General features: G+C 70.4%; 55 protein-coding genes and 3 pseudogenes (1 of these 58 running past the window's edge). 37 read left to right on the plus strand and 21 right to left on the minus strand.

Annotated features, from left to right (window positions below):
• Positions 1–97, minus strand: a pseudogene (locus tag ADL29_RS42635) (hydroxypyruvate isomerase); the annotation flags it as partial.
• A 136-nt stretch (positions 98–233) separates the two neighbouring features.
• On the opposite strand from ADL29_RS42635, the gene ADL29_RS14200 reads away from it, so the two are divergent.
• The 8 genes from ADL29_RS14200 (at position 234) to ADL29_RS14235 (ending at position 7718) form a co-directional block, all read left to right on the plus strand.
• Positions 234–524 carry a YkoF family thiamine-binding protein gene (locus ADL29_RS14200; protein ID WP_078970993.1) on the plus strand — a complete coding sequence of 97 codons (291 nt, stop codon included), beginning with the start codon at positions 234–236 and terminating at the stop codon, positions 522–524.
• A complete protein-coding gene (locus tag ADL29_RS14205; RefSeq protein ID WP_053924032.1) occupies positions 521–901 on the plus strand; it encodes a helix-turn-helix domain-containing protein in 381 nt (126 codons plus the stop codon). Before ADL29_RS14200 ends, ADL29_RS14205 begins: the two co-directional genes overlap by 4 nt.
• Positions 902–1072: 171 nt before the next feature.
• Positions 1073–1594 (plus strand): 2-oxo-4-hydroxy-4-carboxy-5-ureidoimidazoline decarboxylase, encoded by a 522-nt coding sequence (gene uraD, locus ADL29_RS14210; protein WP_053924033.1) that lies wholly within the window; start codon positions 1073–1075, stop codon positions 1592–1594.
• Entirely contained in the window at positions 1591–2016 is a 426-nt protein-coding gene (gene uraH, locus ADL29_RS14215) for a hydroxyisourate hydrolase (protein ID WP_053924034.1), read from the plus strand. The genes uraD and uraH overlap by 4 nt, the downstream gene beginning before the upstream one ends.
• 7 nt (positions 2017–2023) lie before the next feature.
• Entirely contained in the window at positions 2024–2947 is a 924-nt protein-coding gene (gene pucL / locus ADL29_RS14220) for a factor-independent urate hydroxylase (RefSeq protein WP_053924035.1), read from the plus strand.
• Between the two features lie 82 nt (positions 2948–3029).
• On the plus strand, positions 3030–4433 hold the full coding sequence (locus ADL29_RS14225) for a nucleobase:cation symporter-2 family protein (RefSeq protein ID WP_053924036.1): 1404 nt from the start codon (positions 3030–3032) through the stop codon (positions 4431–4433).
• Positions 4434–4478: 45 nt separating this feature from the next.
• Positions 4479–5882 carry an 8-oxoguanine deaminase gene (locus tag ADL29_RS14230; protein WP_053924037.1) on the plus strand — a complete coding sequence of 468 codons (1404 nt, stop codon included), beginning with the start codon at positions 4479–4481 and terminating at the stop codon, positions 5880–5882.
• Between the two features lie 318 nt (positions 5883–6200).
• A complete protein-coding gene (locus tag ADL29_RS14235) occupies positions 6201–7718 on the plus strand; it encodes a nucleobase:cation symporter-2 family protein (protein ID WP_053924038.1) in 1518 nt (505 codons plus the stop codon).
• A 137-nt stretch (positions 7719–7855) separates the two neighbouring features.
• On the opposite strand, the gene ADL29_RS14240 is transcribed toward ADL29_RS14235, so the two are convergent.
• From ADL29_RS14240 to ADL29_RS14260, 5 genes are all read right to left on the minus strand, one after another.
• Positions 7856–8737 (minus strand): chitosanase, encoded by an 882-nt coding sequence (locus tag ADL29_RS14240; RefSeq protein ID WP_053924039.1) that lies wholly within the window; start codon positions 8735–8737, stop codon positions 7856–7858.
• 148 nt (positions 8738–8885) lie between these two features.
• Positions 8886–9440 carry a TetR/AcrR family transcriptional regulator gene (locus ADL29_RS14245; protein ID WP_053924040.1) on the minus strand — a complete coding sequence of 185 codons (555 nt, stop codon included), beginning with the start codon at positions 9438–9440 and terminating at the stop codon, positions 8886–8888.
• 594 nt (positions 9441–10034) lie between these two features.
• Positions 10035–11663 carry a malate synthase A gene (gene aceB, locus ADL29_RS14250; protein ID WP_053924041.1) on the minus strand — a complete coding sequence of 543 codons (1629 nt, stop codon included), beginning with the start codon at positions 11661–11663 and terminating at the stop codon, positions 10035–10037.
• A gap of 294 nt (positions 11664–11957) precedes the next feature.
• Positions 11958–12590 (minus strand): nucleotidyltransferase family protein, encoded by a 633-nt coding sequence (locus ADL29_RS14255; RefSeq protein WP_211274320.1) that lies wholly within the window; start codon positions 12588–12590, stop codon positions 11958–11960.
• A gap of 61 nt (positions 12591–12651) precedes the next feature.
• Positions 12652–12876 (minus strand): hypothetical protein, encoded by a 225-nt coding sequence (locus ADL29_RS14260; RefSeq protein WP_046925321.1) that lies wholly within the window; start codon positions 12874–12876, stop codon positions 12652–12654.
• 347 nt (positions 12877–13223) lie between these two features.
• Between ADL29_RS14260 and ADL29_RS14265 the strand changes: the two genes are divergently transcribed.
• Positions 13224–15071, plus strand: coding sequence for a serine/threonine-protein kinase (locus ADL29_RS14265; protein WP_053924043.1), 1848 nt, complete (start codon positions 13224–13226; stop codon positions 15069–15071).
• A gap of 396 nt (positions 15072–15467) precedes the next feature.
• The gene (locus ADL29_RS14270) at positions 15468–15767 is read left to right on the plus strand and encodes a DUF5955 family protein (RefSeq protein ID WP_245689397.1); all 300 of its coding nucleotides are present in this window, start codon (positions 15468–15470) and stop codon (positions 15765–15767) included.
• Positions 15768–15970: 203 nt separating this feature from the next.
• Here ADL29_RS14270 and ADL29_RS14275 read toward each other — a convergent pair whose 3' ends face one another.
• Positions 15971–16777, minus strand: coding sequence for an IclR family transcriptional regulator (locus tag ADL29_RS14275; RefSeq protein ID WP_046925319.1), 807 nt, complete (start codon positions 16775–16777; stop codon positions 15971–15973).
• 279 nt (positions 16778–17056) lie between these two features.
• Here ADL29_RS14275 and ADL29_RS14280 point away from each other — a divergent pair, with 279 nt between their 5' ends.
• The 4 genes from ADL29_RS14280 (at position 17057) to alc (ending at position 22171) form a co-directional block, all read left to right on the plus strand.
• Positions 17057–17845 (plus strand): aspartate/glutamate racemase family protein, encoded by a 789-nt coding sequence (locus tag ADL29_RS14280; protein WP_053924044.1) that lies wholly within the window; start codon positions 17057–17059, stop codon positions 17843–17845.
• Positions 17846–17944: 99 nt separating this feature from the next.
• Positions 17945–19519, plus strand: coding sequence for an NCS1 family nucleobase:cation symporter-1 (locus ADL29_RS14285; protein ID WP_053924045.1), 1575 nt, complete (start codon positions 17945–17947; stop codon positions 19517–19519).
• 157 nt (positions 19520–19676) lie between these two features.
• Positions 19677–21011 (plus strand): allantoinase AllB, encoded by a 1335-nt coding sequence (gene allB, locus ADL29_RS14290; protein WP_053924046.1) that lies wholly within the window; start codon positions 19677–19679, stop codon positions 21009–21011.
• A 5-nt stretch (positions 21012–21016) separates the two neighbouring features.
• Positions 21017–22171, plus strand: a complete 1155-nt coding sequence (alc, locus tag ADL29_RS14295; RefSeq protein ID WP_053924119.1) for an allantoicase — start codon at positions 21017–21019, stop codon at positions 22169–22171.
• Positions 22172–22259: 88 nt separating this feature from the next.
• Here alc and ADL29_RS14300 read toward each other — a convergent pair whose 3' ends face one another.
• The 3 genes and pseudogenes from ADL29_RS14300 to ADL29_RS46585 form a co-directional block, all read right to left on the minus strand.
• Complete coding sequence (locus tag ADL29_RS14300; RefSeq protein WP_053924047.1) at positions 22260–22940, minus strand: thiaminase II/PqqC family protein; 681 nt, start codon at positions 22938–22940, stop codon at positions 22260–22262.
• A gap of 139 nt (positions 22941–23079) precedes the next feature.
• Positions 23080–23418: a hypothetical protein gene (locus ADL29_RS14305; RefSeq protein WP_053924048.1), complete on the minus strand. Its 339-nt coding sequence runs from the start codon at positions 23416–23418 to the stop codon at positions 23080–23082.
• Between the two features lie 14 nt (positions 23419–23432).
• Positions 23433–23504, minus strand: a pseudogene (locus ADL29_RS46585) (helix-turn-helix domain-containing protein); the annotation flags it as partial.
• Positions 23505–23789: 285 nt separating this feature from the next.
• Between ADL29_RS46585 and ADL29_RS14310 the strand changes: the two are divergent.
• Positions 23790–24347, plus strand: coding sequence for a GNAT family N-acetyltransferase (locus ADL29_RS14310; RefSeq protein ID WP_053924049.1), 558 nt, complete (start codon positions 23790–23792; stop codon positions 24345–24347).
• Between the two features lie 74 nt (positions 24348–24421).
• Here the strand turns inward: ADL29_RS14310 and ADL29_RS44110 are convergent, their stop codons facing one another.
• Together ADL29_RS44110 and ADL29_RS14315 are read right to left on the minus strand one after the other, a co-directional pair.
• Positions 24422–24577 carry a DUF6126 family protein gene (locus tag ADL29_RS44110; RefSeq protein WP_169795232.1) on the minus strand — a complete coding sequence of 52 codons (156 nt, stop codon included), beginning with the start codon at positions 24575–24577 and terminating at the stop codon, positions 24422–24424.
• A 43-nt stretch (positions 24578–24620) separates the two neighbouring features.
• Positions 24621–25286 (minus strand): helix-turn-helix domain-containing protein, encoded by a 666-nt coding sequence (locus tag ADL29_RS14315; RefSeq protein WP_245689399.1) that lies wholly within the window; start codon positions 25284–25286, stop codon positions 24621–24623.
• A 213-nt stretch (positions 25287–25499) separates the two neighbouring features.
• On the opposite strand from ADL29_RS14315, the gene ADL29_RS14320 reads away from it, so the two are divergent.
• From ADL29_RS14320 to ADL29_RS14390, 15 genes are all read left to right on the plus strand, one after another.
• Positions 25500–26315, plus strand: coding sequence for a methyltransferase domain-containing protein (locus tag ADL29_RS14320; RefSeq protein WP_053924050.1), 816 nt, complete (start codon positions 25500–25502; stop codon positions 26313–26315).
• Positions 26316–26478: 163 nt separating this feature from the next.
• Positions 26479–26928 carry a guanyl-specific ribonuclease gene (locus ADL29_RS14325; RefSeq protein WP_053924121.1) on the plus strand — a complete coding sequence of 150 codons (450 nt, stop codon included), beginning with the start codon at positions 26479–26481 and terminating at the stop codon, positions 26926–26928.
• A 528-nt stretch (positions 26929–27456) separates the two neighbouring features.
• On the plus strand, positions 27457–28125 hold the full coding sequence (locus ADL29_RS14330; protein WP_053924051.1) for a bifunctional 4-hydroxy-2-oxoglutarate aldolase/2-dehydro-3-deoxy-phosphogluconate aldolase: 669 nt from the start codon (positions 27457–27459) through the stop codon (positions 28123–28125).
• A gap of 330 nt (positions 28126–28455) precedes the next feature.
• Positions 28456–29292, plus strand: coding sequence for a transporter substrate-binding domain-containing protein (locus ADL29_RS14335; RefSeq protein ID WP_053924052.1), 837 nt, complete (start codon positions 28456–28458; stop codon positions 29290–29292).
• Between the two features lie 353 nt (positions 29293–29645).
• A complete protein-coding gene (locus tag ADL29_RS14340; protein WP_078970995.1) occupies positions 29646–30425 on the plus strand; it encodes an SDR family oxidoreductase in 780 nt (259 codons plus the stop codon).
• A gap of 152 nt (positions 30426–30577) precedes the next feature.
• Complete coding sequence (locus tag ADL29_RS14345) at positions 30578–31351, plus strand: GntR family transcriptional regulator (RefSeq protein ID WP_078970996.1); 774 nt, start codon at positions 30578–30580, stop codon at positions 31349–31351.
• A 514-nt stretch (positions 31352–31865) separates the two neighbouring features.
• Positions 31866–32870 (plus strand): sugar ABC transporter substrate-binding protein, encoded by a 1005-nt coding sequence (locus ADL29_RS14350; protein WP_053924053.1) that lies wholly within the window; start codon positions 31866–31868, stop codon positions 32868–32870.
• Between the two features lie 206 nt (positions 32871–33076).
• Entirely contained in the window at positions 33077–34081 is a 1005-nt protein-coding gene (locus ADL29_RS14355) for a sugar ABC transporter substrate-binding protein (RefSeq protein WP_470622044.1), read from the plus strand.
• Positions 34078–35121 (plus strand): ABC transporter permease, encoded by a 1044-nt coding sequence (locus ADL29_RS14360; protein ID WP_053924055.1) that lies wholly within the window; start codon positions 34078–34080, stop codon positions 35119–35121. The genes ADL29_RS14355 and ADL29_RS14360 overlap by 4 nt, the downstream gene beginning before the upstream one ends.
• On the plus strand, positions 35118–35927 hold the full coding sequence (locus tag ADL29_RS14365) for an ATP-binding cassette domain-containing protein (protein ID WP_053924056.1): 810 nt from the start codon (positions 35118–35120) through the stop codon (positions 35925–35927). Before ADL29_RS14360 ends, ADL29_RS14365 begins: the two co-directional genes overlap by 4 nt.
• 258 nt (positions 35928–36185) lie before the next feature.
• Positions 36186–37307: an ROK family glucokinase gene (locus tag ADL29_RS14370; protein WP_053924057.1), complete on the plus strand. Its 1122-nt coding sequence runs from the start codon at positions 36186–36188 to the stop codon at positions 37305–37307.
• Positions 37304–37876: a hypothetical protein gene (locus ADL29_RS14375; protein WP_053924058.1), complete on the plus strand. Its 573-nt coding sequence runs from the start codon at positions 37304–37306 to the stop codon at positions 37874–37876. The genes ADL29_RS14370 and ADL29_RS14375 overlap by 4 nt, the downstream gene beginning before the upstream one ends.
• Positions 37877–37955: 79 nt before the next feature.
• On the plus strand, positions 37956–39245 hold the full coding sequence (gene pcaDC, locus ADL29_RS14380; RefSeq protein ID WP_053924059.1) for a bifunctional 3-oxoadipate enol-lactonase/4-carboxymuconolactone decarboxylase PcaDC: 1290 nt from the start codon (positions 37956–37958) through the stop codon (positions 39243–39245).
• 94 nt (positions 39246–39339) lie between these two features.
• The gene (locus ADL29_RS14385; protein ID WP_046925302.1) at positions 39340–39981 is read left to right on the plus strand and encodes an MBL fold metallo-hydrolase; all 642 of its coding nucleotides are present in this window, start codon (positions 39340–39342) and stop codon (positions 39979–39981) included.
• Between the two features lie 57 nt (positions 39982–40038).
• Positions 40039–40818 (plus strand): exodeoxyribonuclease III, encoded by a 780-nt coding sequence (locus tag ADL29_RS14390; protein ID WP_046925301.1) that lies wholly within the window; start codon positions 40039–40041, stop codon positions 40816–40818.
• A gap of 45 nt (positions 40819–40863) precedes the next feature.
• Here the strand turns inward: ADL29_RS14390 and ADL29_RS14395 are convergent, their stop codons facing one another.
• On the minus strand, positions 40864–42741 hold the full coding sequence (locus ADL29_RS14395; protein WP_053924123.1) for an SGNH/GDSL hydrolase family protein: 1878 nt from the start codon (positions 42739–42741) through the stop codon (positions 40864–40866).
• Between the two features lie 221 nt (positions 42742–42962).
• On the opposite strand from ADL29_RS14395, the gene ADL29_RS14400 reads away from it, so the two are divergent.
• The 5 genes from ADL29_RS14400 (at position 42963) to ADL29_RS14420 (ending at position 46795) form a co-directional block, all read left to right on the plus strand.
• Positions 42963–43403 (plus strand): DUF6278 family protein, encoded by a 441-nt coding sequence (locus ADL29_RS14400; protein WP_053924060.1) that lies wholly within the window; start codon positions 42963–42965, stop codon positions 43401–43403.
• A 173-nt stretch (positions 43404–43576) separates the two neighbouring features.
• Positions 43577–44320: an amino acid ABC transporter ATP-binding protein gene (locus ADL29_RS14405; RefSeq protein WP_053924061.1), complete on the plus strand. Its 744-nt coding sequence runs from the start codon at positions 43577–43579 to the stop codon at positions 44318–44320.
• A gap of 14 nt (positions 44321–44334) precedes the next feature.
• Entirely contained in the window at positions 44335–45264 is a 930-nt protein-coding gene (locus ADL29_RS14410; protein WP_053924062.1) for a glutamate ABC transporter substrate-binding protein, read from the plus strand.
• A gap of 17 nt (positions 45265–45281) precedes the next feature.
• On the plus strand, positions 45282–45926 hold the full coding sequence (locus ADL29_RS14415; protein ID WP_046925297.1) for an amino acid ABC transporter permease: 645 nt from the start codon (positions 45282–45284) through the stop codon (positions 45924–45926).
• Positions 45923–46795, plus strand: a complete 873-nt coding sequence (locus ADL29_RS14420) for an amino acid ABC transporter permease (RefSeq protein WP_053924063.1) — start codon at positions 45923–45925, stop codon at positions 46793–46795. Before ADL29_RS14415 ends, ADL29_RS14420 begins: the two co-directional genes overlap by 4 nt.
• Positions 46796–46832: 37 nt before the next feature.
• On the opposite strand, the gene ADL29_RS14425 is transcribed toward ADL29_RS14420, so the two are convergent.
• The 3 genes from ADL29_RS14425 to ADL29_RS14435 form a co-directional block, all read right to left on the minus strand.
• Complete coding sequence (locus ADL29_RS14425; RefSeq protein ID WP_053924124.1) at positions 46833–47309, minus strand: hypothetical protein; 477 nt, start codon at positions 47307–47309, stop codon at positions 46833–46835.
• Between the two features lie 48 nt (positions 47310–47357).
• Positions 47358–47813, minus strand: coding sequence for a pyridoxamine 5'-phosphate oxidase family protein (locus tag ADL29_RS14430; protein WP_053924064.1), 456 nt, complete (start codon positions 47811–47813; stop codon positions 47358–47360).
• An 87-nt stretch (positions 47814–47900) separates the two neighbouring features.
• Positions 47901–49505, minus strand: a complete 1605-nt coding sequence (locus tag ADL29_RS14435; protein ID WP_053924125.1) for an alpha/beta fold hydrolase — start codon at positions 49503–49505, stop codon at positions 47901–47903.
• A 321-nt stretch (positions 49506–49826) separates the two neighbouring features.
• On the opposite strand from ADL29_RS14435, the gene ADL29_RS14440 reads away from it, so the two are divergent.
• Positions 49827–50162, plus strand: a complete 336-nt coding sequence (locus tag ADL29_RS14440; RefSeq protein WP_053924065.1) for a hypothetical protein — start codon at positions 49827–49829, stop codon at positions 50160–50162.
• A gap of 156 nt (positions 50163–50318) precedes the next feature.
• On the opposite strand, the gene ADL29_RS14445 is transcribed toward ADL29_RS14440, so the two are convergent.
• On the minus strand, positions 50319–51368 hold the full coding sequence (locus ADL29_RS14445) for a glutathione S-transferase family protein (protein WP_053924066.1): 1050 nt from the start codon (positions 51366–51368) through the stop codon (positions 50319–50321).
• Between the two features lie 221 nt (positions 51369–51589).
• Here ADL29_RS14445 and ADL29_RS14450 point away from each other — a divergent pair, with 221 nt between their 5' ends.
• Positions 51590–52492 (plus strand): hypothetical protein, encoded by a 903-nt coding sequence (locus tag ADL29_RS14450; RefSeq protein ID WP_053924067.1) that lies wholly within the window; start codon positions 51590–51592, stop codon positions 52490–52492.
• A 95-nt stretch (positions 52493–52587) separates the two neighbouring features.
• On the opposite strand, the gene ligD is transcribed toward ADL29_RS14450, so the two are convergent.
• From ligD to ADL29_RS14470, 4 genes and pseudogenes are all read right to left on the minus strand, one after another.
• Entirely contained in the window at positions 52588–53559 is a 972-nt protein-coding gene (ligD, locus tag ADL29_RS14455; protein WP_053924068.1) for a non-homologous end-joining DNA ligase, read from the minus strand.
• Between the two features lie 153 nt (positions 53560–53712).
• A pseudogene (locus ADL29_RS14460) lies at positions 53713–54732 on the minus strand (MMPL family transporter); the annotation flags it as partial.
• A gap of 142 nt (positions 54733–54874) precedes the next feature.
• Positions 54875–55531: a class I SAM-dependent methyltransferase gene (locus ADL29_RS14465; RefSeq protein ID WP_053924070.1), complete on the minus strand. Its 657-nt coding sequence runs from the start codon at positions 55529–55531 to the stop codon at positions 54875–54877.
• A gap of 58 nt (positions 55532–55589) precedes the next feature.
• A protein-coding gene (locus ADL29_RS14470; RefSeq protein WP_078970997.1) for an alpha-ketoglutarate-dependent dioxygenase AlkB crosses the window boundary here: on the minus strand, positions 55590–55598 show its 3' portion. 660 nt of this gene lie beyond the right edge of the window; the window shows 9 of its 669 coding nt (coding positions 661–669); the start codon falls outside the window, past its right edge; its stop codon occupies positions 55590–55592.

The following is a 55598-nucleotide window of genomic DNA, read 5'->3' on the forward strand; positions in this document are numbered from 1 at the left end:
AGCCCGCCGCCCGTGCGGCCGCCGGCCGCTCCAGCAACGGAAGCTCGGTGAACAGAATCGACAGATTGACGTTGAAGCGCGTGTCCGTGAAACCCATGAAGTTCGGCGCCCCTTCCGAATTGTGGAACTTGTTTTCTGCGTGATGGAACCCTGCCTGTCCTGCTCCGACGCTGTCAAGGGGGGCCCGGGGCAATTTCTGGTGGCGGGGGCGATGCGCGCGTAGGTTGAGCGGCGTGCGATTGAGAGTGGAGTTCACGACGGAGCCGTTCGACCTGGATGAGGCGCCGGCCCATGCGGTGGTGGCGCGGGACATCGTCACCGGCGCCGAGCTGGACGCCGTGGACGTCGGCCCGTTCGGCAATACCGCCGAGGGCGACGCCGACCGGGTGCTGGGGGCGGTCAACGCCCTGCTGCGCGAATCCCTGGAGGCGGGTGCCACCCGGGTTTCCCTGCAGGTCAATGTGATCGCGGACGCCGGGCCTCAGAAGCCGGGCGCCGCTGCGGGCGAGGGGGATGCGACGTGACCGAGCCCGCCGACCACCCGTTCGTCCAGGCGGTCAAGCCGCTGGTGGATGCGATGGGCGGACAGATGATCGCGCCCGACCTGGCCCAGGGTGACGATGTCGTCCTGGCCTGGGAGGGGCAGGACCGGGTGGCCGTGCGCCTCCCGCATCTGTCGGATTCGCTCGACCACATCCTCGCCGAGCTGGAGCGCCGGCACGGGATGCCGCTGGCCGAACTGGACCGCAAGACAAAACAGTCGGTCGTGCGCATCCTGGAGACGCGCGGCGCCTTCTCCGTACGGCACGGCGTGGAGACCGTGGCGAGCGCCCTGGGCGTCAGCCGCTTCACCGTGTACAACTACCTGAACAGGGAAAACGCCGCGAAGGGCGCCGACTGAGGCGAACCGGTCGCTGATCCCGCTGCGAACCGCTGAGCCGCCGCCCGAAGGCACCGGGCGGCGGCTTTTGTGTCGCCGACTTTTCAACAAAGTGTTGACGGGATGTTGCCGGGGGTCTTAGCTGTTTCCAGCCAAGCAGAGCTGTCCAGCACCAGGCCACGGAGGCTTCCCGTGTCTTCGAGTTCGACCCCCGGTCTTTCCCGGCTCAACGACGCCGACGACGGTGCGGCTGCCGCCGCACTGCACGAGGTGTGTGCCAGCCGGGCATGGGGGAACAAGATTCTTGCCCAGCGACCGTACGCCACCACCGACGCCCTGTTCGCCGCCAGCGACGCCGCCATGGCCGAGCTGACCGCGGAGGACCTGGCCGAGGCGATGGCCGGGCACCCGCCCATCGGCCGGCCCAAGCCGGGCGATGCGACCTCGAACCGCGAGCAGAGCGGTATGGCCGGCGCCTCCGACGAGCTCAAGGAGGAGCTGCTCGAGCTCAACCTGGCCTACCAGGAGAAGTTCGGGCACGTCTTCCTGATCTGCGCCACCGGCCGCACCGGGGAGCAGATGCGCGATGCGGTCCGTAACCGGATCGACAACTCGCCGGAACAGGAACGAGAGATCGTTCGTGTGGAGCTCGGCAAGATCAACCGGATCCGCCTGACCCGCCTCACCGAAACCGCAGAAGGAGACGCAGCATGAGCAGCGAGACGGCTGCAGCGACGTCGGTGTCCACGCACATCCTGGACACCAGCGTGGGCCGCCCCGCGGAGGGCGTCGCCCTCACACTCTCTGTGCGCTCCGGAAGCGAGGGTGCCTGGACCGCCCACGGTGCCGGCAAGACCGACGCCGACGGGCGCTGCAAGGACCTGCCGGCCCTGCCGGACGGCACCACGCACGTACGCCTCGACTTCGCCGTCGAGGACTACTTCGTTTCCAGCAAACACTGCACTCATCACAAGGCAATCCAGCAAGCCGAGGAACAGCAGGACGCCCCCCGCGTAAGGGACAGCGGAGCCTTCTTCCCGGAGGTGGCAATCACCTTTGCCGTCAAGCCGGGCGAGCACTACCACGTACCGCTGCTGCTCAACCCGTTCGGCTACTCCGTATACCGAGGGAGCTAGCACCGACATGCCCACGATTCTCGGCCAGAACCAGTACGGCAAAGCGGAAAACCGCGTCGTCAAGATCACCCGCGACGGCGACACGCACCACATCAAGGACCTGAACGTCTCGGTCGCGCTCTCCGGCGACCTGGAAGAGGTCCACCTCTCCGGCTCCAACGCCAACTGCCTGCCGACCGACACGACCAAGAACACCGTGTACGCGTTCGCCAAGGAATACGGCATCGAGTCGGCCGAGCAGTTCGGCATCCACCTGGCCCGGCACTTCGTCACCAGCCAGGAGCCGATCAAGAAGGCCCGGATACGTATCGAGGAATACGCCTGGGAGCGGATAGCCACCTCCGACGCCAACTCGAAGTTCATCGGCTCGGACGACGTCAGGCACTCCTTCGTCCGCAAGGGCCAGGAGACCCGGGTGACCGAGATCACCTACGACGGTGAGCAGTGGCAGGTCATCTCCGGTCTCAAGGACCTGATCGTCATGAACTCCACCAACTCGGAGTTTTGGGGCTACATCAAGGACAAGTACACGACCCTGAAGGAGGCGTACGACCGCATCCTCGCCACTCAGGTATCCAGCCGCTGGCGGTTCAACTGGACCTCCGACGAGCAGCGGATGCCCAACTGGGAGCGTTCGTACGAGCAGGTGAAGAAGCACATGCTGCAGGCCTTCGCGGAGACCTACAGCCTGTCCCTCCAGCAGACCCTGTACCAGATGGGTTCGCGCATCATCAACAGCCGTTCCGAGGTCGACGAGATCCGCTTCTCGCTGCCGAACAAGCACCACTTCCTGGTGGATCTGGAGCCGTTCGGGCTGAAGAACGACAACGAGGTCTACTACGCGGCGGACCGCCCGTACGGCCTGATCGAAGCCACTGTTCTGCGCGACGGTGTCGAAGCCCGTATCCCGATGGATATGACCAACCTCTGACGGCTGAGACGCAGCGCCGTGCCTCGTGACCCCTCCCCGTCCGACAGCGGGGAGGGGGCGCGAAACCCGAGGGGAACGACCCATGGCACAGCAAGAGCACGTTGAGCACCACCCCAGTCCACCGGTGCACCCGGTGGACGAGAAGCCGGCGGCCAAGCGGCTCGTCCCTGCCGCACTCCAGCACATCGCTGCCATGTACGCCGGCGTCGTCACCCCTCCGCTCATCATCGGCCAGGCCGTCGGCCTGGACACCGCCGGGCGCACCCGGCTGATCGCCGCAAGCCTGCTCATCGCGGGGCTCGCGACACTGCTCCAGACCCTCGGCATCCGCCGATTCGTCGGCAACCGCCTGCCGTTCGTCAACGCGGCCAGCTCCGCCGGTATCACCCCGATGCTCGCCATCGCCGAGAGCAACGGAAGAGCTCACCAACTCCCTGCCATCTACGGGGCGGTGATGGTCGCCGGGGTCTTCTGCCTCGCGGTCGGCCCGTTCTTCGGGAAACTGCTGCGGTTCTTCCCGCCGCTGGTCACCGGCGTGGTGATCACCCTCATCGGGGTGACGCTGATGCCCGTACCGGTCGGCTGGGCACAGGGCGGCGACCGGCACGCCGCCGACTTCGGCGCCATGCAGAACCTTGCGCTCGCCGGCTTCACCCTCGTGGTGATCCTGCTCATCCAGCGCTTCGCCCAGGGCTTCGTCAAGCAGATCGCGCTGCTGATCGGCCTGGTCGTCGGCACGCTCGCCGCGATCCCCTTCGGGATGGCGAGCTTCGAGGGCCTGCGCTCGGCCCCGGTCGCCGCACTGCCCGCCCCGTTCGCCTTCGGCGCCCCCGAATTCCAGCCCGCCGCGATCCTCTCGCTGTGCATCGTGATGCTGGTGCTGATGACGGAGTCGTCCGCCGGCATGCTGGCCCTCGGCGAGATCTGCGACCGCCCGACCACCGGCACCACCCTCACCCGGGGACTGCGTACCGACGGCATCGCCACCCTCCTGGGCCCCGTCTTCGGCGGCTTCCCGACCAGCGCCTTCGCGCAGAATGTCGGTGTGGTGTCACTGACCCGGGTCCGCAGCCGGTACGTCGTCGCCCTCGCCGGCGCCGCACTCCTGGTCCTCGGCGCCTTCCCCGTCCTGGGCGCCGTGGTCTCCCTGGTGCCGATGCCGGTGCTCGGCGGTGCGGGTATCGTCCTCTTCGGCTCGATCGCGGTCAGCGGTATCCGTACGCTCTCCGAGGCCGGACTCGACGACAGCTCCCACATCACCCTGGTGGCGGTGTCGCTCGGCGCAGGCATCATCCCGCTCGCCGCGCCGACCTTCTACGCCGACTTCCCCGCCTGGGCCCAGACCGTGCTCGGCTCCGGGATCAGCGCCGGAGCCCTGGTAGCGGTCCTGCTCAACCTGTTCTTCCATCATCTCGGCACCCGGAGCACCCCACGGGCGGCGGTACTGTCAGCCGCTTCGCCCGGCTCCGGCACTCAAATCCCGTAGGGCCATGCCGTGCCCAACCGCCAGTATTCGAAAGAAGGAAGCACCATGGCTGCATCGGCATCCCCTGACAGCGCGGTGAAGCAGCGCATCGTCATCGAGAACGCTGCCATCGCGACCGTCGACGCCGACGACACCGAGTACGCCACCGGCCACATCGTCGTCGCCGACAACATCATCGAGTCGCTGGGCGCGGGCAAGGCCCCCGAGGGCCTGGAGAACGTCGTCCGCCGGATCGACGCCACGGGACACCTGGTCACCCCCGGCCTGATCAACACCCATCACCACTTCTACCAGTGGATCACCCGGGGCCTGGCCACCGACCACAACCTCTTCAACTGGCTGGTCGCGCTCTACCCGACCTGGGCCCGCATCGACGCCCCGATGCTCGCCGCCGCCACCCAGGGCTCGCTCGGCATGATGGTCAAGGGCGGCGTGACCACCGCCTCCGACCACCACTACGTCTTCCCCCAGGGCTCCGGCGACCTGGTCGGCGCCGAGCTGGCCGCCGCCGCCGAGATCGGTGCCCGGATCACCCTGGCCCGCGGCTCCATGGACCGCAGCGAGAAGGACGGCGGGCTGCCCCCGGACTTCGCCGTCGAGACCACCGAAGGTGCCCTGCTCGGCACCGAAGAGGCCATCGACAAGTACCACGACGCCTCCTTCGGCTCGATGGTGCACATCGCCGCCGCGCCCTGTTCGCCGTTCTCCATCTCCACCGAACTCCTCAAGGAGGGCGCCAAGCTCGCCCGCCGCAAGGGCGTACGGATGCACACCCACGGCTCGGAGACCGTGGAGGAGGAGAAGTTCTGCCACGAGCTGTTCGGCATGGGCCCGACCGACTACTTCGAGTCGACCGGCTGGCTCGGTGACGATGTGTGGATGGCGCACTGCGTCCACATGAACGACTCCGACATCGCCGCCTTCGCCCGTACGAAGACCGGTGTGGCGCACTGCCCCTCGTCCAACGCCCGTCTCGCCGCCGGTATCGCCCGCGTCCCCGACATGCTCGCGGCCGGCGTCCCGGTCGGCCTCGGCGTGGACGGCACCGCCTCCAACGAGTCCGGCGAACTCCACACCGAGCTGCGCAACGCGCTGCTGATCAACCGCCTCGGCGCGCACCGCGAAGCGGCATTGAATGCCCGTAAGGCGCTGCGGCTCGGCACCTACGGCGGTGCCCAGGTCCTCGGCCGGACCGACGAGATCGGCTCCCTGGAGGCCGGCAAGCTTGCCGACCTGGTCCTGTGGAAGCTGGACACCCTGGCGCACTCCTCCATCGCCGACCCGGTCACCGCCCTGGTCTTCGGCGCGGCCGCCCCGGTCACGCTGTCGCTGGTCAACGGCAAGCCGGTCGTCGAGGACAACCACCTCACCAACGTCGACGAGGACGCCATCGCGCGCACCGCCCGCGCCGAGGCCCAGCGTCTGGCACGTATCGCCGCCGAGGGCTGATCCCCTCGGAAGCACCACCCAAGACTCGGCCGGGAGGGACGGCTCCCGGCTGAGCTTGTGGATCCGAGCGGGATCCACAAGCGCCGGACCCCGGGGGTACCGGGATCTCCCCGACGGAGATCCCGTCGTACCCCCGGGGCCGGGTACCCCCTTCGGGGCGCCCGACCGCCCCGTGCCCGTCCCCGCGCCACAAGCGCACCGCATCGCCGCCACGCTCACCAGCGCGACTTCTCGCACCACCGCACCACATGGCAAGACCTCCGTGACAGCCTCGCCTCGCCGGCCGCCGGCGACGCAGAAAATCGAAGGAGGCCCGCAGTGGCCGCAACTCCCGGGCAGAAGTCGGAGGTCGACCGGAAGCATCCGGTCGACCAGACCCTCCCGCCCTTCAAGATGTTCACCAGCGGCCTGCAGCATGTGGCCGCGATGTACGCGGGTGTGGTGGCCCCGCCGATGATCGTGGGACCGGCCTGCGGGCTGAGCCCCACCGAGACCGCGTTCCTGATGGGCGCCAGCCTCTTCACCGCCGGTATCGCCACCCTCCTCCAGACCCTCGGGTTCTGGAAGGTCGGCGCCAAACTCCCCTTCGTCAACGGCGTCTCCTTCGCCGGTGTCACGCCGATGGTCGCCATCGGCAAGGCCCAGAGCCCCGGGAACGCGCTGCCGATCATCTTCGGCGCCGTCATCGTCGCCGGTCTGCTCGGCTTCGTCCTCGCCCCCTACTTCTCCAAGCTCGTACGCTTCTTCCCCCCGGTCGTCACCGGCACCGTCATCACCCTGATCGGTGTCTCCCTTCTCCCCGTCGCCTTCAACTGGTCCCAGGGAGGTAACTCCCAAGCCCCCGGCTACGGTTCCCTGACGAACATCGGGATGGCCGCGCTGACGTTCCTGATCGTGCTGGTACTGCGCAAGGTGCTGCGCGGCTTCCTCCAGCAGATCTCGATCCTCCTCGGCCTGGTCGCCGGCACCCTGATCGCGATACCCGTCGGCATCACCGACTTCGCCGCCATCACCAAGGCGGACATCGTCGGCTTCCCGACGCCCTTCCACTTCGGGGCGCCACAGTTCGACATCGCCGCGATCGTCTCGATGTGCATCGTGATGCTGGTGTGTATGACCGAGTCGACGGCTGACATGCTCGCCCTCGGCAAGATCGTCGGCCGCCCGGCGGACGAGCGCACCATCGAGGGCGGCCTGCGCGCCGACACCCTCGGCACGGCCGTCAGCCCCCTCTTCAACGGCTTCGCCAACAGCGCCTTCGCGCAGAACATCGGCCTGGTCGCGATGACGAAGGTCCGCAGCCGGTTCGTGGTCGCCACCAGCGGCCTCATCCTGGTCGTGCTGGGCCTGTCGCCGGTGGCCGCCTCGGTCATCTCGCTGGTCCCGCTGCCGGTACTGGGCGGCGCCGGCATCGTGCTCTTCGGTTCGGTGGCCGCCAGCGGCATCCAGACACTGGCCTCCGCCGCGCTGGACAAGGGCGAGAACTCGCTGATCGTCGCCGCCGCCGTCGGCATCGGCCTGATCCCGATCGCGGCGCCGGACTTCTACCACAACCTGCCCAAGGACCTGCTGGTCGTGCTGGACTCCGGCATCAGCACCGGATGCCTGGTCGCCATCGTCCTCAACCTCGCCTTCAACCACTTCGGGAAGGGCAGTGGGGAGGAGGGTGCCGTAACGGCGGATGCCGTGGGTGCCACGGATGCCGCCGATGCCGAGGGGGCCGGTCCTGACGCCACCGGTTCCGACGCCACCGGTTCCGACGAGGTCCGCATCCCGACGCAGCCCGACCGCCGCGCCCAGGACTCCGGCGACCCGGCATCCGCGCCCGTGCACTGACCCATGGGCAGCGGATTACCAGCGCACAGCGGATTACCCCGGCACACCCCCGAGGTCGGCAACGGCCCGTAGGAAAGCGGCAACTGCCGTTCTTCTGCGGGCCGTTGAGTCGTCCAGGGCGGTACGGGACGAGCGGGTCAGCCGATGTGGAAGCTTTCCCCGTACACCTTCCAGTCCAGCGGCGTATGCAGGTCGAGATTCCCGTTCTTCAGAAACACCCGCTGCGCGGTGTCCACCCGGCTGGTGTCGCTGTGCGCCTCCTCCTGCTTCATCGCCCATACCCGGGCATCGAGGAACGCATCGAGATAGGCCTTCTCGTCACCGCCCTGAGCCGGCGGCTTCGCCTTCGCCAGCGCGCGCTTGCGGATGCCGGAGAAGCTGGTCCTGTCGTCGCCGTCGCCGTGCATCACGATCGCGTCGTAGTACGTGAACTGGCCGAGCACACCGAGCCCGTCGGTCTTGCCCTGCTTGACCGCCGGGTTGAAGTAGACCCGGTCGCGCTCGTCGTTCTGCGCCTTCTGGAACTCGGGGTCCCGGGCCGCCTTCTTCCAGTCCTTGGGATAGTCGGGGTCCAGCCCCTCGTGCGAGTCGCTGCCGTCCACTTCGCGCAGCGCGGGAAGGTACTTGGCGAGGACGTTGCCCGGCTTGTGCTTGGTGTAGAGCTCGACGAGCTCCAGCATGTCGTGCGTACCGGAACAGAAGCCGATGATGCCGCCGGTGTAACCCCGCCCGTCACCGATGTCCTCGATGTACTGGTACTGCGCCTTCCAGTCCAGCGACGAGTTCTCCGCACTCGACACCAGCTGCATGGCGATCTCCTTCTTCGCCGGGTCGTCGAGACCGGTCGCGGCCCGCGGGGCGTGCGGGGCGTGCGGCGAGGTGCGGGCGGGGGCCCGGTCCTCGCCCTGGGTGGCCGTGGTGGCGACTGCCGTGGCCGGTACGGCGACCAGGGCGAGGCCGAGGGCTATTCGGGCGGCCGCCTTGGGCAGGCCTCGGTCGCCTGTCGATCGGGTGCGCATGGAGTCCTCCAGCTTGGAGTGGGCCGTGGGGGGGCCGTGGGGGTCCCCAATCGTTAGGAAGCTTTCCTACCAGACTTGTTGAGCGCCGTGAACCCGTCGCGCGACGCCAACGGGCCGTACGGCCCGCCGTGTTCACCCCGTCGGCCGCTCAGCCCAGCAGCCCGTCCAGCAGCTCCCTGATATCCGGAGCGGGATCGAACTCCTCATCCGGAAAGACGAGTTGATGCAGGACGACGCCGTCGAGATGGTCGAGCAGCATCCGCCCGTGCCGCTCCGGGGCGCCCGAGCCGAAGCGGCCCGCCCACTCCGCGGCCCAGGCGAGAACCCGCTGGCGGCCCCGGGCGAGGGGGGCGCGCAGTTCGGGCCGGGCCGCGGACTCCAGGAAGAGCGCGAAGCGGGCAGCCGTACGGGCCCGGCCCGGCCCGGTGGCCTGCCGGACGAACCCGGCCAGCGCCTCGGCCAGCTCGCCGGTATCGGCCGGGTCCGTACCGGCCGCGAAGCGCTCCCACTCCCGCCGCTCCAGGGCCTGGAGGTGGTCGACGATGCCGTCGATCAGGGCCGCGCGGTTGCGGAAGTAGTTGGACGTCGTGCCGGTGGGGACACCCGCGGCGGAGTCCACGGCCTGATAGGTCAGCCGCCGCAACCCCTCGGCCCCCAGCACCCCGACCGCCGCATCGAGCACCTGGTCCCGCCGTCGTGCCACGCCATCCGCTCCTTTTACTACGTTCGTAGTATCCGCTTGCGGCCAACATACCGTGTGCTCGGGCGGCCTCCCGTGGACGCCGCACCTCATGGCCCGCCGTGGTCGAGGGGCTGCACCGCGCCGGGTCGGCACACCCCGGCGGCTGCCCCTGACCTGGAACGTCGCCCCGGCGCCCGTAGCGGACCCGTCCTGGCCATCCCGCATCCACGGCGGCGGCGCCCCGACATCGCAGGACTCGGGCCCCCGCTCCCGCTCGTCCGCCCCGCGCGCGAGCGGCCACCCCGCCACGGCGAGATGCAGCGCAAATGTCGCCAGCCCCTGGCCCCGTCGGCTCGACCGCTTCCCCCAGCGCCGGCTCGGCCGGCGCCGCCAGCTCCCACGAGGCGAACCGCCGCCCTTCACCCAGCACCACGGGACGCAACCCGGCCGTCTCCGCCGGCAGTTGATGCACCTTTAACGTGTCGTAATCGCTCATGCACACACCGTACGGCCCGCCACTGACAACGCCCCGCCGCATCGTGTCCGCCGGGTACGACGAAGGGCCCGTGCGCGCCGCTGCGGTGCGGTGCGTACGGGCCCCTTCGGGCGTGCGGATCAGCCCAGCAGCTCGTACGCCGGGAGGGTCAGGAAGTCGGCGTAGTCCGCGTCCAGCGAGACCTGCAGCAGGAGGTCGTGAGCCTGCTGCCACTTGCCGGTGGTGAAGGCGTCCTCGCCGACCTCCGTACGGATCGCGGCCAGCTCCTGCGCGGCGATCTTGCGCACAAGGTCAGCGGTCGCCTTCTCGCCGTTCTCGAAGACGACTCCGGCGTCGACCCACTGCCAGATCTGCGAGCGCGAGATCTCGGCGGTGGCGGCGTCCTCCATCAGGCCGAAGATGGCGACGGCGCCCAGGCCGCGCAGCCAGGCCTCGATGTAGCGGGTGCCGACCTGGACGGCGTCGATCAGGCCCTGGTAGGTGGGCTTGGCGTCGAGGGAGTCGATGGCGATGAGGTCGGCGGCCGAGACCGAGACGTCTTCGCGGAGGCGGTTCTTCTGGTTGGGGTGGTCGCCGAGCACCGCGTCGAAGGAGGCGCGGGCGACCGGGACCAGGTCCGGGTGGGCGACCCAGGAGCCGTCGAAGCCGTCGCCGGCCTCGCGGTCCTTGTCGTTCTTGACCTTGGCCAGGGCCTTCTCGTTGGCCTCGGGGTCGCGGCGGTTGGGGATGAAGGCCGCCATGCCGCCGATGGCGTGCGCCCCGCGCTTGTGGCAGGTGCGGACGAGGAGCTCGGTGTAGGCGCGCATGAAGGGTGCCGTCATCGTGACCGCGTTGCGGTCCGGGAGGACGAACTTGGCGCCGCCGTCACGGAAGTTCTTGACGATGGAGAAGAGGTAGTCCCAGCGGCCGGCGTTCAGGCCCGAGGCGTGGTCGCGCAGCTCGTAGAGGATCTCCTCCATCTCGTACGCGGCGGTGATCGTCTCGATGAGGACGGTCGCGCGGATGGTGCCCTGGGGGATGCCGACGTAGTCCTGGGCGAAGACGAAGATGTCGTTCCAGAGGCGGGCCTCGAGGTACGACTCGGTCTTCGGGAGGTAGAAGTACGGGCCCTTGCCGAGGTCCAGCAGGCGCTGGGCGTTGTGGAAGAAGTACAGCCCGAAGTCCACCAGGGCGCCGGGGACCGGGCGGCCCTCGAACTGCAGATGGCGCTCCTCCAGGTGCCAGCCGCGCGGGCGCATCACGACGGTCGCGAGCTCCTCGGCGGGCTTGAGGGCGTACGACTTGCCGGATCCGGCGTCGGTGAAGTCGATGCGGCGCTCGTAGGCGTCGATGAGGTTGATCTGGCCGCCGACCACGTTCTCCCAGGTGGGAGCGGAGGCGTCCTCGAAGTCGGCGAGCCAGACCCTGGCGCCGGAGTTGAGCGCGTTGATGGTCATCTTGCGGTCGGTGGGACCGGTGATCTCCACCCGGCGGTCGTTGAGCGCGGCGGGCGCCTCGGCCACCTTCCAGCTGTCGTCCGCCCGGATGTGCGCGGTCTCCGGGAGGAAGTCCAGGGTGCTGGTGCGGGCGATCTCGGCGCGGCGCCCGGCGCGGCGGGCGAGGAGCTCGTCGCGGCGCGGGGTGAACCGCCGGTGGAGCTCGGCGACGAAGGCGAGTGCGGCGTCGGTGAGGACCTCGTCCTGCCGTGCAGGGGTGTGTTCGGGGTCGACTTCGACGATGGCCAGCGGGGACGGCGCTGGTGCGGACATGAGCTGTCACTCCATTCAGCGGCGGTGCCTGGCGGCCGCCGGGGGCGCCCGTGCGGCACGGGGTGTCGCGGGCTCCGGGATACGGTCGCGGGCGCCGTCTGGATTCAGGGCGCTTCTGACCAGTGGAGAGTAGTTTCCTTATTGCGGAACTTCAATGGTTTGTTGATGTCGAGATTCTCAGGGTCGACACAAGTGGAGATCAAATGGCTCTCAGTGCCACCGGTGTCACTCTCCATGACGTCACCCGATTCTCCGGCGCCCCGCGCTGCGCCGCAGGTCGTGCCCCCTGCCCGGTCACTCCAGTCGCCGCAGATCCTCCGGTGTGTCGATGTCGTACGGCTCGGCCACATCCGCGCATTCGATGAGCTTGATCACACCGGCGTGCTGCCGGAGGTAGTCGCGCGCCCCCTGGTCGCCCTCCGCGCTCGCCGCGATGTCCGCCCAGCGGTCGGCGCCGAACAGGGACGGATGGCCGCGCCGGCCCTCGTACGCCGCTGATGCGAGCGAGGCGCGGCCCTCGTACGCGGCCACCACCCGCGCCACCGCCGCGGCGCCGATGCCCGGCTGGTCCACCAGGGACACCACGACCGCATCCGCCCCCGAGCCGGCCAGTGCCGCGAGCCCCACGCGGAGCGAAGTGCCCATCCCCTGAGCCCAGTTGGGGTTCTCCGATGTGGTGTAGGCGGTGAGATCGGCGCGCTCCCGTACGGCGTCGGCGGCCGCGCCCAGCACGATGTGCACCGGATCGCAGCCGCCGTCCCGCAGCACCCGGGCGGCGTGCTCGACCAGGGGCCGGCCCCGGTGGTCGAGCAGCGCCTTGGGGCGCCCGCCCAGCCGCCGTCCGCCACCCGCGGCGAGCAGAAGCCCGGCCACCCGGCCCGGTGGGGGAGTAGAGGGAGTTGAAGGGGTGGATGCGGTGGATGTCATGGGGAGTGCTTACCTCATGGCGGCCACCGCGGCGCGGTGCCGTGGGGTCCTGCGCCTCGCCTCATGCCGCGCCGCCGGATGCCCGCTGGCGCGGGATTCTCGGCCTGAGTCGGTCCCGGAGTTGGTGCGTGCGCTGGTCCGTGAGCCGGTGTTCGGTGACGTAACGGTGTATGTGCTCCACGGTGATCTCGGACGCATCGGTGAGGCCGTAGGCCCGGCAGATGAGCTGTACGACGCTGTCGGGGTGCGGGTTCGGGCCGGATTCCGGGCCGGTGTTGGGCTCCAAGACAGTCTCCGATCCAGTGATATGCCGGAAATTTCCCTGAACGTGAGAGTGCTCCATCGGGCCGCGCCATACGCATCGGATTCCCCACGCCCACGCCAACGGGTGCCGGGACGAACGCATGTCTGATGCATGATCGGGGCAGATGTGGGCAGCGCGTGGCGGCGGACCGGTGACCGGCCCGGCGGAGGAGCGCGAAACCGGCCGCGAATCCGGCGCTTCGGACAAGGCGCCAACCGGGTTGGCGCAGATGTCACAACGCGGCTGTCGGCCGGATAAAGTTCTGCCCCGTTGCGGACATCGTGGCCGCCGTATCGGTACGGCGTGCCCATTCTGAGTCGGGGGACCTAGTGGTGAACAGTGCGGGCTCGTCCGGGATCTTCCAGCCGCTGGAAGGCGACGACCCGAAGGCGGTCGCGGGCTACCGGCTCACGGCGAAGCTCGGCTCCGGCGGTATGGGCAAGGTCTATCTCTCCTACACGCCCGGTGGCCGCCCGGTCGCCATCAAGGTGATCCGCCCCGAGTTCAGCGAGGACAACGAATTCCGCCGCCGCTTCAAGCAGGAGGTGCAGTCCGCGCAGCGCGTCCAGGGGCTGTTCACCGCCCCGGTCATCGACAGCGACCCCGACGGCACCAGCCCATGGCTCGCGACCGCCTACGTGCCCGGCCCCTCGCTCTCCGCGGCCGTCGCCGAACACGGCAAACTGCCCGTCCCCACCGTGCTGTTGCTGGTCGCCGGGATAGCCGAGGCGCTGCAGGTCATCCATGGCGCGGGCATCGTCCACCGGGACCTGAAGCCGTCCAACGTCCTGCTGGCCGCCGACGGTCCGCGGGTCATCGACTTCGGCATCGCGCGCGCCGCCGATGCCACCTCCCTGACCAGCAGCGGCGTCACGGTCGGCACCCCCACCTTCATGGCGCCCGAACAGGCCGCCGGCAGCACCGTCACCCCCGCCACCGACATCTTCGCGCTCGGCCAGGTGGCGGCGTACGCGGCCATCGGGACACCGGCCTTCGGCGAGGGCACCTCCCACGGCGTGCTCTACCGCATCGTCCACGAGGACCCGGATCTGACCGGACTCCCGGACGAGCTGCGCGAGTTGGTCACCCGCTGCCTCGCCAAGGACGCCGCGCAGCGCCCGTCCGTCGCCGAGGTGATCGCCCTGTGCGGCGAAGCCTCCGGCCAGACGCAGCTGCGCCGTCCCGAGGACTGGCTGCCCACCGCCGTCGCCGCCGACATCACCACGCGTACGGCGGCCCCCGCGCCCGTGCAGGCCCCGCCGCCCCCGGTGGAGGCGCCCACCGCGCAGCTCGCCGCACCGCAGGCAGCGCCGCAGGCCCCGGCACAGCCGCCCGCCCCGCCGGCGGCGACCGTGCCGAACCACCCGCAGACCCCGCCGCCGGGTTTCGGCCCGGCGGCCCAGGAGCCCACCGCCAACGTCACCGCGCCCCTCACCCAGGTAGCGGGCGCCCCCGCCCCCGCCCCTGCCCCCGCCCCCGCCGGCCCGACGGCTGCGGTGCCGGCCGCGCAGCCGCCGAAGAAGAAGCGCAAGGGGCTGGTCACCGCGCTGGTGCTGGTGTGCATGCTGGCCTTCGCGGGGGCGGGCGGCACGGCGGTCTACTACGTCATGAAGGGCGACGGCCAGAAGGCGAAGAACCAGGCGGACGCCAAGGGCACCAAGGGCAACCCCAAGAAGACGCAGAACAGCGACGCCTCCGGGGGCGCCACCGGCGGCTCGACGGCGAGCCCCGGCACCGACGGCGGCGGCAGCGGCTCGGACGCCCCGGTGAAGGACCCGGAGCCGGTCGACAGCAAGGACTTCGACCTGTCCGACGACTACCACCTGACCTTTTCCGACGACCCGCTCAAGGCGAAGTCCTCGGACGACGGGGATGTCGATTTCGTCTACAACGACAATGAATTCACGGACGACACGGTCAGCACCTCGACCGGCAAGATGGTGCTGCTCGACTCCGGAGAGCAGGGCTCGCTCGATGTCTGCCGGTCCGAAACCCGGTTCACCACGACCATCAGCTCCAAGCGGCTCACCAAGGGCTCGCAGATCTGCCTGACCACCAAGTACGGCGCGCTCGCGCTGATCACGTACAAGGGCTCCGCGCCGGGGACGTCCCCGAGCCGCTACATCACCATCGATGTGCGGGTGTGGCGCAATGCGGTGGAACCCGAGCAGAGCTGATGAGGGGGCCAGTGGCGAGGGCCCGCGGATGGCGGCCGAGGCGGGCCGTGAGCGGGCCCTGAGGGGCGTGGGGCGGCTCCGCCTCGCTCCCGCCTTCTCCGCCCCCGCAGCGCCGCCTCGCGGCCGCTGAGCGCTTCGCGCCCTGTTCGGGCTGCCCGGGGGGAACTGCACCACCAGGGCCGGCACCGGGCGGCACCCGCCCGCCCCCGCCCCGCGCCACCCCCACCCACCCCACGCACTGATCGGTTTTTTCGCTCTCCGTATGGCGCTGTCAGCGCAGAGTGGCGTTAACTGTCCCGCATTGTGAACCGGTCAACGACCACGGAGGCCGCTGTCGTTGTGGAACAGGTGCAAACGCAGGTGCAGGTGGAGACGCAGGGGCAGAGGCGCGGGCGAGTGGCCGGGCAGGTGAATGGGGAAGAGGGCGACACGCGGGTCCAGGCGCTGCGCGGTGCGGTGGCCCGGCTGCGGCGCCAACTGGCCGTGCTTCCGGGGGAGTTACCCGACCGGGCCGTCGCCGACGACGAACTGGCCGCGCTGGATGCGATGGTGAGTCACGGCCTGCCCGAAGTGCCCCGGCTGCGCCGTTCGTTACTGCTCATCGCGGGGGCGGTCGGCTCGGTGAGCGCATTGTCGCCCGCGCTGACGGAGGTACGTGAGGGGATCGACAGCTTCGGCGAGCTTCCCCGGGGGTGATGACCCATCACCGGAGCCAGTGGCCAGTGCCCAGTGGCTCACCAAAGGGCTGATGGCTCGTCATGCCGCGGGTGAATCGCTTAACCAGCCCCCGTATACGAGATGCGACGAGACGCGGGTGCACGGTCGTGCGGACCGGCGCGGGCCGGAGCGTGCGCGCCCCGGCCCGAACGGGAAGGCGGCACAGGCCGCCACGGCCGTCCTTACGCCGGTGACTGACTCGCCAGCGCCACCGAAAGCTGCGCCGCGATCTCCTGCAGCACCGGCACGATCTTGTCCGTCGACGCCTCCGTCACCCGGCCGGTCGGGCCCGAGATCGAGATCGCCGCCGAGGTGGGGGAGTTGGGCACCGGCACCGCGAAGCAGCGGACGCCGATCTCCTGCTCGTTGTCGTCCACCGCATAGCCGAGCCGCCGCACGTCGGCGAGTGCCTCGAGGAACGTGTCCGGGTCGGTGATGGTCTTCTCGGTCGCGGCGGGCATGCCCGTACGGCCGAGCAGTGCGCGGACCTCCTCCGGCGGGTGGTTGGCCAGGAGGGCCTTGCCCACGCCGGTGGAGTGCGGCAGTACGCGCCGGCCAACCTCGGTGAACATGCGTACCGCGTGCCGGGAGGGGACCTGCGCGACATACACGATCTCGTCGCCGTCGAGCAGCGCCATGTTGGCGGTCTCGCCGGTCTCCTCCACCAGGCGGGCCAGGTACGGCCGGGCCCATGTGCCCAGCAGCCGCGACGCGCTCTCGCCCAGCCGGATCAGGCGGGGGCCGAGGGCGTACCGGCGGTTCGGCTGCTGACGGACATAGCCGCAGGCCACGAGCGTGCGCATCAGGCGGTGGATGGTGGGGAGCGGAAGGCCGCTGCTGCTGGAGAGTTCGCTGAGGCCGACCTCGCCCCCGGCGTCGGCCATCCGCTCGAGCAGGTCGAAGGCGCGCTCGAGGGACTGGACACCGCCGCCGGCGCCCGCGGGCTTGGCTTCGGCTGCTGCGGAGGTGCTGGCGCTGGTCGGCGGCACGTCGCGTTCCTTTCGGGGCGGGTCGGATCGGTCTCGGCTGGTGCGTGCCCTGGGGCTTTCGCGCGCCGGGCCCGACCGGAGCAGCCTACCGGTCCCCTCTCCTGCACACATCGTCTCTCGCACACTCGTTCCCGCCGGTCAGGCTGTCATTGTCCCAAGGCGTGAGAAGGGGCCGGGGCCTAGACGACATCCCCTTGACGGTGCCAGTAGCCGTAGCTACGTTCTGCTGCGCGAAAACTACTGTCCATTCTGTGGAATCCTCCAAATGGCTGGAGTGTTATGCGCCTTCTCGTCATGAACCCGAACACCACGGTTTCCATGACCGCGTCGATCCGCGCCACCGCCACCGCCGTCGCCGCCCCCGGGACGCAGATCATCGCCGCCGAACCGCTCTGGGGCCCCGAGTCGATCGAGGGCCATTTCGACGGCTTCCTCAGCGCCGCGGCCGTCCTGGACCGGCTCGCCACCCTCGATACGCCCTTCGATGCCCTGGTGATGGCCGGCTTCGGCGAACCGGGCCGGGAGGGTGCCCAGGAGCTGCTCGACGTCCCCGTACTGGACATCACCGAGAGCGCGGCCCAGATGGCCATGATGCTCGGCCGTACCTACGGAATCGTCACCACGCTCGACCGCTCCGTACCGCAGATCCGGGACCGGCTGCTGACCGCCGGGCTGCTGCAGCGCTGCGCCGCCGTCCACGGCACGGGGCTCGGCGTCCTGGAGCTGGAGGCGGACCCGGAGCGCACCGTCGAGGTGATCACCGAGACCGCCCGTGAGGTCGTGCGGGCCGGAGCCGAGGTGATCTGCCTGGGGTGCGGGGGGATGGCCGGACTGCAGGAGAGAGTGGCGGCGGCGCTCGGTGTGCCGGTCGTGGACGGGGTCGCCGCCGCGGTGAAGTTCGCGGAGGCGGTCGTCGGCCTGGGGCTGACCACCAGTACGGCACGCAGCTTCGCGCCGCCCCGCCCCAAGGCCATCGGATCCTGGCCGTTGAGCGCCCATCTGCCCCTGGGGCCCGCTCGGGGCGGCTCACGTAACACCGAATTTTCCCCCCAGACATCAGACATCTGATGACTGGCGCTAGACCGGTACGCGGGACGCGAGCCCGCCCCGCACCCTCCACACCTCCACACCATCCCCAAGCTCCACCCGCCCAGCCTGGGAGGACACATGACAACGCCCCCGCCCACCCCGCAGACCCGGCAGAACGAGCAGCTCCCCCCACCCGACCCGCGGCTCTTCAACGCGGACCTCGCGCCCGCCCGCGAGCGCACCTGGGGCGCGTACAGCATCTTCGCGCTGTGGATGTCCGACACCCACGCGATCAGCAACTACGCCTTCGCCGCCAGCCTCTTCGTGCTCGGCCTGCCGGCCTGGGAGGTGTTCGCGGCCCTGCTCGTCGGCATCTCGATCGTCCACTGGCTGATGAACCGCATGGGGCACGCGGGGCACCGGACCGGCGTGCCCTATCCGGTGCTGGCCCGCGCCAGCTGGGGCGTCTACGGCGCCAATGTCCCCGCGCTGCTGCGTGCGGTCATGGCGGTGGCCTGGTACGGCATCCAGACGTGGCTCGCCTCGACGGCCGTGGTCCTGCTGACGCTGCAGATCGCGCCCGGGCTGGCCGCCTACCACCACAATTCGGTGCTGGGGCTGTCCACTCTGGGCTGGATCGCGTTCCTGGTGATGTGGGGGCTGCAGGCGCTGCTGCTGACCCGGGGGATGGAGTTCATCCGCAAGGTCCAGGACTTCGCGACCGGGCCGGTGGTCTGGCTCGTGCTCCTCGCGCTCGCCGTCTATCTGGTCGTCAGGGCCCACGGTGACATCTCGCTCACCCGCAGTCTCACCGGCCTCAGCGGCGCCTCGCAGGCGAAGGAGAGTCTGATCGCGGTCAGCCTGACGGTGGCCACCTTCCTGACGCTGGTCCTCAACTACGCGGACTTCGCCCGCTTCACGCCCGACCACCGTTCCTACCGTCGCGGCAACCTGCTGGGCCTGCCGGTGAACTTCACCGCCTTCGCCGTGGTCGCCGTACTGGTCACCGCGGGCACCATCGCCGTCTTCGGTGAGGCGGTCCACGACCCGGTGAAGGTGATCCAGAAGATCGACAACCCGGTGGTGACGGTCATCGGCGCGCTGTCCTTCATCGTCGCCACCATCGGCATCAATGTCGTCGCCAACTTCGTCTCGCCCGCCTACGACTTCGCCAACCTCGCGCCGAAGTATCTGGACTTCCGGCGCGGCGGCATGATCACGGCGGTGCTGGCCGTCCTCGTCATGCCCTGGAAGCTGTACTCCTCGGCGCTGGTGATCCAGTACTTCCTGGGGGCGCTGGGCGCCTTCCTCGGGCCGCTGGTCGCCATCCTGCTCGTCGACTACTACCTGATACGGCGTGGCCGGATCGATGTCGATGCGCTGTTCTCGGCCGATGAGCGCGGCACGTATTTCTACCGTCGCGGCTACAACCCCAAGGCCGTGATCGCCTTTCTGCCGGCCGCCGCGGTGTCCGCCTCGCTCGCGCTGATACCGGTCTTCGACGCGGTGGCGCCGTTCTCCTGGATCTTCGGGATGGGGATCTCCGGCGTGCTCTACGCCGTGGTCTCGCGCCGGGGGCGGATCGCGGCCACGTCCGGGCCGATTCCGTACGAGATGATCCCGTCGCAGGTCAGGGATGGTGCGGCCGAGGAGCCGGTGAGCCCCGGCGGCTCCGGGGCGGTCCTCGCGCCGGTGCCGGCGAAGGGGTCTTGACGGGCCGGGGTCCGGAGTGAAGACTCATTCAACAGACTGTTGAATTCTGTATGTCGTCGCGGGGTGACCGCCGGCCGGGAACCGTACGGCTCCCGTCAGCCGTGCGCACCGGGCGCCGTCACGCAACGATGAAGACACGATACGAGGAGGGGACCGGGTGTCCGAAACAGAGCTGGTGCTGCGCTCCACGCGCGTCGTCACCCCGGAGGGGACGCGCGCCGCGTCCGTCACCGTCCGGGACGGGAAGATCGCGGCGGTGCTGCCGCACGACGCCGAGGCTCCGGCCGGGGCGCAGGTCGAGGACCTCGGTGACGACGTCCTGCTGCCCGGCCTCGTCGACACCCACGTCCACGTCAACGACCCCGGCCGCACCGAGTGGGAGGGCTTCTGGACGGCCACCCGCGCGGCCGCGGCCGGCGGGATCACCACGCTCGTGGACATGCCGCTCAACAGCCTCCCGCCCACCACCACCGCCGCCCACCTCGACACCAAACGCGAGGTCGCCCGCAGCAAGGCGCACATTGACGTCGGCTTCTGGGGCGGCGCCATCCCCGGCAACGTCAAGGACCTGCGCCCGCTGCACGACGCCGGGGTCTTCGGCTTCAAGTGCTTCCTGTCGCCCTCCGGGGTGGACGAGTTCCCCCAGCTCGACCAGGAGCAGCTGGCCGCCGCGCTCGGGGAGATCGCCGGTTTCGACGGGCTGCTGATCGTGCACGCCGAGGACCCCGGCCACCTGGACGCCGCCCCCGAGGCGCACGGCCCCAAGTACACCGACTTCCTCGCCTCCCGGCCCCGCGTCTCCGAGAACGACGCCATCGCCGGGCTGATCGCGCTGGCCAAGCTGCTGGATGCCCGGGTGCACGTCCTGCATCTGTCCTCCGGTGACGCGCTGCCGCTGATCGCCGCCGCCAAGGGCGAGGGCGTCAAGATCACCGTCGAGACCTGTCCGCACTTCCTCACCCTGACCGCCGAGGAAATCCCGGACGGCGCAACGGAGTTCAAGTGCTGCCCGCCGATCCGCGAGGCGTCCAACCAGGACGCGCTCTGGCAAGGCCTGGCCGACGGCATCATCGACTGCATCGTCTCCGACCACTCGCCCTCCACCGCCGACCTCAAGACCGCCGACTTCGGCGCGGCCTGGGGCGGCATCTCCTCCCTCCAGCTCGGCCTGCCCGCCATCTGGACGGCGGCCCGCGAGCGCGGCCACACCCTGGACGACGTGGTGCGCTGGATGGCCACCGCCCCGGCGGCACTGGTCGGCCTCGGCCGGAAGGGCGCCATCGAGCCCGGCCGGGACGCCGACTTCGCGGTCCTCGCCCCCGAGGAGACCTTCACCGTCGACCCGCAGGCGCTTCAGCACCGCAACAAGATCACCGCGTACGCCGGGAAGACCCTGTACGGCGTCGTACGGTCCACCTGGCTGCGCGGCCGGCAGATCAACGACGGCGCCACCCTCGCCGAGCCCACCGGCGAGCTCCTGGAAAGGCCGTAGTGCGCATGACCACCGCTGACGTCCCCCGCTCGCCCAGCTCGGACATACCCCGCTTCACCGGCGACGCCCGCCCCTACGGCGGCGGCGACCCCTACGCCGACTACCGCACCCCGGGCCCCGGCGGCTTCCCCTTCACCCACCTGCCCGACCTCGCCGACCGGCGGCTGGGCGCGGGCGTGATCGCCGCCAACGACGAGTTCTTCGCCGAGCGCGAGAACCTCCTCAAGCCCGAGGCCGCCCACTTCGACCCCGAGGCCTTCGGCCACAAGGGCAAGATCATGGACGGCTGGGAGACCCGCCGCAGACGCGGCACCGACGGCGAGCACCCCTTCCCGACGGACGAGGACCACGACTGGGCGCTGATCCGCCTCGGCGCGCCCGGAGTGATCCGCGGCATCGTCGTCGACACCGCCCACTTCCGCGGCAACTACCCGCAGTCGGTGAGCGTGGAAGGCGCCTGCGTCGAGGGCTCGCCGTCGCCCGACGAGCTGCTCGCCGCCGATGTCACCTGGACGCCGCTGGTCCCGCGCACCGCCATCGGCGGACACGCCGCCAACGGCTTCCCCGTCGATATCGCACAGCGCTTCACCCACCTGCGCCTCAACCAGCACCCCGACGGCGGCGTCGCCCGCCTCCGGGTCCACGGCGAGGTCGTCCCGTCGGCCGACTGGCTCGCCGCGCTGGGCACCTTCGACCTCGCCGCACTGGAGAACGGCGGCCAGGTGGAGGACGCCTCGGACCGCTTCTACTCCTCGCCGACCCACACCATCCAGCCGGGCCGCTCCCGCAAGATGGACGACGGCTGGGAGACCCGGCGCCGCCGCGGCACCGGCAACGACTGGGTCCGCTACCGCCTCACCGAGCAGTCCCGGATCCGCGCCGTCGAGATCGACACCGGCTACCTCAAGGGCAACTCGGCGGGCTGGGCGGCCCTCTTCGGCCGGGACGGCGAGGACGGTGCGTGGACGGAACTGCTGCCGCGCACCCGGCTGCAGCCCGACACCGTCCACCGCTTCCTGCTGGACGACGCCCCGGCCGCCACCCACGTCCGGATCGACATCTTCCCCGACGGGGGGATCGCCCGGCTGCGGCTGCACGGCTCGCTCACCGAGGAGGGGGCGCGCCGACTGGCCGCCCGGCACAAGGAGTTGGCCGGGTAGCCCGGCGACCGTTGACCGGTGACCGGGCGGATGTGCCGCCCGGTCACCATCGGGCCGTACGGGCGGTCAGGGCCGTCGGGCCGACGGCTCACTCGCCGACCGAGTGCCAGAACATGATCTCGTATGCCTGGAGCAGCCGGCCGTAGCGGTGCGCCGCGGCCGGCCGGGTCTGGCCGGTGTCGAGGCCGTGCTGCACCGCCGCGCGTGCCTTGTCGTCCAGCTCCGGTGCCGGCTCCGCGAAGAGCGCGAAGAAGCCGCGGGCCGCCTCGGAGAAGGCGTAGTGGTCGCGCATCGCGGCCTCGACGACGGCGCAATAGCCGCACCAGGCCGAGAAGTTGGCGGCCAGGGCGATCACGACATCGGTCGGTTCGGCGCTCAGGGCGAGCCGTGCCCCGTAGGAGGGATAGGCCTGGCAGCCGGGCCGCGGCCGGTAGCCGGCGATCTCACGTTCCGTCAGCTCGCAGGCGTCCAGCAGCCCGGTCAGCCGCTGCAGCGCCAGCGTCTCGCCCTGGGCGAGCAGATCGAAGAAGTCGGCCACCGGCGGATCGCCGTCCGCCCGGCGCGCCAGGTGCTGAAAGCTGAGCCGGTCGCAGGTGATCACATGGTGCTGTTCGAGGGCGAAGGTGGCGAACACGGACCGCGGCGCCCGCCCCGCCGCGATCCGCTGGACGAGCCGGTTGGCGTCCGCGTGCGGGGCGAGCGAGCAGACCGCGTCGTCGAGGACGGCGGCCGCGGTCTGACGGGGGGCGTAGGCGGCGGGTCGGACCATGGTCGGTCTCCTCAGGTGCAGGGTCGCGAGGGTGGCGGCGCCAGGGCCTCAGAGTAGGGCCGGAGCCGCCCCCACCCCGCGTGACATCACCCCGTCAACTGCGATTCACCCCATTCACCCCATCCGCCTTCAGTGCGTCCTAGACGAACGTGTCCAGCACCCCGTCCGCGACCACCACCGGGACCTTCTTCCCCTTCATGTCCACATAGACGAAGGACTTGGCGGCCTTCACCAACTCCGGGATCCGCTCCCGCTGTTGGCGCGGCGTCGCCTCGTCACCCGCCTTGACCGCCTCGACCAGCCGGAGCGCCGTACGGGCCGCGTCGCCCCAGGCACGGGCCGCATCCAGCCACGGCCCGCTGTCGTCGACGAAGCGGCGGTCGGCGAGCCGGTCGCGCAGCGGGACAACTCGGCCGACTTCACATACGGCAGCCCCGCCGCGTGTGCTTCCTTGCGGTCGCGCAGGCAGTCGTTCCACACCACACGCGCACACCCGAACGCACTCGCCAGCGCACGGTGCTGGGAAGTGTCCGGGTACGCACGGTAGCTGTAGCGGAGCTGCATGCACACAAACCTACCGGCATCGGTCTCATCAGGAGAACGAGTTTCATCGTGGACGGCACATGGTTTCAGCGATACACGTGCACGTGGTCTCTGTGACGAAGTACCGGCGTGGAGTGTTCAACATGGACGTTGCCGGAGCTGGGCCGGATGGCCTGTTCCCGACGGCCGGGCGGGCGGGCCGGGTGATCGCGACCTCCCGGACACCGCAGGCCCCTGCCGTGCGAGGATCCAGAGACTGTGCGCGGCCACCGAGGAGGACGGGCACGGCCACCGAGGAGGACGGGAATGTTCGCGATTTCGCTGGGTGACGGAGCCGAGCTGCGGCCCCTGGAGCCCTGGCAGGCCGAGGAGTTCCTCGCCCACATCGACCGCGGGCGGGAATACATAGGCCGGCATGTCGGGCTCCCCGACGTCGCGGCCGACCTCGGCTCCGCGCGGGGCTGGCTCCAGTCGTACGCCGACAAGGCCGCCACCGACACCGGCCGGCTCTACGGCATCTGGCTCGACGGGCTCCTCGTCGGCGGCGTCCTCTTCCGGGTCTTCGACGCGGGCAACGGCAGCTGCGAGGCCGGCTGCTGGCTGGAACCGGCCGCCGCCGGACGCGGTCTGGTCACCCGTGCGGTGCGCGTGATCATCGACTGGGCGATCGAGGAGCGCGGAATGCACCGCGTGGAGTGGCTGGTGTCCTCCGAGAACACGCCGAGCATCAACGTGGCCAAGCGCCTCGGCATGAGCCGCGACGGCGTCCAGCGCGAGAACCACCTCTACCGGGGCGTACGGCAGAACACCGAGATCTGGTCGGTGCTCGCCCCCGAGTGGCGTGCCGCGCGCGGCACCCGCTGAGTGCGGACGCGGGCGTGTCACGGGAACACCGCCCGGCCCCGCCGCGTCCGGCGTGTCCAGGGCGTGTAGCGCGTCTAGCGGGTCTTGGCGATGACCACCAGCAGGCTCATGAAGGCCAGCAGGACATGCGTGGCGACGACATAGATGAAGACGCGGACATAGACCCCGCGGGGCGTCCTGGTCTCGACGTACTCGCGGGCGGGGCTGGCCTCGGGTGTCTGGTCGGGCACGGCTTACGGTCCTTCCCTGGGCTCGGTGGTGGTGTCGGCTGTGTCACAGACCACGGCGCGGGGCCCCGTCCCCCAGGCACAGCTCCGCGGCCCCGCTCTGCAGCAGTGTGTGGACGAACAGCAGCTCCGTGCCGCCGCGGGAGGCGGCCGCGATCCGGTGCGGCGTCAGCGAGTCGAAGTGCGCGGCGTCCCCCGGATCCAGCACATGCACCGCCTCACCGAGCGTCAGCCGCAGCCGCCCCTTGAGGACGTACAGCCATTCCTCGCCCGGATGCACCCGCACCAGCTCACCCTGCGCCCGCTGCGGCACATGCACCCGCAGCGCCTGCATCGCCCGCCCGGCACCGCCCACGGTCCAGTACGTCCAGCCGCCGGCCTCCGAGGGTTCCGTACGGCCGGCCCGCAGGATCGGGTCCCGCTCCGGCGCGGTCTCGCCGAGCAGGTCGGATACCGTGGTTCCGTACGTACGGGCCAGGGCCAGCAGCATCGGCAGCGACGGCTGGCGCCGGCCGGTCTCCAGCCGGGACAGATGCGCGGGCGACAGCCCGACCCGCCGCGCCGCGGTCTCCAGCGTCAGCCCGCTGCGCCGCCGCAGGTCACGCAGCCGGGGCGCGACGGTGGGCAGCTCCCCGGGGCCGAGACCGGGAGCGGGGTCGGGCGAGGTGCCCGGAGGGCCGTCGGGAGGCTCGGCAGGGTCCGTGTCCGTCATGTTCCCGGTATAACGAGCCCTCGCCTAAGAGGCAAAGATTTTGCCTCTTAGGCAAAGGCGCGGCATCCCCCGTGATCGGTCGGCGCCGGGCGCAACCCGGGCGCGGTGCGAGGGGAACCGGCAGGTGCGGAAGGGGAGTTGAGTGAGCCCTTCCTGCCACGGCTGTGGCTGCCGGCACAGACCGTGCCACGGTCCGCGTGCGATGATCGCGCCATGACACAGGACACACGCGACACTTCCGACAATGATTACCTTCTGGACAACCGGCAGGCCGAGGCGGGGGAGCGGTTCACCGCGCTGTCGGCGCTCTTCGACCCGTCGACGTTCCGGCACTTCGAGACGGTCGGGGTCGGCGAGGGGTGGCGGTGCTGGGAGATCGGCGCCGGCGGGCCCGCCACGCCGGCCTGGCTGGCCGAGCGTGTCGGCCCGACCGGGCGCGTGGTGGCCACCGACATCGACACCTCCTGGATGCGGGAGGCGGCGGGCTTCGAGGTGCTGCGCCACGACGTGGCGGCCGAGGAGCCCCCGGCCGGGGGCCCGTTCGACCTGATCCACGCCCGGCTCGTACTGGTCCACGTCGCCGACCGCGACAAGGCCCTGCGGTCGATGGTCGAGGCGCTTCGCCCCGGCGGGTGGCTGGTGCTGGAGGACGGCGACCCGGCGTTGCTGCCGCTGATCTGCCCCGACGAGTACGGACCCGAGCAGGAGCTGGCCAACAGGCTGCGCCGCGGCTGCCGTGAGCTGCTGCGGCAGCGCGGCGCGGATCTGGCGTACGGGCGCAAGCTGCCGCGGCTGCTGCGCGAGGCCGGGCTGGCCGACGTCGAGGCCGATGCCTACTTCCCGATCACCTCGCCCGCGTGCACCGCGCTGGAGGAGGCCACCGTCCGCCAGGTCCGCGACAAGCTCGTTGCCGCGGGGCTGGCCACCGACGACGAGATCGACCGGCACCTGGCCAACATCGCCGCGGGCGGCCTCGACCTGGGCACCGCGCCGATGATCTCCGCCTGGGGCCGCCGCCCGGCGGCCTGAGGGGCTGTCCCGAGCCGGGATCACGCCGCCGTTGCGGTCGCGGCGGGGACGGGGCGGGGCGGGGGACGAGGCGGGATCCGAGGTGGGGATCCTGTGAACTCCTGGGAAACTTAGGCCTGTTGGGATTGACAGGCTCATGTCTACGCGCGTCATGCTGGACGGTATGAGAATCCCCCCACGGATCACCAGGATCGGCGCCGCCGGCGCCCTCGCCTCGGCCCTGCTCATCGGCGGCACCGCGGTCGCCGCCACACCGGCGGTCGCCACCCCGCACCAGGTCACCGCGTACGCCGCGACGGCGCACGCCACGCCGGTGCACGTGAACGCCGTCGGCAACATCTGCTACTCCAAGCTGCCCTCCCAGGCCCACGACACCCTGGACCTGATCGGCAAGGGCGGGCCCTTCCCGTACCCGAAGGACGGCACCGTCTTCGACAACCGCGAAGGCATCCTCCCGGCCCAGAACACCGGCTACTACCACGAGTACACCGTCGTCACTCCCGGCTCTCCCGACCGCGGTGCGCGGCGCATCGTGACTGGTGAGAAGAAGAACGAGGACTACTACACCGCCGACCACTACCGGACGTTCGACCTCGTCGACTTCAACTGCTGAGGCCACGGGACAGCGAGAGAACCGCTTCACGCACAACCGCTTCACGCAGAACCGCTTCACGCAGAACCGCTTCACGCAGAGCCGATTCACACGGAACCGCTTCATTCGAGAACCGCGGCGGCCGGGGGGCACAGGCACCCCGGCCGCCGCCGTGCTGTGTCCGGACCCGGACTGTCGGTTCCGCCCATTCTTGGCGGAAGGGGGGTGCGGGGGCGCACCCCCGGGGGAGGATTGTCAGGGGATGCCGGTAGCGTTTCGGTGGAAACGAGGAGTGGGCGGGCATCGGCGGCGAAGAGACCATGTAGTGGTCAGTGCCATCCAGCGGAAAGTGCCGGGCAGCGGTCGCGCCGTGGAGCGGCCGGTGGCCGTGACGCGGCCCGTGGCCAGGGCACGGTCCCTGACGTGAGGTGGCTGGTCGCCACGACGTGGTCGGTTGCTTTCGCGCGCCCCAGGAAGTGCGGTCATCGCCGTCGGGTACGGCGAGCGGCGGCATGGAGCGTTGGAGACAAGGAAGGACGGCGAACTGCCGTGTATCGCTGGGAGATCACCCGGGCCGCGCTGGCGCAGCGGGTTTTCGCCATCGTCCGCAGCACGACGTACGACGAGGCGAGCGCCACCGCCGACACCCTGCTGTCGGCCGGCATCACCAGCCTGGAGATATCCCTGACCACGCCGTTCGCGCTGGAGGCGGTCACCACCCTCAGCCGGGAGCTGGGCGAGGACGCGGTCATCGGCGCGGGCACGGTCCTTGACGCGGTGTCGGCCCGGATGGCGGTGGACGCCGGCGCCCGTTACCTGGTCTCGCCGAGCCTGGACGCCGAGGTCATCCGTACGGGCCACCGCTACGGCGTCCCGGTCTTCCCCGGTGTGTCGACGCCGACCGAAATGGTCCGCGCGCTCGAGCTCGGCGCGGACGCCCTCAAGCTGTTTCCCGCCTCCGCGCACCACCCCTCCTGGATACGGGACGTCCGCGCCGCCCTGCCCCAGGTGCCGCTGCTGCCGACGGGCGGGGTGACGGTCGAGGACGCGCCGGACTGGATCGCGGCGGGCGCGGTCGCCGTCGGCATGGGCGCCGAGCTCTCCGAAGGCGACCGCGACACCGTCGCCAAGCGCGCCGCCGACCTCGTCGCCCGCCTCGCCGAAGCCGCCCCCGACCACCAGGCGCCCGGCGTCACGGCCGAGCTGTACCGCGGCTGAGGAATGCTCCGGTCCCGGTCCCGGACGCGGGCAGCTCACCGACGCCCTCGCAAGGGGAGTGACGACCGATGAGCTGCCCGCGCCCCGTCCCGCCCCGTCCCCAGCGGTACGACACCGCCATGCGCTTCTGCATGCCCCGGGCACGCCCTTCCCACGACGGCACCGGGCCCTGCGGCTGCCTCCCCTCCCGCTGGCCGGTCAAGCACTTCACCAAGACGTAAGCCTCTGCCACCCTGATCGTCCCGATCGCATGATCACGCTCGTACCGCAGTGGTCACCATGCCGCAGTAGTCCCCATGCCACCGTAGTCACCGTGCCGCAGGAGTCACCATGAAGCGCGCCGCCACGCTGTCCGCTCTCGCCGGTCTGCTCACTCTCACCGCCGCCGCCCCCTCGCCCGCCACCACCCCCGCACCCACACCGGGTTCCGCCCCCACGGCCGCCGCCCGGCACCCGGGGGCCACGTTGCTGGACGCCGTCCCCCGGCGCGGGGTGCTGCGTGTCTGCACCACCGGCGACTACCGCCCCTTCACCTACCGCGACTCCAAGACCGGCAAGTACAGCGGCGTCGACATCCAGATGGCCCGGGACCTCGCCAAGAGCCTGGACGCCAAGCCGCGTTACGTTGCCACGACGTGGGCCCGCCTCGTCGGCGACCTCGCGGCCGGCCGCTGCGACATCGGCATGGGCGGCGTCTCCCTCACCCTTGCGCGGGCCCGCGCCGCGTACTTCAGCGAGCCCACCCGTACGGACGGCAAGACACCCATCGTCCGCTGCGCCGACAAGGACAAGTACCGGACGCTGGAGGAGATCGACCGCCCCGGGACAAAGGTCGTCGTGAATCCCGGAGGCACCAACGAGGAGTTCGCCCGCGCACACATCAAGCGCGCCACCCTCACCGTGCACCCCGACAACACCACGATCTTCGACGAGATCATCGCCGGCCGCGCGGACGTGATGATGACGGACGCGAGCGAGACCCGCTACCAGGCCAAGATCCACCCCGAACTGTGCTCGGTCCACCCCGACAAGCCGTTCACCTTCTCCGAGAAGGCCTATGTACTGCCGCGCGGCGACGAGGAGTTCAAGGCGTATGTGGATCAGTGGGTGCATCTGGCCACGCACGACGGGACGTACCGGAAGTACGAGGATGCGTGGATGAAGTGAGGGGGGTGGGGTGAGCGGGCGCGCCGGTGGTCAGGGCCACCTCGTGCACCGCCTCGACATCGTCCACCTCGATCCTCAGGTCGGGCACGATGCGGCGTACGGACAGGGGTGCTCCTTGGGCGGGGGCTTCGATGGGCGGGGTTCGATGATGATGTCTTGAGGGGGCGTCAGGGGGGACGCAAGCGAGGGGAAGCGATGGGAAACCCCGGAACCCTGGAACCCAAGGAGGAAGAGCGTGCAGGTGGGCGACGTGAGGTGAGGGAACGGGTGTGACCGGCTACGTATCCCTATCCCTATCCCTGTGCCTATGCCTATCCCTACGCCTGGCCACCATCCGCCCCAGGAGCCTCCGTATGCCTCCCACGCCTGCCCCCTCCGCTCCCACCGATCCCGACCCCGACTTCGCCCCCACCTCAGATCCCACCCCTGACTCCCCCTCCCCTGTCTCCCTCGTCACCGGTGCCACCCGCGGAATCGGCCGGGAGGTGAGCCGGCAACTGGCGACCCTCGGGCACACGGTCGTACTGACCGGGCGCTCCCTGGAAGCCGCCGAGTATGTCGCCGGAGAGGTGGCGGAGGAGACGGGGCGTGCCGTCCGGGCGCTGCGCCTCGATGTGACGGACGAGGGCAGCATTGCCGCCGCCACGGCCCAAGTCGCCCGCCACTACGGCCGGTTGGACGTCCTGGTGAACAACGCGGGCATCCACTACGACACCTGGCAGCGTGCCGTCACCGCCGACCTCGCCATCGTCCGGGAGGCGGCCGAGACCAATCTCTACGGGCCATGGCGGATGGCGATCGCCTTTGCGCCGTTGCTGCGTGCCTCGGCCCATCCGCGACTGGTGAATGTCTCCAGCGAGGCCGGTTCGCTCGCCGGGATGGGCGGCGGTACGCCCGCCTACGCCGCCTCAAAGGCCGGTCTGAACGCGCTGACCCGGATGCTGGCCGATGAGCTGCGCGCCGACGGAGTGCTGGTCAACGCGGTCTGTCCCGGCTGGGTGGCCACCGACATGGGAGGGCCGGGCGGGCGGCCGGTCGCGGAAGGCGCGGCGAGCGTCGTCTACGCCGCGACGCTGCCGGACGACGGTCCGACGGGCGGCTTCTTCCGCGACGGGCGCCCGCTGCCCTGGTAGCCGCCGCGGCGCCCGGGTCCGCACCCATGCGTGTGCCCCTGCCGGCGCCCCATGCCCGTACCCCTGCCCGTACCCCTGCCTGCACCCCCCTTGTCCGGACAATGTGACCTCTGGACTTCCCGTCATGTGCGCGGACGGATACGCTCGCCAGCGTGGGGAAACGCGATACAGACGCCGCGGGCGCCGAGAGCCCTGTCCAGTTCAGCGTGGACCGGAGCAGTCCGGTCCCGTTGTATTTCCAGCTCTCCCAGCAGCTGGAGGCCGCGATCGAGAACGGCAGGCTGGCGCCCGGCAGCCTGCTCGGCAACGAGATCGAGCTGGCCGGACGGCTGGGACTGTCCCGGCCGACCGTGCGCCAGGCGATCCAGTCGCTGGTCGACAAGGGGCTGCTGGTGCGCCGTCGCGGCATCGGCACCCAGGTCGTACACAGCCAGGTCAAGCGCCCGCTGGAGCTGAGCAGCCTCTACGACGACCTGGAGGCGGCCGGGCAGAAGCCCGCCACCCGGGTGCTGCTCAACACCACCATCGAGGCCGACGCCGAGGTGGCCGCCGCGCTGGGTATCGCCGAGGGCGCGGAGGTCGCGCTGGTCGAGCGGCTGCGGCTGGCGCATGGTGAGCCCGTGGCGCATCTGCGCAACCATCTTCCCGCCGGGCTGCTGAAGCTGGAGACCGCCGAGCTGGAGGCGACCGGGCTGTACCGGCTCATGCGGTCCGCGGGGATCACCCTGCACAGCGCCCGTCAGGCCGTCGGCGCGCGGGCCGCCACCGCGGAGGAGGGTGAGCGGCTGGACGAGCCCGAGGGCGCCCCGCTGCTCACGATGCAGCGCACCACTTTCGACGACACCGGACGCGCGGTGGAGTTCGGCTCCCACGTGTATCGCGCGTCCCGGTACGCGTTCGAGTTCCAGCTGCTGGTGCGGCCCTGAACTCTTAGGGGTTGTTCGAACAGATCCCCTAGGGAATGCGTGGGCCCCTTGCAGCTCCACAACGCGGCGGTCCGGGGCGGCATTCCCGGATGGTGGTCCCCGGCGGCATTCCCGTGGCGGCCTCCCCCCTCACGGCGGCATGCCCGCTGCCGCATGCCGCATGTGCATGCCGCGCGTCGGCCGAGGCCTGCCCATGGCCGCATCCCCGCGACGGCCTTCCCTCAAGCCGCGGCCGCCCCCCGCGCCTTCGCCGCGCCCCGGCTTCCGTCGATGCGATGAAGCGCCGCGGCGGAGTGGAGCGCATGGGATGCCTCGTCCGTCCTTGAGGTGGTGGTGCGGAGCGGCGGGCGCCGCGGGCTTTCGGCGCCGGTCCGCCGGACAGCCGCGTCCCGCACCCGCCCCCGAGCCAGGCCAGTCATCAGAATGTTCGGACAAAGTATTGACGCGGCTCCGCGCCCGCCGTTAGATCTGCTCCAGCCGCATTCCGGCGGCCTGGAGCAAAGGCGGTTCCACGATGATCGGCGTGCGAAGCGCGCGAAAAGTGCGTACGGCCAGACCCGTCACCGTCCGCGGTGCCGCCGCCCTGGTGGCGGCCCTCGCGCTGGTCGCCGGGTGCAGCGGTTCCGGTGGTGAGGACGCCGACGGGGAGTCCCGTGCGCCCCGCATGACCATCGGGATGGTCAGTCACTCCGGCGAGGGCGACACCTTCTGGGACATCGTCCAGAACGGCGCGGAGCGGGCCGCGGCCAAGGACCGGGTGAAGTTTCTCTACGCCAACGACAAGGAGGGCGCCAAACAGGCCGAGCTGGTCCAGTCGTACATCGACCAGAGGGTCGACGGGCTGATCGTCACCCTCGCCAAGCCGGAAGCCCTCAAGGCGGTGGTCCGCAAGGCCGTGGCCCACGGCATCCCGGTCGTCACCATCAACTCCGGCGGCCAGTTCTCGAAGGCGTACGGGGCGCTGACGCATATCGGCCAGGACGAGTCGGTGGCGGGCGAGGCGGTCGGCGCGGAGCTGGACAAACGCGGCAGGAAGAAGGTTCTCTGTGTCATCCACGAGCAGGGCAATGTGTCGCTCGAGGACCGCTGCGCCGGTGTCCGCAAGGGCTTCGGCGGGCGGGTGGAGAACCTCAACGTCGACGGCACCAACGCCCCCGCCTCACAGTCCTCCGTCGAGGCCAAGCTGCAGTCCGACAAGTCCATCGACGCGATCGTCACCCTCGGCGCACCGATGGCGGCGATCTCCGTCAAGGCCAAGCAGGAGGCCGGCAGCCGGGCGGCGATCGCGACCTTCGATCTGAACGCCGCCGTGGTCAAGCTCCTCAAGGCCAAGGACGTCGACTTCGCGGTCGATCAGCAGCCCTACCTCCAGGGGTACGAGGCGGTGGACCTGCTCGCGCTGCACAAGGCGAACGCCAACGTCCTGGGCGGCGGCAAGCCGGTGCTCACCGGGCCGGAGCTGGTCACCGGCAAGGATGTGCCGAAGCTGGAGGAGTACACGGGACGGGGCACCCGATGAACGACCCCATGAACGATCCCATGGACGGCCCCATGAATGACCCCACGAACAACCGCATGAACGACCCCATGAATGACCCCACGAACCGGTACAGATCACCGGTAACGGATACTTGGCCGGTTGGGCCGGTACCGGCAATGCGTCCGACACAGCGAGATCAGCGGGAAGGGCAAGTCCTCGTGGCAACGGTTCGGAGAAGAGGACGGGTGCGCAGAAAGGGACGCGTCGCGAGTGCCGTGCTGGCGGCGGCGCTCGGCGCCTCCCTGGCGGGGTGCAGCAGCACCGGAGGCCTGCGCGCCGAGCAGGAGCGCGCCGCACAGACGGCGGGCGGCAAGGCGGCGGTGAACACCCCCAGGTGGACGTTCGCCATGGTCACCCACTCCGGCGACGGCGACACCTTCTGGGACATCGTGCAGAAGGGCGCCCAGCAGGCCGCGGTCAAGGACAACATCAAGTTCCTGTACGGGCACGACGAGGAGGCCCAGCGGCAGAGCCAGCTGGTGCAGTCGTACATCGACCAGAAGGTCGACGGGCTGATCGTCACCCTCGCCAAGCCCAGTGCCATGAAGGACGTGGTGGAAAAGGCGGAGAAGGCCGGGATACCGGTGATCACGGTGAATTCCGGGGCCGCGGAGTCCAAGGCGTTCGGCGCGCTCAGCCACATCGGGCAGGACGAGACGGTGGCGGGCGAGGCCGTCGGCGACGAACTGAACAAGCGGGGCCGGAAGAAGGCCCTGTGTGTGCTGCACGAGCAGGGCAATGTCGGGCATGAGCAGCGCTGCGACGGAGCGAAGAAGACCTTCAAGGGCACGATGGAGAAGCTGTACGTCGAGGGCACGAACATGCCCGATGTGCAGTCGTCCATCGAGTCCAAGCTCCAGGCGGACGACTCCATCGACTCCGTCGTCACGCTCGGCGCGCCCTTCGCCGCCACGGCCGTGAAGGCCAGGGAGCAGGCCGGCAGCAAGGCCGAGATCGACACCTTCGACCTCAATGCCCAGGTGGCCAACGGCCTCAAGGACGGTTCGCTCGGCTTCGCCGTCGACCAGCAGCCCTACCTCCAGGGCTATGAGGCGATCGACCTGCTCTGGCTGTACAAGTACAACTCCGACGTCCTCGGCGGTGGCAAGCCGGTGCTCACCGGACCCCAGGTGATCACCAAGAAGGACGCCGCCGCCCTGCAGGAACTCACGAAGCGGGGGACCCGATGAGCACCACCGTCAAGGCATCGATACGGGACGAACGGCTGCTGCACCGCTCCCTGGTGCGCCGTCTGATGGGCCGCCCCGAACTGGGCTCGGTCGTCGGCGCCGTGGCCGTCTTCCTCTTCTTCGCCCTCACCGCCGAACCGTTCCTGCGGGCCTCCAGCCTCTCCACCGTGCTCTACGCCTCGTCGACGATCGGCATCATGGCCGTACCGGTGGCGCTGCTGATGATCGGCGGGGAATTCGATCTGTCGGCCGGTGTCATGGTCGTCAGCTCGGCACTGATCTCGTCCATGTTCAGTTACCAGATGACGGCCAACACCTGGGTCGGCGTCGGGGTGTCCCTGCTGGTCACGCTGGCCATCGGCGTCTTCAACGGGGTGCTGCTGACGCGCACCAAACTCCCCAGCTTCATCATCACGCTCGGCACGTTCTTCATGCTGACCGGCCTCAACCTCGGCTTCACCAAGCTGATCAGCGGCACCGTCTCCACGAAGTCCATCGCCGACATGGAGGGCTTCGAGTCGGCCCGTGCGCTCTTCGCCTCGCATCTGACCATCGGTGAGGTGGACGTCCAGGTCACCATCATTTGGTGGATCGTGCTGGTCGCCGTCGCCACCTGGATCCTGCTGCGCACCCGCGTCGGCAACTGGATCTTCGCGGTGGGCGGCAATGCGGACGCGGCGCGGGCGGTCGGCGTCCCGGTGACCAAGACCAAGATCGGCCTGTACATGGGCGTCGCCTTCGCCGCCTGGGTCTCCGGCCAGCATCTGCTGTTCTCGTACGACGCGATCCAGTCCGGCGACGGTGTCGGCAACGAATTCCTCTACATCATCGCGGCCGCGGTCGGCGGCTGCCTGATGACCGGCGGTTTCGGCTCGGCGATCGGTGCCGCGGTCGGCGCCTTCATCTTCGGCATGACCAGCAAGGGCATCGTCTACGCGCAGTGGAATCCGGACTGGTACAAGTTCTTCCTCGGCGCGATGCTGCTGCTCGCCACTCTCCTGAACGCATGGGTCCGCAAGCGGGCGGAGGACAAGTCATGACAGCCCTGGTCGAGCTCGACAAGGTCAGCAAGTTCTACGGCAACATCAAGGCGCTGGAGGGCGTGTCCCTGGAGGTGCACGCGGGCGAGGTCACCTGCGTGCTCGGCGACAACGGCGCCGGCAAGTCCACCCTCATCAAGATCATCGCGGGGCTGCACCAGCACGACGCCGGCACCTTCACCATCGAGGGTGAGGACACCAGGCTCGCCTCGCCGCGGGAAGCCCTGGACCGCGGTATCGCCACCGTCTACCAGGACCTGGCAGTCGTTCCGCTGATGCCCGTATGGCGGAACTTCTTCCTCGGCTCGGAGCCGACCACCGGAGTGGGCCCCTTCAAGCGGCTCGATGTCGCCACGATGCGCGAGACCACCCGCAGCGAGCTGCTGCGGATGGGCATCGATCTGCGCGATGTCGACCAGCCGATCGGCACCCTCTCCGGCGGCGAGCGGCAGTGCGTGGCCATCGCCCGCGCCGTCTACTTCGGCGCCAAGGTCCTCGTCCTGGACGAGCCGACGGCGGCGCTCGGCGTCAAGCAGTCCGGCGTCGTCCTCAAGTACGTCGCGGCCGCGCGGGACGCCGGGCTCGGCGTGGTGTTGATCACCCATAATCCGCATCACGCCTACCTGGTCGGCGACCGTTTCGTCCTCCTCAAGCGCGGCACCATGGCCGGCAGCCACGCCAAGTCGGAGATCGCCCTGGAGGAGCTGACCCGCCAGATGGCGGGCGGCAGCGAGCTGGAACAGCTCAGCCATGAGCTGGCCCGCACCGCGACCCCGGAATTCCCCGGAGGTCACCGGCCGGAGTGATCTTGTATCACGCCCCGCGCCGGCCTCCGGGCCGCGCGGGGCGCGGCGTCCCGCGCCGCGGTGCGCCGGACACCGCGGGTGATGCACAATCGCACCGAGCCATCCGAACCATCCGCAGCATGCAGGCCATGCGAACGATGCACGCCGAGGCCCCGGCCTCCTGAGACCCGCAGGGACGAGACGACTCTTGCGCGCACGCAGCCGCCGCGACCGGAACGGCATCCGCCACGGAGCACGTCACGGGAAAGGGGCGGGCCGATGAGCATGTACCGGGACCGGGTGCACCGCGGAACCGCCAGAGCCACCGTCCTGCGCACGGTCGGCACCCGTGAGCGGCGCTCGCATCTGACCGCCCCCCGGGTGCCCACCGTCGGCATCGACATCGGCGGCACCAAGGTCATGGCGGGCGTGGTCGACGCCGACGGCACCATCCTCGAGAAGGTCCGTACCGAGACGCCGGACAAGTCCAAGAGCCCCAAGGTCGTCGAGGACACCATCACCGAGCTGGTCCTCGACCTCTCCGACCGGCACGACGTCCACGCGGTGGGCATCGGCGCGGCCGGCTGGGTCGACGCGGACCGCAGCCGAGTGCTCTTCGCCCCCCATCTGAACTGGCGCAACGAGCCTCTGCGCGACCGCCTCGCGGGCCGGCTGGCCGTCCCCGTCATGGTCGACAACGACGCCAACACCGCCGCCTGGGCGGAGTGGCGGTTCGGCGCCGGGCGCGGCGAGGACCATCTCGTCATGATCACGCTCGGTACCGGCATCGGCGGCGCCATCCTGGAGGACGGCGCGGTCAAGCGCGGCAAATACGGCGTGGCCGGCGAATTCGGCCATATGCAGGTCGTGCCCGGCGGCCACCGCTGCCCGTGCGGCAACCGCGGCTGCTGGGAGCAGTACAGCTCCGGCAACGCCCTGGTCCGCGAGGCCCGGGAGCTGGCCGCCGCCGACTCCCCGGTCGCGTACAACATCATCGAGCGGGTCGGCGGCCGGATCGGCGACATCACCGGCCCGCTGATCACCGAGCTGGCCCGGGAGGGCGACGCGATGTGCGTCGAGCTCCTCCAGGACATCGGCCAGTGGCTCGGCGTCGGCATCGCCAACCTCGCCGCCGCCCTCGACCCGTCCTGCTTCGTCATCGGCGGGGGCGTCAGCGCCGCCGACGACCTGCTGATCGGCCCGGCCCGGGACGCCTTCCGGCGCACCCTGACCGGCCGCGGCTACCGCCCCGAGGCCACCATCGCCAAGGCCCAGCTGGGCCCCGAGGCCGGTATGGTCGGTGCCGCCGACCTCGCCCGTCTGGTGGCCCGCCGCTTCCGGCGGGCCAACCGCCGCCGCGTCGAGCGCTACGAGCGCTACGAACGGTCCGGCCGCCGATGACCGACACCGACCTGAATCCCATGAACGACGACCATCACCCCACCCCGCCGCCCGCCGGCAAGCCCCGCCGTCCCCTGCTGATGGCGCTGATCATCTTCCTGCTGATCGCGATCCCAGCCGGCTATATCGTCATCTCCGCCGAACAGAGCCGGGACAGCGGCGAGGGCAAGGAGGCGGAGGCCGCCGCCACCGGCCTGACCAACGCCTTCCCCTCCAAGGTCCAGCAGCGGATCTACGACGTCCCGGTGCCGCTGGGCTCCACGCCGGTCTATTACTACGAGACCAACTCGTGGAAGACCAGCTCGCTCTTCGTGCAGTTCCGCACCAACGACTGGGGCCTCGACCACTACCTCAAGGCCGTGGGCACAAGCACCGCCGCTCTGAAGAAGGGCGCGAAGACCATTCCGCCCGAGCAGGGCGCGAAGGTCGGCTGGGACTTCAGCGTCGACTGGCCGTGGGCGGGCACCGTCAATCCGAAGCCGGCGCCCCACCCCTCGCAGCGGATCATGGTCAGCTATGACGAACCCGGTCATCCCGTCGTCTACACCGTCTCGACCGTCAAGTTCTGATTTCTTTCCGGGGCTCTTCGTCCTGTTTCTTCCTGACCCGGGTGTCAGGACCGCGTCAGAGAGTCGGTAGCTTGGTCGGGTGAGTGAGAAGACCCTGCAGCACCGGATCGACGGTCCCGACGACGCACCCGTACTCGTACTGGGAGCATCGCTCGGTACCACATGGCACATGTGGGACCGGCAGATCCCCGAACTGACCCGCCACTGGCGGGTCATCCGTTTCGATCTGCCCGGTCATGGCGGCTCGCCCGCCCACGCCGCATCCTCCATCGCCGAACTCGCCGACCGCCTGGTGGCCACCCTCGACCTCCTCGGCGTCGAACGCTTCGGCTACGCCGGCTGCAACATCGGCGGTGCCATCGGCCTTCAGCTGGCGCTCACCCGGCCGCACCGGGTCACCTCCCTCGCCCTGGTGTCCTCGTCGTCGCGCTACGGCACCGCCGACGCCTGGCGCCAGCGGGGCGTGGTGATCCGTACGAACGGACTCGACCCGATCGCCCGCACCTCCCCCGAGCACTGGTTCACCGCCGGCTTCGCCGCTGCCCAGCCCGCAATCGTCGAATGGGCCGTCCAGATGGTGCGGACCACCGACCCCGGCTGTTACATCGCCGCCTGCGAGGCGCTGGCCTCCTACGACGTACGGTCCTCCCTCAGCCGGGTCGGCGTGCCCACGCTCGTCGTCGTCGGCTCCGAGGACCAGGTCACCCCGACGTCCGACGCCCGCAGCCTGGTGGCCGGAATCCCGGACGCGAGCCTCGCCCTCGTGCCCGGCACCTCCCACCTCGCGCCCGTCGAGCAGCCCTCGGCCGTCACCGAACTCCTCATCCGGCACTTCACCACCGCCTGGCACGACAGGCCCGGCCCGGCCGGCCAGCCCGCCCTCGGCGCCGCCGCCCCCAAGGCGCAGATCGCACCCCCGCCGCCCCCGCCCCCGGCCGCGCCGCCCGCCGCCATAGAGTCCGGCCTCACCAAGCAGGAGCCGGTCCGCGGCGGTACGTACGACGCGGGCATCAAGGTCCGCCGCGAGGTCCTGGGCGACGCCCATGTCGACCGCGCCGAGGCCGCCGCCGACGACTTCACCGGCGACTTCCAGGACTTCATCACCCGCTACGCCTGGGGCGAGACCTGGACCCGCCCCGGCCTCGACCGCCGCACCCGCAGCATCATCACGCTCACCGCCCTGGTCGCCCGCGGCCACCAGGAGGAACTGGCGCTGCACACCCGCGCCGCCCTCCGCAACGGTCTCACCCCCACCGAGATCAAGGAGGTCCTGATGCACACCGCGGTCTACTGCGGCGTCCCGGCGGCGAACTCCGCCTTCTCGGTGGCTCAGCGGGTGATAAGGGAGGAGACGACCCCGGAAGGCTGATCCCGGAGGGCTGACCCCGGAGGGGCGAGGGGCACGCGCCCCGGGGCGGGCCGGGAACACCGCCCGGCCCTGCCGCCCGCGGCAAGATGGCCGCATGGAACTCACGAAGAAGACCCATGCCTGCGTCCGGCTCGAGAAGGACGGGCAGACGCTCGTCATCGACCCGGGGGTGTTCAGCGAGGAGGACGCGGCCGTCGGGGCGGACGCGATCCTGGTGACCCATGAGCACATGGACCACTTCAACGAGGACCGGCTCCGCGCGGGGATGGAGGCGAATCCGGGCGCCGAGATCTGGACCCTGGCGAGCGTCGCCGGGCAGCTCTCGGCCGCCTTCCCCGGCCGGGTCCACACCGTCGGCGAGGGCGACACCTTCACCGCCGCCGGGTTCGACGTCGAGGTGCACGGCCAGCTGCACGCCGTCATCCACCCCGACATTCCCCGCATCACCAACGTCGGCTATCTGATCGACGGCGGTGCGGTCTTCCACCCCGGCGATGCGCTCACCGTCCCCGAGGGCCGCAGCATCGACACCCTCCTGCTTCCGGTGCACGCTCCCTGGAACAAGGTCGCCGAGGTCATCGACTATGTGCGCGCGGTCGCGCCGCACCGGGCCATCGACATCCACGACAGCCTGCTCCAGGACCACGCCCGGCCGGTCTACGACTCCATGATCGACAAGCTCGGAGGCGCCGAGCACGGCCGGCTGGCCCCCGGCACCGCCACCACGGTCGGCTGACCGCCCCCGCCCTCCTGCCCCGCCCGCCTGTCACACCCCCGCTGTAGGTTTACGTACATGCGCATCGCGACCTGGAACGTCAACTCGATCACCGCCCGCCTCCCGAGGCTGATGGCCTGGCTGGAGAGCACCGGCACGGACGTGCTGTGCATCCAGGAGACCAAGTGCTCCGCCGAGCAGTTCCCCTACGAGGAGCTGCGCCAGCTCGGCTATGAAGCGGCGGTCAACGCCGACGGCCGGTGGAACGGTGTGGCGCTGCTGTCCAAGGTGGGTCTGGAGGACGTCGTCAAGGGCCTGCCCGGCGGCCCGGACTACGAGGGCGCGCAGGAGCCCCGCGCCATCTCGGCGACCTGCGGCCCGGCCCGCGTCTGGTCGGTGTACGTCCCCAACGGCCGCGAGGTCGACCATGCGCACTACGCCTACAAGCTTCAGTGGTTCGAGGCCCTGAAGGCCGCGGTCGCCGAGGACGCGGCGGGCTCCCGCCCGTTCGCGGTCCTCGGCGACTACAACGTCGCCCCGACCGACGACGACGTCTGGGACATCTCCGTCTTCGACGGGGCCACTCATGTCACCCCCGCCGAGCGCGCCGCCCTCGCGGCCCTGCGCGACGCGGGCCTCACGGACGTCGTCCCGCGCCCCCTGAAGTACGACCACCCGTTCACGTACTGGGACTACCGCGCCCTCGGCTTCCCCAAGAACAAGGGCATGCGCATCGACCTGGTCTACGGCAACGAACCGTTCGCCAAGGCCGTCTCGGACGCCTACGTCGACCGCGAGGAGCGCAAGGGCAAGGGCGCGTCGGACCATGCGCCGGTGGTGGTGGACCTGGAGGTGTGAGCGGTCGCCACAGGGTGTTTCCGGGCGCCGGTGGCTGACCCTCCGTCAGCCCTGCCCCGGCACCAGCGCCCGCAGGTCCACCGAGTCGCCGAGCGCCTTCAGCCCCGCATCGCCGGGGTGGAGGTGGTCGCCGCTGTCGTAGGCGGGCAGCAGTCGCTGGGGGCGCTGCGGGTCGCGCAGTACGGCATCGAAGTCCAGCGTCGCGTCGAAGACGCCGCCGTGGGCGCGGACGAATGCGTTGACGGACCGGCGGCGGGCCTCGACGTCCGCGGTGCAGTCCTTGTAGCCCTCACAGGGGGCGACGGTGGCCGCCACGACCCGCAGCCCCCGCTCGTGCGCACGCCGGGCGAGGGCGCGCAGACCGGCGATGACCTCGTCCGCCGTGGTGCCCCAGCGCACATCGTTGATCCCCTCGAAGACGACGACCGTGCGGGCGGCGGGCTGCGCCAGCACATCCCGCTCCAGGCGGTGCTGGGCGCTGACCCCGCCGGTATCGGTGCTGACCCCGTCGCCCTGGTAGCGGTCGGTGACGATGCGGTTCGCGGAGATGCCCTGATTGAGTACGCCGTAGCGGGGGAGGGCGCTCTGGGCCTGGAAGCGGCGGGCGAGCACGTCGGGCCAGCGGCGGTTGGCGCCGCCGGTCGACTTCACGCCGTCGGTGATCGAATCGCCCAGCGCCACGACCGAACCGGGTCCGCCGTCGACATCGACGCCGGTCAGGAACGGCCAGACGGTCAGGGTCTCCGGATAGGCCGCCCCGCCCGTGTCACCGGTGCGGTCCCCGCTGTCCGTGGCGCTCAGATACGAGACCTGGCCGGCCTCCTGGTGGACCGGCGCCGCCGTCACCGTCCCGGGAAGATGGATGCTGACCAGCAGGCTGGTGTCGGCCGGGACCCGGAAGCCGACCGGGTCGCTGACGGCTTCGGCGCCCGCCGGTATCCGGGTGCCGCCGTGGCCGCCGTCGAAGGTCACCGGCACGGGCGCGGCCTCGGCCGCGGCCCCCGCGCCCTGCACCGCCACGCTCGCCGCCCCTATGTCCACCGGCGCCGCCGCGAAGGTGTTCGCCAGCCGTATCCGCGCGCGCGGCCCGCCCGCACCGGCGTGCACGACCAGCCGCAGCGTACGGTCCGTCCAGGGGCCGACCGCCCGGTAGCCGGCCGTGCTCGCCGACCAACTCCCCGTTCTCCCGGGCGAGTTGGATTTCACCGCTACCGCGAAGACATGGAGATCGGCCGCCGGACCCGGGTCCCGCGGCAGCACCACCGACGCCACCTCGCGCCCGGCCCGCAGCGGTACGGACACCGCGTACAGCCGCGCCGGGTCCTGTGCGCTCTGCCCGTCCGGGCCGTTGACGTGCGGCAGCGCCACCGCCTTGGTGCTGAGCGGGCCCGAACGCCAGTCGGGCGCGGTGAGTTCATAGGCGGACCGGGAGCCGTCGCGGTAGCGGACCGTCCCGGTGCTGGTGGCCGGTGCGCCTTCCGTTCCCGTCCCGGCGGCCGGTACACCTTCTGTCCCCGTCCCGGCGACAAGGAACGTCAGCGCGCTCCCCTGTCCGTGCAGCGCCACCGTCTGCCCGTCCGCGACGACGTTGTCCGCAGCGCCGGGCGCCGTACGGGGCCAGCCGAGCCGGGCGCCGTCGAGGGTGAGCCGGCTGCCCGGCCGCCAGCCGGCGGCCGCCAGGTCCTGTGCGGAGAGCGAATGGCCCGCGCCGTCGAAGTCCGCGGCGCCCGGTCCGGCGTCGTCGCTGATCGCCTTGTTGTCGAAGAGCCTCGCCAGGGGCGACGGCCGCAGCGGGTGCGGTGCTCCCGGAGCCCCCGTGGCCGGCGCCCCGAGGGCGGTGGCGGTGCCGGTTGCGGTGACGGCGGGCAGTGCGGTCGCGGTGAGCAGGAGTGCCAGGGCGGTGCCCCATCGTCGTACGCGCATCATGGCCTTCCCTCTCGTGGATCCGGGCGAGGTCAACGGGCAGGTGCTGAGCTGCGATCCGGCCGTTCCCGTGAGGGGTGGGGGGCTCCGGCGGACCGGGATATCCGATCCGAGCGCCATGACCGTAGGAAGGCGGGCGGGGGGCGTCAAGGTGACGATCGGGGATTTGTCGCGCCGCGCGCCTGTGGCCCCGGCCCTGGTGCGGGTGGGACCCTCACACCATGAACACGTCTTTTCTGGACAAGTGGCGCAAGCGGTCGCGCCCCGGCCGTTCGGTGCCCCTCGCGGAGTCGGTGAGCGCCGACCCCGACAGCGTCATCGAGCTGTTGTCCGAATGCGAGCTGCTGCGGGCGCAGGCCGCTGTCGAAGGGGTGGAACTGGACGACTCCGTAGCGTCGTTGGAGGCGCTGGACCAGCTGCAGCCGGTGTGGCGGGACGACCCGGAGGTGGTGGCCTGGCTCGGCAATGACGCCGGGCTCTATCTGGGCACGGTCCTGGTGCGCACGGTGCCCGGCGCCGTCTGGCATGTGTGGCCGGACGGGCAGCCGGTGGTGAGGCTGACCTCGGGCCGGGAGATCGATGTGGTGGAGGCCGGGCACCAGTGGGCCGACGTCGGTGCGCCCGAGCTGTCCCAGGTCTATGCGGAGGGCGCGGAGAGCTGACCGGGCGTCAGCGGCGGCCGCCGTCGCCGGGTTCCTCCGTTGCCGGGTTCCCCCGTCGCCGTGGTTTCGGCACCCCCGTCCCTGCCTCCGTGCGTGTCCGGGAAGGATCGCCCCTTTTGTCCCGGTAGTTTGCGGGCACTCCGCTGTACGGATGAGAGTGGGCAGGTCTGCATATGGCCGGTGATGCGCTGATTGAAATGCGCGGGGTCAACAAGTACTACGGGAAACTGCACGTCCTCCAGGACATCGACCTCACCGTCGGCCGCGGAGAGGTGGTCGTGGTCATCGGCCCCTCCGGGTCCGGGAAGTCCACCCTGTGCCGGGCCATCAACCGCCTGGAGACCATCGAGTCGGGCACCATCGAGCTGGACGGCAGCCCGCTGCCCGAAGAGGGCAAGGCGCTCGCCCGGCTGCGGGCCGAGGTCGGCATGGTGTTCCAGTCCTTCAACCTCTTCGCCCACAAGACCGTGCTGGCCAACATCATGCTGGCGCCGATGAAGGTCCGTAAGAAGAAGAAAGAGGAGGCGGCGCAGCGGGCCCGCGAACTCCTCGACCGGGTCGGGCTCGGCTCCCAGGCCGACAAATACCCGGCCCAGCTCTCCGGCGGCCAGCAGCAGCGCGTCGCCATCGCCCGCGCCCTTGCCATGGACCCCAAGGCACTGCTCTTCGACGAGCCGACCTCCGCCCTGGACCCGGAGATGATCAACGAGGTGCTGGAGGTCATGCGCCAGCTCGCCCGGGAGGGCATGACGATGGTCGTGGTCACCCATGAGATGGGCTTCGCCCGCTCCGCCGCCAACCGCGTCGTGTTCATGGCGGACGGCCGCATCGTCGAGGACCGCACCCCCGAGGACTTCTTCACCGCTCCGCGGAGCGAGCGTGCGAAGGACTTCCTCTCCAAGATCCTCAAGCACTGAACGGGGGCGCCGCGATGCCGTACATTCCCCTCACGCCCCTGCGCCGCACCTTGGCCGCCCTCGTCCTGACCGCGCTCGCCCTGGCCGCCGCCGGCTGCGGCCGGGAGGGCAGCCCGCCGGTCAAGGGCCCCGCGGGCAGCGAACTGCCCGCCTACGTCGTCGCCCGGAACTTCACCCTGCCCGCCTCCCCGACCTGGGAACGGGCCAAGCGCCGCGGCCACCTCGTCGTCGGCGTCAAGGAGGACCAGCCCTACCTCGGCGAGAAGGACCCGGCGTCCGGACGCTACTCCGGCTTCGACATCGAGATCGCCCGGATGATGTCCGCCGCCCTCGGCTTCCCGCCGAGCACCATCGAGTTCAAGACGATCGCTTCCGCCAACCGCGAGACGGCCCTGCAGAACGGCCAGATCGACTACTACGTCGGCACCTACACCATCAACGACAAGCGCAAGAAGCTGGTGGGCTTCGCCGGGCCGTACTACATGGCCGGTCAGTCGCTGCTCGTCCGGACCGACGAGAACGACATCCACGGACCGCAGGACCTGGCCGGCAAACGCGTCTGCTCGGCGGCCGGCTCGACCCCGGCGCAGCGCATCGAGGCCGAATACCCCAGGGCCGACCTGGTCACCTACGACACCTACTCGGTGTGCGTCGACAATCTGCTGACCTATCAGGTCGACGCGGTGACCACCGACGACGCGATCCTGCTGGGCTATGCGGCCAAGGTGCCGGACGAGCTGAAGGTGGTCGGCAAGCCGTTCTCCGAGGAGCCGTACGGGATCGGCGTACCGCGCGGCGACAACGCGCTCCGCTTCGCGCTCGACGAAGCGCTCGCCGTCGACGAGAAGAACGGCGACTGGCGCAAGGCGTACGACGCCACGCTCGGCCTGTCCGGAGCGCCCGTACCGAAGCCGCCCCCGATCGACCGCTACCCGGCGAGCTAGGACCCTAGGACCCGCCCATGAACGTTCTCCTCGACAACCTTTCCCTCTACGGGGACGGGCTGCTGGGCACCATCGAACTCACCGTGTTCGCCTCGCTCCTGGCCCTTGTGCTGGGCTTCGTCATGGCGGCCTTCCGCGTCGCACCGGTCGGTTCGCTGCGGGCCGTCGGCACGGTGTGGGTGACGGTGCTGCGGAACACGCCGCTGACCCTGCTGTTCTTCGCCGTCGTCCTGGGCCTGCCGCGCTTCGGCCTGGTCCTGCCGTTCAAGCTGTTCGCCATCCTCGCGCTGGGCTGCTACACCTCCGCCTTCATCTGCGAAGCGGTGCGCTCCGGCATCAACACCGTGCCCGTCGGCCAGGGGGAAGCGGCCCGCAGCCTGGGCATGACCTTCCCCCAGACCCTCGGCGACATCGTCCTCCCGCAGGCCTTCCGCTCGGTCATCCCGCCCATCGGCTCCACGCTCATCGCGCTCGCCAAGAACTCCGCGATCGCCGGCGCGTTCAGCGTCACCGAACTCCTCGGCGTCTACAAACCCCTCAACGAGCTGGGCTACAGCATCATCTGGACCTTCGTCTGGATCGCCGTCGGCTATCTGATCGTGACCCTGTCCATCAGCGCGATCTTCAACCTGCTGGAGAAGCACCTCGGAGTCGCACGATGACCACGACCACCGCCCTCTACGACATTCCGGGCCCGCGCACCAGACAGCGCCACCGCCTCTACGGGATGGCCTCGATCCTCGTCATCGTGGCCCTGATCGCCTGGATCGTCTACCTGCTCTTCTCCACCGGCCAGTTCACCGCTGCCAAATGGACCCCCTTCACCTACAAGGGAATTCAGGAACTCCTGCTCACCGGCCTCGGTAACACCCTGCGGGCCTTCGGTTTCGCCGCGGTGTTCTCGCTGGCGTTCGGCGCGGTGCTGGCGACCGGGCGGCTCTCCGCACACCGCCTCATCCGCTGGGTGAGCACGCTGGTGGTGGAGTTCTTCCGCGCGATGCCCGTGCTGGTCATGATCTTCTTCATCTATGTGGCGCTCAAGGCCGAGCCGCTGACCGCCCTGGTCGCCGGACTGACCCTCTACAACGGGTCGGTGCTCGCCGAGGTCTTCCGCAGCGGCGTCAAGTCCGTCGAGAGCGGTCAGGGGGAGGCCGCCTATGCGCTCGGTATGCGCAAGACCCAGGTCATGATGCATGTACTGGTCCCGCAGGCGGTCCGCGCCATGCTCCCGGCGATCATCAGCCAGCTGGTCGTCGCCCTGAAGGACACCTCGCTCGGCTATCTCATCACCTACGAGGAGTTCCTCCACGCCGGCAAGCTCATCGCCTCCAACCTGGACTACGGTCTGCCGTTCATCCCGGTCGTCATGATCATCTCGCCGATCTACATCGGGATGTGCATGCTGCTGTCCTGGCTGGCCAACTGGGTGGCCCGGCGTCAGCGCCGCAACCCGAAGGTCGAGACGGCGGAGGTGGCACCGCCGGAGCCCGGGACACTGCTGACGGGGGCGCATCGGCCGCCGCCGACGTAACCGGCGGGCGCAGTCGGCCGGCGTGAGCATCCGGCGCTCAGCGGACGTTGCGCGCCATCCACGGGCTGAGCGCGCCCCGGAAGACCAGCTCCTTGTACGTCTCATCACCGGGCAGGGGAACCACCAGCCACTGCCCCGGCGGGAAGAAGCGCGCCTTGACGTGCGCGAGCCCGCCGTACACGGACCGCAGAAACGCCGGCACCGCATCCCGCGGGACATCGGCGAACTCCACCCCGTCCACGGTGATCTTCGCATCGTCCTCCGGGAAGACCTGGACGGTGACGGCCGGGGAGCCGCCCAGTTCCACGAACGCCTCGTGCGGCAGCGAGCCGTCCGCGTCCAGGACGGTGAAGGCCCCGGCCGAGGTGCGACGGGAGGTCTGGTCCGCACCGATGTCGTCGGAGACGGTCACCTCCAGGCGGTACTCGTCGGCGATCTCCCGGATCGCGGTGACGGCCGCCTCGGTGGTGGGGAGGCGGGGAGGGCGAGCGGGCTGCGACGGTCGGTGTCCCATGACCACGATCATGCATGATGCGCGCCGGCCCATGCCCTCCCGGGGCGCTCACACCGCCCAGACCCCCTCCCGCATCAGCTCCCGGCCCGCCAGCTCGTTCTCCTCGCGCCAGGCCAGGACCCGCTGCGGCCGGAACGAGAGAAAGACCCAGGCGGGGTGGCCCCGTGGATCCCAGCCCAGCTTCTCGGCGAATGCCTGGCCCGCCGCGTCCGGCAGGCCGTCGGACCCGATGACCTCGGCCGTGCAGTCCAGGAGCACCACATCCCGGGTGGGGCCCAGGGCGATCCGGCATACGCCGTTGTCCCGGAGGTTGCGGGCGGTGGGGTTGGCCGACTTGGTGGCCATCAGCAGCCGCTCCCCGTGCCAGACGAAGGACAGCGGTACGAGACAGGGCGCGCCGTCCGCGGACGCCGAGGACACCCACGCGTCCTCGTCCGTCTCCAGTCGCCGCAGGGCGTCCCGCTTCCGCTGCCCGGCCTCGCGTGCCGGTGGAAAAGTAGCCACGGCGGGAGGCTACTGATCATGCGCTCCCGCCACCTCGGGCCCGGGGCGTACGCCTGGGGGCGTAGGACGTGGGACGTCGTACGACCGTCAGTCGCGCACCGGCACCGACACATACGACGGATCGTCCGCCGGGGAGGAGAACGTCAGCCGGGCGCCCAGCGGGTTGTGCTCGATGTACAGCGGGTCGACGGTGTCCACGACCACCGCGAGGCGGTGACCGGCCGGAACGTCGTAGGCGGTGGAGAAGAGGTCCAGGTCCACGCCGAAGGGCTTGCCGGGGGTCTTGCCGTGGAAGGTGAACGGGGCGTGGGTGACCAGTTTGCCGAGGCCGAGCGGGCCGACGTCGTAGAGGTAGGCAATGGCGGTGCCGCTCTCGGCGGTGCTGGTCACGGTGGTGTGCAGCCGGGTGGTCCCGCGCACCCGTTGCCCGGCCTCGTAGCGCTCGGACTGCCAGACAGCGGCCAGCGGGCGCGGCAGCAGCGGGATCGACGCCATCGGCGGCAGCCGGAAGAACTGGTCCAGCATGCTGGAGAGGAAGATCAGCCCGCCGTCCGCACCGGAGTCCAGGTTGGTGTGGATCTGCCGGCTGCCGCCCAGCTCGATCCTCCGGTGCGCGGACGGGACGTCCTTCCAGCTCTGGTAGCCCTCGTAGGCGCCGGTGGAGCGGGACTTGAGCAGTACCGGCGACTCCCGGTCGATGCCGTTGTCCGCGCCCTTCAGATAGTGGTCGAACCACCGCTTGGTGTTCGTCCAGGTGTCGTTGGGCAGCCCGAAGAGCCCGGTGGCCTCGGCCGTCGCATGGTCGCCGGGCCGGAACTCCAGCCGCTTCGGGCCCTTCAGCTTCTCGTAGAAGGCGGCGTACTGGTTGGGCGGGAACAGCGAATCGCCCCAGGCATTGCCGAGCATGATCGCCGCGCCATTGGCATTGATCTTGTCGAGATAGGTCGCGGGGGAGCGCTTCTTCCCCCACGCGATCATCTCCTTCTCCTTGGCCAGGTTGGACGTCATGAAGTTCTTGAGGATCTCCTGGAGTTCGGGGCTGGGGCGTCCGGTCAGTGCGCCCGCGCCGCCGAGCATCGCCGCGGCCTGGACATGCTGGGTACGGCCGCTGTAGATGGAGTTGATCAGGTCGCCCCAGCCGCTGAGCGCCGCAACCGCCTTGATCCGCTTGTCGAACGCGGACGCCAGCAGACTGATTCCGGCCCCGTACGAGACCCCGCCCATGCCGACCTTGTGCGGATCGGCGGGCGTGTGGGCCAGCGCCCAGTCGATGACCTTCGACGCGTCGGCGATGTCCTGCGGCCCGGCGGTCTCGATCTGGCCGCCCGACTGCCAGAAGCCGCGTGAGTTGTATCCGACGACCACATAGCCGGCATCGGCCAGTTTGCTGGCCTGCGCCATGTATTCGACCTGGGGCATGCCCCAGCTCGTGGGCAGCACGATCACCGGGTACCGCCGGGTCCCGTCGGCACCGGCCGGGGTGAAGACATTCGCCTTGAGAGTGATACCGCCGTCGCCCTTGATGTCGACGAACTTCACCGGGGGCGCGGGGGACGCGGCCGCCGAATCCGCCGTCGTGGCCTGGGCGGTGGCCGGGGAACCGGTGAGCGCGGTGGTGGCGAGCACCGCCGCGGAGACGGTGCCGATCGCGGCGCGCAAGGTCGTGCGCGAGGGCGTCTTCTTCACCGGCATCGTCATCGCGGACGCCGTCTTCGCCGACGTCTTGTTCTCCAGCGCCTTCTGCTCCGGCGTCATCTTCTCGGGCGTCATCGTCTCTGCTCCAGGTCTCGATGCGAGCCACGCGCACGCTGTCCGCAGACAGGTGGGGCGTACGGGGCTCGAGTTGACTGGAGAGTAAGGTCGATGACTTACCGCTGGTAACCCGTCGGTAGGTTACGGATGGGTAACGTCGATGTGTCACGTCTGACTGCCTGTTGCCACGTTTGCCCGCCGTGCTCGTCCGCCGCGTCATGTCCACTTGACGTCAGGGCTGCATGACAGGAGCCTGGGGGCATGCTGACTCCCGAAAGCCTCGAGGGGCACTTCACCCTGCTGACCGCCACGGCGCGCTATGACGCGCTCCGGCTGCGGGACTCCCTCGCCCCGGACCCCGATGTCCAACCGCTCTCCCGGGACGAGGTGTTGGAGATGCTGGCCCTCGGCGAGGTGATCGCACGCAAGGCGGCGTACGGACGGCAGCTCTCGGTGCGCTCCGCACGCGCCGCGGGTGCCTCCTGGTCGCAGGTCGGCGCGGCACTGGGGATGAGCAAGCAGGCCGCCTGGGAGGCGCACAGCCGCTGGCTCGAGCAGAACGCCGGACGCGCGGGTGGGAGTGAGGGAGGGGAGTGACGGGAGAGGGGGCCCCGTGGGACGGATGGGGTGAGCGGGGCGGGCGTCGACGGCGCCGCCGTGCACTTCCTGCCCATCCGCTCGCCCGAACCCGGTGCCTGCCACTGCTGATCACTCACCGCCGGCCCTGCAGGCATTCCGGGAGGTGCCCATGCGCTACACCGGTGGGCTTTCCGGGCGCCCCGACGCGGGTACTTCCTCGCCCTCCGGGACCGGCCCCGGGGGTGTCCCGTCCCCGTACGGCCGCCCGCCCAGCTCCTCCCGGTGGTGCGGTGTGAGCCAGCCGGCGAGGTCCGGGCCGAGCGGGACGATCTTGGTGGGATTGATGCCGGTGTGCATCCGGTAGTAGTGCTGTTTGATGTGGTGGAAGTCGACGGTGTCGCCGAAGCCCGGCGTCTGGTAGAGATCCTTGGCGTACGACCACAGCACCGGGTCCTCGGCCAGTTTGAAGCGGTTGCACTTGAAGTGGCTGTGGTAGACGGCGTCGAAGCGGACCAGTGTGGTGAACAGGCGGATATCGGCCTCGGTGAGGGTGTCGCCCACCAGGTAACGACGGCCGGCCAGCCGGTCGGACAGCAGGTCCAGGCGCCGGAAGACGTCGCGGCAGGCCTCGTCGTACTCGGCCTGCCCGGTGGCGAAACCGGCGCGGTACACCCCGTTGTTGACATCGCGGTAGACGCCGGCCATCACCTCGTCGATCTCCGCCCGCAACGGCTCGGGATAGAGGTCCGGCGCGCCGGGGCGGTGCAGCGCCGTCCATTCGGTCGCCAGGTCCAGGGTGATCCGCTGGTAGTCATTGGTGACCAGCCGTCCGCTGGGCACGTCCACGATGGCGGGGACGCTCACCCCGCCGGGGTAGTCCTTCTCGCGGGCGTCGTAGGCCTCGCGGAGATGGCGGATTCCCAGTACGGGATCGCGGCCGCCCGGATCCAGCGTGAAGCGCCAGCCGGCGTCGTCCTGGATGGGGTCGGCGACGGCGAGCGACAGCGCTTCCTCCAGGCCGAGCAGCCGCCGCGAGATCAGCGCCCGGCTCGCCCAGGGGCAGGCACGGCTGGCGACGAGGCGGTAGCGGCCGGGCTCCACGGGCCAGCCGTCCCGGCCGTCCGCGGTGATGCGGTCGGCGAAATGGCTCTTGGAGCGCTTGAAAGGCTTCCTGCCCAATTGGGCATAGGCATCGGCGTTTCGGGGCCGGTCGGACTGCGGCATTGGTGCTCCTCGGTGGCTTGTTGTCCCGTGTGGCTGCCGCCGGCCTTCCCGGCCGGCGCTTTTGTCACGCAGTCCGGCGCAAAGAGGTATGTCCGGGAATAGCGTTATCAGGGATTGCATGTGACGGTGAGCAGTATGCGGTGGGCGCAGGAAAGGGATTTTTTGTGAAGGGCATAATCGCCACTCGCCGGTAACCCGGGACCCGCACCTATCATCGGCCGATGATCAAGAAAGTATTCGGCGTCGCCATAGCCGGCGCCGCTCTCCTCGTGCCCATGGCCGCCGCACACGCCGCGGATGCGGTCGACTGGCAGCGGGTGGGCGAGGGCATCACCTCCGGAATCAGTGGAATCGTGGTCGACGGCCGGGGCGGCTCCGCCCTCGACACTCTTGCCGTCCGTGACAATAAGAACCCCGGAGAGAGCCGTTTGGTTGCAGTGCGTTACCGTCCGGGCGCGGCGCCGCGCGTGCGGCCGGTGCGGTGGAGCGGGGAACTGCCCGTCGACCTGGAGGCGCTCGACGCCGTGCCCGGCCGGAGCCACGAGTACGTGGCCCTGGCCAGCCGTGGCACGGCGTACCGCATTCACGTGGACAAGGGCACCGCGCGCATTGTCAGTACTTTCCCGTTGCCCGGGATTTCCCCGGACGCCAACTACGAGGGATTCGCGCTGTCCGCCACGGAGGACGGAATCATCGCCGTCTGGGCGGACCGCGGACAGGACGACCGGCCCGCACGGCTGACCACCGCGAAATGGGACCCGGCCAGCAACGCCTTCGGTGAGCGCGATTCCGCGGAATTCAGCGCGCCGTATCCGCACAAGGACGTCCGGCACATCTCGGATGTGAAGATCTCGGCCTCCGGTGAACTGACGGTGTCGTCCGCCTCGGACCCCGGGGACGACGGCCCCTACGACTCCGCGCTCTACGGCATCGGCCGTGTCTCCGTCGGCGACGGCCGAGACGCCGAGGTGTCCGTGTCCGACGCGCCGCACCGGCTCGCCACGTTCTCCGGGCACAAGGTGGAGGCGCTCGCCTGTCTGCCGGGATCGCGGGAGGGGATCCTGGGCACGGATGACGAGAACGACGGCGGGTCGATCGCCGCCGCCGGGTTCTGCAGCCCGTAAGGCGCCCGGGCGGGAAGAGCGGCCGAGGGGCAGCCGTCCCTGCCTCGCGGCGGCGAACCGCCATGGTGCGATGCGCCAGGAAAAGTGACGCGACGTCAGCCCAGGCGGGTCAGATCGGGCCGCAGCCGGTGCCAGATCGGGTGCCGCAGCCGTCCCGCCGACGTCCAGCCGGTGAAGGTGATCTCGGCGATGAGCCGGGGCTCGGCCCAGTGGGCGCCCGTCACATCGACAGGGTTGATGAAGGGGGAGTGGCCCAGCGGGATCACCCCCAGATACTGCGCGAGGTCCCGCCGCTCCCGGTCGGACAGGCCCGAGCCCACGGAGCCGACGTACCGCAGCCCGCTCGCCTCCCCGACGCCCGCCAGGACGGCGCCGGGAAGCCCGGTGAGGCTGCCGTGTCCCTCCGTCCAGCCGCCGATGACCACATCGAGCGTCACCAGATGCTTGGTCTTGCGCCACTCGGGTGACCGGACGCCCGGTGTGTACGGCGAGGTCAGCCTCTTCGCCACCACGCCCTCGATGCCGCCCCGCAGCGACGCCTCCCACGCCTGCTGCCCCTGGCCCTCCACATAGCCCGGCACCGACCAGTTGGGGCCGCGCAGCCCCAGCTGCGACAGCATCCCGCGCCGCTCGTAATACGGCGCGCCGAGCACCGAGCGGCCCAGATACATCACGTCGAAGAGAACGAGGTGCACCGGGTACTCCATGGCCAGCCGGGCCGTGCGGCGCGGATTCACCACACCCATCCGGCGCTGCAGCAGCCCGAAGTCGGGCCGTCCCCGCGCATCGAGCACCACGACCTCGCCGTCCAGCACCGCGGGCCGCCCGCGCAACTGATCGCCCAGCGGCGCAAGCTCCGGATAGGTCGTGGTTGCCTCATTGCCCGCCCGGGTGACCAGCCGGACCGTACCGTCGCCCGGCGTGCTGACGATGCAGCGCGCACCGTCCCATTTGGCCTCGAACGCCCAGGCCGCCTGCTCGTGCTCGGCGGGCAGTGGGCCGACGGTGGCCAGCATCGGCCGGATCTCGGGGTACGGGAGGAAGCCGGACTCGGCGGTCGGCACCATATTCCGGGCCATATGTCGATGATCGGGGGATACCGGGGCGGTGGCCAGGCGGGACCTTGGGCGGCGGCTGTGGCGGGAACCCCTAGGGGGCGTTCGAACGGATCCCCTAGGGGGAGCGTGCGCCCCTTGCATCCCACAACGCGGCAGGGCCGGTCAGTGTTCCCGCCGGACGGTGTTCCCGGCAGGCTCGGCGTCCGCCGTGCCCTCCGGGGACAGCCGGGGCAGGAGCCGGTCCAGCCAGTGCGGTGTCCACCAGGCGGACCGGCCGAGCAGGGTCAGCACCGCCGGGACCAGCAGCAGCCGGACGACCGTGGCATCGATCAGCACGCTCACCGCCAGGCCCAGGCCGAGCATCTCGACGACGATGGTGTCGCTGACGATGAAGGCGGCGAACACGCTCACCATGATCAGCGCGGCGCAGGTGATCTCCCGGGCCGTGATCTCCAGGGCGTGTGCCACGCTCGCCTTGGCATCGCCGGTGCGCAGCCAGGCCTCGTGCACCCGGGAGAGCAGAAAGATCTCGTAGTCCATGCTCAGGCCGAAGATGATCGCGAACATCATCATGGGCACATAGCTCTCGATGGGGACGGTGCCGGAGACGCCGAGCGCAGGGCCGCCCCACCCCCACTGGAAGACGGCCACGACCACCCCGTACGAGGCCGCGATCGACAGCACATTGAGCACCGCGGCCTTGACGGCGACCAGCACTCCCCGGAAGACGATCAGGATGACGAGGAAGGCCAGGCCGACGACGACGGCGATGATCAGCGGAAGGCGGGCGGCGACGATGTCGAGGAAGTCCACCTGGGCGGCGGTCGTGCCCGTGACATAGCCGTGCGCGTCCGTTCCCCGTGCGGCCCGGGGCAGGACCTCGTCCCTGAGGCGGGGCCGCGTCCGGCACACCGGTGAGCGCCTTGGCGGCTCCTGCCGCCAGCGCGGAACGGTCCTGCTGCGGAACGTCCGTCTGGTCGATGACCAGCGTCAACGGCCCGTTGGAGCCGGGACCGAACGCCGCGGTCATGAGATCGAAGGCCCGCCGGTCGCCCACGGGCGGCGCTCCACCCGTTGCGCATAGCGGTGCCAGGTGCCCCGGGGCTCGGTGCCGGGCGGGCTGTTGGTCTCGGCGACGGGGGTGCGGACGTGCACAGCCGGCCATGATCCGCCGGACAGCCCTGACCGGCTGCGGCCTGGGGCGGATCCTTCATGTCGCCCTGGAGAAGGGGCGGCACGACGGACCGCATCGGACAATCCGTATTCCATGCCGCTGCCGCCGGTGCCGCATGCCGAGGAGGAGACACGGGTGAATGCGCCGCGGTCAGAGGTCCTTGCGGAAGACCAGCAGATAGCGCCAGAAGAGCAGTCGGCGGATGCTGCATCCGGGAAGCAGTATCGCGGCCTCCCGGCGGATCCGGCGCAGAGGTACGGCCGGTTCCTTGATCGGTGCCTGCACCGCGGGCGGCCGCCGTCCGCCGAGCCGATCCGCAGCGGCGACGGCCAGCCTGGCGGCCGCGTTCACCGGCGAGGCGGCCAGGCCCCAGGCCCAGTCAGCGGGAGTCTGCTCCGGATAGCAGCCCAGAATGACCAGTACGCCACCGGGTGCGAGTGCCGTGCGCAGGGTGGCGACCGTGTCGAACGGCATGTGATGGATGCTCGCCAGGCAGGAGATGAAGTCGTAGTGGCCGACGGGTAGTTGGAGTGCGGTGATATCGGCGTGCTCGTAGCGGGGGAGGAGGACGTCCGCGGTCCCGGCAGTCCCCGCAGTGCCTGCCTCCCCCGTCGTCTGCGCCGAAGCGCTGCGAGCTGCCGCGATGGCCTCCCCGGACGGATCGACGGCGTGCACCTCGATCCCGCGCCGGGCGAGGCGGCGCGCGAACCGGCCGGTCCCGCACCCCACATCGAGCGCCGTACCGCATGCGGCGGGCAAGTGGCGTAACAGCAGCCGGTGGTAGTGGTCGTTGTGGTGGAAGGGCATGGGCAGAGACCCTACGCCGCCGTCCGGAGGCGGGCAGCCGGGCCGGTGAAAGCCCGGTCTAGCGGGG

This window comes from Streptomyces chattanoogensis (assembly GCF_001294335.1).
Taxonomy (GTDB): Bacteria; Actinomycetota; Actinomycetes; order Streptomycetales; family Streptomycetaceae; genus Streptomyces; species Streptomyces chattanoogensis.

What these genes read in the sequence shown, in the direction of transcription:
- uraH (WP_053924034.1), top strand. Translation starts at nt 1,591, where the DNA reads ATGAGCAGCGAGACGGCTGCAGCGACGTCGGTGTCCACGCACATCCTG.
- pucL (WP_053924035.1), top strand. Translation starts at nt 2,024, where the DNA reads ATGCCCACGATTCTCGGCCAGAACCAGTACGGCAAAGCGGAAAACCGC.
- ADL29_RS14225 (WP_053924036.1), top strand. Translation starts at nt 3,030, where the DNA reads ATGGCACAGCAAGAGCACGTTGAGCACCACCCCAGTCCACCGGTGCAC.
- ADL29_RS14230 (WP_053924037.1), top strand. Translation starts at nt 4,479, where the DNA reads ATGGCTGCATCGGCATCCCCTGACAGCGCGGTGAAGCAGCGCATCGTC.
- ADL29_RS14240 (WP_053924039.1), bottom strand. Translation starts at nt 8,737, where the DNA reads ATGCGCACCCGATCGACAGGCGACCGAGGCCTGCCCAAGGCGGCCGCC.
- aceB (WP_053924041.1), bottom strand. Translation starts at nt 11,663, where the DNA reads ATGTCCGCACCAGCGCCGTCCCCGCTGGCCATCGTCGAAGTCGACCCC.
- ADL29_RS14255 (WP_211274320.1), bottom strand. Translation starts at nt 12,590, where the DNA reads ATGACATCCACCGCATCCACCCCTTCAACTCCCTCTACTCCCCCACCG.
- ADL29_RS14280 (WP_053924044.1), top strand. Translation starts at nt 17,057, where the DNA reads ATGCGCCTTCTCGTCATGAACCCGAACACCACGGTTTCCATGACCGCG.
- ADL29_RS14285 (WP_053924045.1), top strand. Translation starts at nt 17,945, where the DNA reads ATGACAACGCCCCCGCCCACCCCGCAGACCCGGCAGAACGAGCAGCTC.
- alc (WP_053924119.1), top strand. Translation starts at nt 21,017, where the DNA reads ATGACCACCGCTGACGTCCCCCGCTCGCCCAGCTCGGACATACCCCGC.
- ADL29_RS14300 (WP_053924047.1), bottom strand. Translation starts at nt 22,940, where the DNA reads ATGGTCCGACCCGCCGCCTACGCCCCCCGTCAGACCGCGGCCGCCGTC.
- ADL29_RS14310 (WP_053924049.1), top strand. Translation starts at nt 23,790, where the DNA reads ATGTTCGCGATTTCGCTGGGTGACGGAGCCGAGCTGCGGCCCCTGGAG.
- ADL29_RS14315 (WP_245689399.1), bottom strand. Translation starts at nt 25,286, where the DNA reads ATGACGGACACGGACCCTGCCGAGCCTCCCGACGGCCCTCCGGGCACC.
- ADL29_RS14320 (WP_053924050.1), top strand. Translation starts at nt 25,500, where the DNA reads ATGACACAGGACACACGCGACACTTCCGACAATGATTACCTTCTGGAC.
- ADL29_RS14325 (WP_053924121.1), top strand. Translation starts at nt 26,479, where the DNA reads ATGAGAATCCCCCCACGGATCACCAGGATCGGCGCCGCCGGCGCCCTC.
- ADL29_RS14335 (WP_053924052.1), top strand. Translation starts at nt 28,456, where the DNA reads ATGAAGCGCGCCGCCACGCTGTCCGCTCTCGCCGGTCTGCTCACTCTC.
- ADL29_RS14340 (WP_078970995.1), top strand. Translation starts at nt 29,646, where the DNA reads ATGCCTCCCACGCCTGCCCCCTCCGCTCCCACCGATCCCGACCCCGAC.
- ADL29_RS14350 (WP_053924053.1), top strand. Translation starts at nt 31,866, where the DNA reads ATGATCGGCGTGCGAAGCGCGCGAAAAGTGCGTACGGCCAGACCCGTC.
- ADL29_RS14360 (WP_053924055.1), top strand. Translation starts at nt 34,078, where the DNA reads ATGAGCACCACCGTCAAGGCATCGATACGGGACGAACGGCTGCTGCAC.
- ADL29_RS14365 (WP_053924056.1), top strand. Translation starts at nt 35,118, where the DNA reads ATGACAGCCCTGGTCGAGCTCGACAAGGTCAGCAAGTTCTACGGCAAC.
- ADL29_RS14370 (WP_053924057.1), top strand. Translation starts at nt 36,186, where the DNA reads ATGAGCATGTACCGGGACCGGGTGCACCGCGGAACCGCCAGAGCCACC.
- ADL29_RS14375 (WP_053924058.1), top strand. Translation starts at nt 37,304, where the DNA reads ATGACCGACACCGACCTGAATCCCATGAACGACGACCATCACCCCACC.
- ADL29_RS14385 (WP_046925302.1), top strand. Translation starts at nt 39,340, where the DNA reads ATGGAACTCACGAAGAAGACCCATGCCTGCGTCCGGCTCGAGAAGGAC.
- ADL29_RS14390 (WP_046925301.1), top strand. Translation starts at nt 40,039, where the DNA reads ATGCGCATCGCGACCTGGAACGTCAACTCGATCACCGCCCGCCTCCCG.
- ADL29_RS14395 (WP_053924123.1), bottom strand. Translation starts at nt 42,741, where the DNA reads ATGCGCGTACGACGATGGGGCACCGCCCTGGCACTCCTGCTCACCGCG.
- ADL29_RS14400 (WP_053924060.1), top strand. Translation starts at nt 42,963, where the DNA reads ATGAACACGTCTTTTCTGGACAAGTGGCGCAAGCGGTCGCGCCCCGGC.
- ADL29_RS14405 (WP_053924061.1), top strand. Translation starts at nt 43,577, where the DNA reads ATGGCCGGTGATGCGCTGATTGAAATGCGCGGGGTCAACAAGTACTAC.
- ADL29_RS14410 (WP_053924062.1), top strand. Translation starts at nt 44,335, where the DNA reads ATGCCGTACATTCCCCTCACGCCCCTGCGCCGCACCTTGGCCGCCCTC.
- ADL29_RS14415 (WP_046925297.1), top strand. Translation starts at nt 45,282, where the DNA reads ATGAACGTTCTCCTCGACAACCTTTCCCTCTACGGGGACGGGCTGCTG.
- ADL29_RS14420 (WP_053924063.1), top strand. Translation starts at nt 45,923, where the DNA reads ATGACCACGACCACCGCCCTCTACGACATTCCGGGCCCGCGCACCAGA.
- ADL29_RS14425 (WP_053924124.1), bottom strand. Translation starts at nt 47,309, where the DNA reads ATGGGACACCGACCGTCGCAGCCCGCTCGCCCTCCCCGCCTCCCCACC.
- ADL29_RS14435 (WP_053924125.1), bottom strand. Translation starts at nt 49,505, where the DNA reads ATGCCGGTGAAGAAGACGCCCTCGCGCACGACCTTGCGCGCCGCGATC.
- ADL29_RS14440 (WP_053924065.1), top strand. Translation starts at nt 49,827, where the DNA reads ATGCTGACTCCCGAAAGCCTCGAGGGGCACTTCACCCTGCTGACCGCC.
- ADL29_RS14445 (WP_053924066.1), bottom strand. Translation starts at nt 51,368, where the DNA reads ATGCCGCAGTCCGACCGGCCCCGAAACGCCGATGCCTATGCCCAATTG.
- ADL29_RS14450 (WP_053924067.1), top strand. Translation starts at nt 51,590, where the DNA reads ATGATCAAGAAAGTATTCGGCGTCGCCATAGCCGGCGCCGCTCTCCTC.
- ligD (WP_053924068.1), bottom strand. Translation starts at nt 53,559, where the DNA reads ATGGTGCCGACCGCCGAGTCCGGCTTCCTCCCGTACCCCGAGATCCGG.
- ADL29_RS14465 (WP_053924070.1), bottom strand. Translation starts at nt 55,531, where the DNA reads ATGCCCTTCCACCACAACGACCACTACCACCGGCTGCTGTTACGCCAC.